The 55,536-nt window shown below is 58.0% G+C and carries 57 protein-coding genes (2 of these 57 cut by a window edge); 32 read left to right on the top strand and 25 right to left on the bottom strand.

The window, feature by feature from the left end; all coding sequences use genetic code 11:
- The 4 genes from ACO0LO_RS04070 to ACO0LO_RS04085 all read right to left on the bottom strand — a co-directional run.
- Positions 1-1,487, bottom strand: the 5' portion of a protein-coding gene (locus tag ACO0LO_RS04070; RefSeq protein ID WP_422962920.1) for a phospholipase D family protein. It extends 142 nt beyond the left edge of the window; the window shows 1,487 of its 1,629 coding nt (coding positions 1-1,487); the start codon lies at positions 1,485-1,487; its stop codon lies beyond the left edge, outside the window.
- Between the two features lie 217 nt (positions 1,488-1,704).
- The gene (locus tag ACO0LO_RS04075) at positions 1,705-2,073 is read right to left on the bottom strand and encodes an NIPSNAP family protein (RefSeq protein WP_422962921.1); all 369 of its coding nucleotides are present in this window, start codon (positions 2,071-2,073) and stop codon (positions 1,705-1,707) included.
- The gene (locus ACO0LO_RS04080) at positions 2,070-2,858 is read right to left on the bottom strand and encodes a hypothetical protein (protein WP_422962922.1); all 789 of its coding nucleotides are present in this window, start codon (positions 2,856-2,858) and stop codon (positions 2,070-2,072) included. Before ACO0LO_RS04080 ends, ACO0LO_RS04075 begins: the two co-directional genes overlap by 4 nt.
- Positions 2,859-2,964: 106 nt before the next feature.
- Complete coding sequence (locus ACO0LO_RS04085) at positions 2,965-3,510, bottom strand: hypothetical protein (RefSeq protein WP_422962923.1); 546 nt, start codon at positions 3,508-3,510, stop codon at positions 2,965-2,967.
- A gap of 213 nt (positions 3,511-3,723) precedes the next feature.
- On the opposite strand from ACO0LO_RS04085, the gene ACO0LO_RS04090 reads away from it, so the two are divergent.
- The 4 genes from ACO0LO_RS04090 to ACO0LO_RS04105 all read left to right on the top strand — a co-directional run bounded on the left by ACO0LO_RS04090 (position 3,724) and on the right by ACO0LO_RS04105 (position 6,386).
- Positions 3,724-4,278: a chlorite dismutase family protein gene (locus ACO0LO_RS04090; RefSeq protein WP_422962924.1), complete on the top strand. Its 555-nt coding sequence runs from the start codon at positions 3,724-3,726 to the stop codon at positions 4,276-4,278.
- Positions 4,279-4,359: 81 nt separating this feature from the next.
- Entirely contained in the window at positions 4,360-4,968 is a 609-nt protein-coding gene (locus ACO0LO_RS04095; RefSeq protein WP_422962925.1) for a glutathione S-transferase family protein, read from the top strand.
- Positions 4,969-5,055: 87 nt separating this feature from the next.
- Positions 5,056-5,682, top strand: coding sequence for an LON peptidase substrate-binding domain-containing protein (locus tag ACO0LO_RS04100; RefSeq protein WP_422962926.1), 627 nt, complete (start codon positions 5,056-5,058; stop codon positions 5,680-5,682).
- Positions 5,683-5,747: 65 nt separating this feature from the next.
- Positions 5,748-6,386 (top strand): LysE family translocator, encoded by a 639-nt coding sequence (locus tag ACO0LO_RS04105; protein WP_422962927.1) that lies wholly within the window; start codon positions 5,748-5,750, stop codon positions 6,384-6,386.
- Between the two features lie 88 nt (positions 6,387-6,474).
- Here the strand turns inward: ACO0LO_RS04105 and ACO0LO_RS04110 are convergent, their stop codons facing one another.
- The 4 genes from ACO0LO_RS04110 to ACO0LO_RS04125 all read right to left on the bottom strand — a co-directional run bounded on the left by ACO0LO_RS04110 (position 6,475) and on the right by ACO0LO_RS04125 (position 10,070).
- Positions 6,475-6,933 carry a hypothetical protein gene (locus ACO0LO_RS04110; RefSeq protein ID WP_422962928.1) on the bottom strand — a complete coding sequence of 153 codons (459 nt, stop codon included), beginning with the start codon at positions 6,931-6,933 and terminating at the stop codon, positions 6,475-6,477.
- A 365-nt stretch (positions 6,934-7,298) separates the two neighbouring features.
- Positions 7,299-7,628, bottom strand: a complete 330-nt coding sequence (locus ACO0LO_RS04115) for a cupin domain-containing protein (protein WP_422962929.1) — start codon at positions 7,626-7,628, stop codon at positions 7,299-7,301.
- Between the two features lie 203 nt (positions 7,629-7,831).
- A complete protein-coding gene (locus ACO0LO_RS04120; protein ID WP_422962930.1) occupies positions 7,832-9,457 on the bottom strand; it encodes a mucoidy inhibitor MuiA family protein in 1,626 nt (541 codons plus the stop codon).
- A 208-nt stretch (positions 9,458-9,665) separates the two neighbouring features.
- A complete protein-coding gene (locus tag ACO0LO_RS04125) occupies positions 9,666-10,070 on the bottom strand; it encodes a DoxX family protein (RefSeq protein WP_422962931.1) in 405 nt (134 codons plus the stop codon).
- Between the two features lie 212 nt (positions 10,071-10,282).
- Between ACO0LO_RS04125 and ACO0LO_RS04130 the strand changes: the two genes are divergently transcribed.
- Positions 10,283-11,248 (top strand): hypothetical protein, encoded by a 966-nt coding sequence (locus tag ACO0LO_RS04130; RefSeq protein WP_422962932.1) that lies wholly within the window; start codon positions 10,283-10,285, stop codon positions 11,246-11,248.
- A gap of 302 nt (positions 11,249-11,550) precedes the next feature.
- Here the strand turns inward: ACO0LO_RS04130 and ACO0LO_RS04135 are convergent, their stop codons facing one another.
- Both ACO0LO_RS04135 and ACO0LO_RS04140 read right to left on the bottom strand, forming a co-directional pair.
- Positions 11,551-11,799, bottom strand: a complete 249-nt coding sequence (locus ACO0LO_RS04135; protein WP_422962933.1) for a DUF6139 family protein — start codon at positions 11,797-11,799, stop codon at positions 11,551-11,553.
- Positions 11,800-11,985: 186 nt separating this feature from the next.
- On the bottom strand, positions 11,986-12,291 hold the full coding sequence (locus ACO0LO_RS04140) for a hypothetical protein (RefSeq protein WP_422962934.1): 306 nt from the start codon (positions 12,289-12,291) through the stop codon (positions 11,986-11,988).
- A gap of 309 nt (positions 12,292-12,600) precedes the next feature.
- Between ACO0LO_RS04140 and ACO0LO_RS04145 the strand changes: the two genes are divergently transcribed.
- The 4 genes from ACO0LO_RS04145 (at position 12,601) to ACO0LO_RS04160 (ending at position 15,943) form a co-directional block, all read left to right on the top strand.
- Complete coding sequence (locus tag ACO0LO_RS04145) at positions 12,601-12,894, top strand: hypothetical protein (RefSeq protein ID WP_422962935.1); 294 nt, start codon at positions 12,601-12,603, stop codon at positions 12,892-12,894.
- A 21-nt stretch (positions 12,895-12,915) separates the two neighbouring features.
- Positions 12,916-13,266 carry a hypothetical protein gene (locus ACO0LO_RS04150; RefSeq protein WP_422962936.1) on the top strand — a complete coding sequence of 117 codons (351 nt, stop codon included), beginning with the start codon at positions 12,916-12,918 and terminating at the stop codon, positions 13,264-13,266.
- A gap of 442 nt (positions 13,267-13,708) precedes the next feature.
- Entirely contained in the window at positions 13,709-14,833 is a 1,125-nt protein-coding gene (locus ACO0LO_RS04155; protein ID WP_422962937.1) for a DUF6765 family protein, read from the top strand.
- Positions 14,834-14,974: 141 nt separating this feature from the next.
- Positions 14,975-15,943 carry a sterol desaturase family protein gene (locus ACO0LO_RS04160; protein WP_422962938.1) on the top strand — a complete coding sequence of 323 codons (969 nt, stop codon included), beginning with the start codon at positions 14,975-14,977 and terminating at the stop codon, positions 15,941-15,943.
- A gap of 4 nt (positions 15,944-15,947) precedes the next feature.
- Here ACO0LO_RS04160 and ACO0LO_RS04165 read toward each other — a convergent pair whose 3' ends face one another.
- On the bottom strand, positions 15,948-16,343 hold the full coding sequence (locus tag ACO0LO_RS04165; protein WP_422962939.1) for a PPC domain-containing DNA-binding protein: 396 nt from the start codon (positions 16,341-16,343) through the stop codon (positions 15,948-15,950).
- Positions 16,344-16,569: 226 nt separating this feature from the next.
- On the opposite strand from ACO0LO_RS04165, the gene ACO0LO_RS04170 reads away from it, so the two are divergent.
- The 3 genes from ACO0LO_RS04170 to ACO0LO_RS04180 all read left to right on the top strand — a co-directional run bounded on the left by ACO0LO_RS04170 (position 16,570) and on the right by ACO0LO_RS04180 (position 18,959).
- On the top strand, positions 16,570-17,730 hold the full coding sequence (locus ACO0LO_RS04170; protein WP_422962940.1) for a tetratricopeptide repeat protein: 1,161 nt from the start codon (positions 16,570-16,572) through the stop codon (positions 17,728-17,730).
- A 127-nt stretch (positions 17,731-17,857) separates the two neighbouring features.
- The gene (locus tag ACO0LO_RS04175) at positions 17,858-18,403 is read left to right on the top strand and encodes a hypothetical protein (RefSeq protein WP_422962941.1); all 546 of its coding nucleotides are present in this window, start codon (positions 17,858-17,860) and stop codon (positions 18,401-18,403) included.
- Between the two features lie 79 nt (positions 18,404-18,482).
- Positions 18,483-18,959, top strand: coding sequence for a hypothetical protein (locus ACO0LO_RS04180; protein ID WP_422962942.1), 477 nt, complete (start codon positions 18,483-18,485; stop codon positions 18,957-18,959).
- A 60-nt stretch (positions 18,960-19,019) separates the two neighbouring features.
- On the opposite strand, the gene ACO0LO_RS04185 is transcribed toward ACO0LO_RS04180, so the two are convergent.
- Both ACO0LO_RS04185 and ACO0LO_RS04190 read right to left on the bottom strand, forming a co-directional pair.
- Entirely contained in the window at positions 19,020-19,376 is a 357-nt protein-coding gene (locus tag ACO0LO_RS04185; RefSeq protein ID WP_422962943.1) for a hypothetical protein, read from the bottom strand.
- A 358-nt stretch (positions 19,377-19,734) separates the two neighbouring features.
- Complete coding sequence (locus tag ACO0LO_RS04190) at positions 19,735-20,448, bottom strand: queuosine precursor transporter (protein ID WP_422962944.1); 714 nt, start codon at positions 20,446-20,448, stop codon at positions 19,735-19,737.
- Between the two features lie 428 nt (positions 20,449-20,876).
- Here ACO0LO_RS04190 and msrB point away from each other — a divergent pair, with 428 nt between their 5' ends.
- Positions 20,877-21,452, top strand: a complete 576-nt coding sequence (gene msrB, locus ACO0LO_RS04195) for a peptide-methionine (R)-S-oxide reductase MsrB (RefSeq protein WP_422962945.1) — start codon at positions 20,877-20,879, stop codon at positions 21,450-21,452.
- A 106-nt stretch (positions 21,453-21,558) separates the two neighbouring features.
- Here msrB and msrA (ACO0LO_RS04200) read toward each other — a convergent pair whose 3' ends face one another.
- The 4 genes from msrA (ACO0LO_RS04200) to ACO0LO_RS04215 all read right to left on the bottom strand — a co-directional run bounded on the left by msrA (ACO0LO_RS04200) (position 21,559) and on the right by ACO0LO_RS04215 (position 24,541).
- Positions 21,559-22,230, bottom strand: a complete 672-nt coding sequence (gene msrA / locus ACO0LO_RS04200; RefSeq protein WP_422962946.1) for a peptide-methionine (S)-S-oxide reductase MsrA — start codon at positions 22,228-22,230, stop codon at positions 21,559-21,561.
- Positions 22,231-22,342: 112 nt separating this feature from the next.
- Positions 22,343-23,107, bottom strand: coding sequence for a peptide-methionine (S)-S-oxide reductase MsrA (msrA, locus tag ACO0LO_RS04205; protein WP_422962947.1), 765 nt, complete (start codon positions 23,105-23,107; stop codon positions 22,343-22,345).
- A gap of 187 nt (positions 23,108-23,294) precedes the next feature.
- On the bottom strand, positions 23,295-23,759 hold the full coding sequence (locus tag ACO0LO_RS04210) for a DUF4148 domain-containing protein (protein ID WP_422962948.1): 465 nt from the start codon (positions 23,757-23,759) through the stop codon (positions 23,295-23,297).
- Between the two features lie 182 nt (positions 23,760-23,941).
- The gene (locus tag ACO0LO_RS04215) at positions 23,942-24,541 is read right to left on the bottom strand and encodes a hypothetical protein (RefSeq protein WP_422962949.1); all 600 of its coding nucleotides are present in this window, start codon (positions 24,539-24,541) and stop codon (positions 23,942-23,944) included.
- A gap of 185 nt (positions 24,542-24,726) precedes the next feature.
- Between ACO0LO_RS04215 and ACO0LO_RS04220 the strand changes: the two genes are divergently transcribed.
- On the top strand, positions 24,727-26,247 hold the full coding sequence (locus ACO0LO_RS04220) for a TolC family protein (protein ID WP_422962950.1): 1,521 nt from the start codon (positions 24,727-24,729) through the stop codon (positions 26,245-26,247).
- An 18-nt stretch (positions 26,248-26,265) separates the two neighbouring features.
- On the opposite strand, the gene ACO0LO_RS04225 is transcribed toward ACO0LO_RS04220, so the two are convergent.
- Both ACO0LO_RS04225 and ACO0LO_RS04230 read right to left on the bottom strand, forming a co-directional pair.
- Positions 26,266-26,631 (bottom strand): hypothetical protein, encoded by a 366-nt coding sequence (locus ACO0LO_RS04225; RefSeq protein ID WP_422962951.1) that lies wholly within the window; start codon positions 26,629-26,631, stop codon positions 26,266-26,268.
- A gap of 146 nt (positions 26,632-26,777) precedes the next feature.
- On the bottom strand, positions 26,778-26,978 hold the full coding sequence (locus ACO0LO_RS04230; protein ID WP_422962952.1) for a hypothetical protein: 201 nt from the start codon (positions 26,976-26,978) through the stop codon (positions 26,778-26,780).
- A 156-nt stretch (positions 26,979-27,134) separates the two neighbouring features.
- Here ACO0LO_RS04230 and ACO0LO_RS04235 point away from each other — a divergent pair, with 156 nt between their 5' ends.
- From ACO0LO_RS04235 to ACO0LO_RS04260, 6 genes are all read left to right on the top strand, one after another.
- A complete protein-coding gene (locus ACO0LO_RS04235; RefSeq protein ID WP_422962953.1) occupies positions 27,135-27,347 on the top strand; it encodes a DUF3820 family protein in 213 nt (70 codons plus the stop codon).
- Positions 27,348-27,483: 136 nt separating this feature from the next.
- Positions 27,484-27,723, top strand: coding sequence for a hypothetical protein (locus tag ACO0LO_RS04240; RefSeq protein WP_422962954.1), 240 nt, complete (start codon positions 27,484-27,486; stop codon positions 27,721-27,723).
- A 159-nt stretch (positions 27,724-27,882) separates the two neighbouring features.
- Positions 27,883-28,341 carry a hypothetical protein gene (locus ACO0LO_RS04245; RefSeq protein ID WP_422962955.1) on the top strand — a complete coding sequence of 153 codons (459 nt, stop codon included), beginning with the start codon at positions 27,883-27,885 and terminating at the stop codon, positions 28,339-28,341.
- 58 nt (positions 28,342-28,399) lie between these two features.
- Entirely contained in the window at positions 28,400-28,702 is a 303-nt protein-coding gene (locus ACO0LO_RS04250) for a hypothetical protein (RefSeq protein ID WP_422962956.1), read from the top strand.
- Between the two features lie 57 nt (positions 28,703-28,759).
- On the top strand, positions 28,760-29,311 hold the full coding sequence (locus ACO0LO_RS04255) for a DUF2867 domain-containing protein (protein WP_422962957.1): 552 nt from the start codon (positions 28,760-28,762) through the stop codon (positions 29,309-29,311).
- A 138-nt stretch (positions 29,312-29,449) separates the two neighbouring features.
- Positions 29,450-31,405 carry an SPFH domain-containing protein gene (locus tag ACO0LO_RS04260; protein ID WP_422962958.1) on the top strand — a complete coding sequence of 652 codons (1,956 nt, stop codon included), beginning with the start codon at positions 29,450-29,452 and terminating at the stop codon, positions 31,403-31,405.
- Positions 31,406-31,504: 99 nt separating this feature from the next.
- Here ACO0LO_RS04260 and ACO0LO_RS04265 read toward each other — a convergent pair whose 3' ends face one another.
- Both ACO0LO_RS04265 and ACO0LO_RS04270 read right to left on the bottom strand, forming a co-directional pair.
- The gene (locus tag ACO0LO_RS04265) at positions 31,505-33,400 is read right to left on the bottom strand and encodes a S8 family serine peptidase (protein ID WP_422962959.1); all 1,896 of its coding nucleotides are present in this window, start codon (positions 33,398-33,400) and stop codon (positions 31,505-31,507) included.
- 52 nt (positions 33,401-33,452) lie between these two features.
- Positions 33,453-34,166: a PEP-CTERM sorting domain-containing protein gene (locus tag ACO0LO_RS04270; protein ID WP_422962960.1), complete on the bottom strand. Its 714-nt coding sequence runs from the start codon at positions 34,164-34,166 to the stop codon at positions 33,453-33,455.
- Positions 34,167-34,688: 522 nt separating this feature from the next.
- Between ACO0LO_RS04270 and ACO0LO_RS04275 the strand changes: the two genes are divergently transcribed.
- A complete protein-coding gene (locus tag ACO0LO_RS04275) occupies positions 34,689-35,612 on the top strand; it encodes a fatty acid desaturase family protein (protein ID WP_422962961.1) in 924 nt (307 codons plus the stop codon).
- A gap of 17 nt (positions 35,613-35,629) precedes the next feature.
- On the opposite strand, the gene ACO0LO_RS04280 is transcribed toward ACO0LO_RS04275, so the two are convergent.
- A complete protein-coding gene (locus ACO0LO_RS04280; protein WP_422962962.1) occupies positions 35,630-35,968 on the bottom strand; it encodes a winged helix-turn-helix transcriptional regulator in 339 nt (112 codons plus the stop codon).
- A 91-nt stretch (positions 35,969-36,059) separates the two neighbouring features.
- Between ACO0LO_RS04280 and ACO0LO_RS04285 the strand changes: the two genes are divergently transcribed.
- Positions 36,060-36,809 carry an SDR family NAD(P)-dependent oxidoreductase gene (locus ACO0LO_RS04285; protein ID WP_422962963.1) on the top strand — a complete coding sequence of 250 codons (750 nt, stop codon included), beginning with the start codon at positions 36,060-36,062 and terminating at the stop codon, positions 36,807-36,809.
- Positions 36,810-36,953: 144 nt separating this feature from the next.
- On the opposite strand, the gene ACO0LO_RS04290 is transcribed toward ACO0LO_RS04285, so the two are convergent.
- Positions 36,954-37,919, bottom strand: a complete 966-nt coding sequence (locus tag ACO0LO_RS04290) for a diguanylate cyclase domain-containing protein (RefSeq protein WP_422962964.1) — start codon at positions 37,917-37,919, stop codon at positions 36,954-36,956.
- Positions 37,920-38,158: 239 nt separating this feature from the next.
- Positions 38,159-38,680, bottom strand: a complete 522-nt coding sequence (locus tag ACO0LO_RS04295) for a hypothetical protein (protein ID WP_422962965.1) — start codon at positions 38,678-38,680, stop codon at positions 38,159-38,161.
- Positions 38,681-39,068: 388 nt separating this feature from the next.
- Here ACO0LO_RS04295 and ACO0LO_RS04300 point away from each other — a divergent pair, with 388 nt between their 5' ends.
- The 10 genes from ACO0LO_RS04300 to ACO0LO_RS04345 all read left to right on the top strand — a co-directional run bounded on the left by ACO0LO_RS04300 (position 39,069) and on the right by ACO0LO_RS04345 (position 55,370).
- Positions 39,069-40,529 carry a catalase gene (locus tag ACO0LO_RS04300; RefSeq protein WP_422963475.1) on the top strand — a complete coding sequence of 487 codons (1,461 nt, stop codon included), beginning with the start codon at positions 39,069-39,071 and terminating at the stop codon, positions 40,527-40,529.
- A 183-nt stretch (positions 40,530-40,712) separates the two neighbouring features.
- Positions 40,713-40,913 carry a hypothetical protein gene (locus tag ACO0LO_RS04305; protein WP_422962966.1) on the top strand — a complete coding sequence of 67 codons (201 nt, stop codon included), beginning with the start codon at positions 40,713-40,715 and terminating at the stop codon, positions 40,911-40,913.
- Positions 40,914-41,001: 88 nt separating this feature from the next.
- A complete protein-coding gene (locus tag ACO0LO_RS04310; protein WP_422962967.1) occupies positions 41,002-41,967 on the top strand; it encodes a dipeptidase in 966 nt (321 codons plus the stop codon).
- Positions 41,968-42,410: 443 nt separating this feature from the next.
- Positions 42,411-44,030, top strand: a complete 1,620-nt coding sequence (ggt, locus tag ACO0LO_RS04315; protein WP_422963476.1) for a gamma-glutamyltransferase — start codon at positions 42,411-42,413, stop codon at positions 44,028-44,030.
- A 177-nt stretch (positions 44,031-44,207) separates the two neighbouring features.
- Positions 44,208-45,875, top strand: coding sequence for a VRR-NUC domain-containing protein (locus tag ACO0LO_RS04320; protein WP_422962968.1), 1,668 nt, complete (start codon positions 44,208-44,210; stop codon positions 45,873-45,875).
- Complete coding sequence (locus tag ACO0LO_RS04325; RefSeq protein WP_422962969.1) at positions 45,872-48,292, top strand: ATP-dependent DNA helicase; 2,421 nt, start codon at positions 45,872-45,874, stop codon at positions 48,290-48,292. The genes ACO0LO_RS04320 and ACO0LO_RS04325 overlap by 4 nt, the downstream gene beginning before the upstream one ends.
- Positions 48,293-48,509: 217 nt before the next feature.
- Entirely contained in the window at positions 48,510-50,720 is a 2,211-nt protein-coding gene (locus tag ACO0LO_RS04330; RefSeq protein WP_422962970.1) for a gluconolaconase, read from the top strand.
- 85 nt (positions 50,721-50,805) lie between these two features.
- The gene (locus ACO0LO_RS04335) at positions 50,806-51,492 is read left to right on the top strand and encodes a DUF4272 domain-containing protein (protein WP_422962971.1); all 687 of its coding nucleotides are present in this window, start codon (positions 50,806-50,808) and stop codon (positions 51,490-51,492) included.
- A gap of 408 nt (positions 51,493-51,900) precedes the next feature.
- Positions 51,901-53,115 carry an EAL domain-containing response regulator gene (locus tag ACO0LO_RS04340; protein WP_422962972.1) on the top strand — a complete coding sequence of 405 codons (1,215 nt, stop codon included), beginning with the start codon at positions 51,901-51,903 and terminating at the stop codon, positions 53,113-53,115.
- A gap of 368 nt (positions 53,116-53,483) precedes the next feature.
- Positions 53,484-55,370 carry a bifunctional diguanylate cyclase/phosphodiesterase gene (locus tag ACO0LO_RS04345; RefSeq protein ID WP_422962973.1) on the top strand — a complete coding sequence of 629 codons (1,887 nt, stop codon included), beginning with the start codon at positions 53,484-53,486 and terminating at the stop codon, positions 55,368-55,370.
- 40 nt (positions 55,371-55,410) lie between these two features.
- On the opposite strand, the gene ACO0LO_RS04350 is transcribed toward ACO0LO_RS04345, so the two are convergent.
- Positions 55,411-55,536, bottom strand: partial view of a PilZ domain-containing protein gene (locus ACO0LO_RS04350; RefSeq protein WP_422962974.1) — the 3' portion only. 375 nt of this gene lie beyond the right edge of the window; only the last 126 of its 501 coding nucleotides appear in the window; the start codon falls outside the window, past its right edge; its stop codon occupies positions 55,411-55,413.

Raw genomic sequence — 55,536 nt, forward strand, 5'->3', positions numbered from 1 at the left:
AGCCGCACGCGGTAGGCGCTTTGCAGGCGGTCTATGTCGATGATGTTCAGCAGCTCTTTCGCAAGCGCAGGGCTTTCTATGATGGCGCCCAGCTCGGTGTTGACGCTGGCCGAACGCGGATCGAGGTTGGCCGAGCCGATGAAGGACAGGTGCTTGTCGATGACTACTACCTTCGCATGCAGCCTCCCCAGCGAAGAGCCGAAGTGGAAAGGCCGGTTATTGACCTTGAGGCGAGAGCGGCTCAGCTCATACAGGTCCACGCCCATCCTCAGCATGTCTTCGCGGTAGCGGCTGTAGCCTGCATGGACGATGGATTCATCGGTAGCGGCCAGCGAATTGGTCAGCACCTGCAGTTTTACGCCCTTGTCGCGCAGCCCTTGCATCAATTTCATGCCGCGTGGACCCGGTACGAAGTAGGGCGATGACGCCACCACTTCGGATTTTGCCTTCCGCATTTCTTCGACGATGTTGTAGGTGACGCTGGTTTCCAGCGGATCGGCGCCGGCCTTGCTTTCGAAAGGCTTGTCGGGATAATCGGCAAAGACATAGGCATCGCCCCAGATCAGGCCCAAGCGGCCGGCGTCCAGGTCGTCGGAGATGGGGCCGTAGCCCAGTATGTCGTTGGGCCCCAGCTTGGCCGGTTGTGGTGTCGTCTTCGGCCCGGTTCTTTCGTTAAACTGGGCAATTAGTTGCTCTTTGTTTATGCTCGTCATCGCAATGCTTTCCAGCGGATAGGCAGAGAAGCTATTCCAATAACGGTCAAACAATTCCGCCAGCGGCGGCACGATGAAGCCTACCGTGAAGGCGTCCACGTCGACAAAGTTTTCCGCCATGCTGCGCTGGAAGTATTCATCGGCGACATTGCGGCCGCCGATGACGGCCATTGCCCCGTCGGCAATGAACAGCTTGTTGTGCATGCGGTGGTTAACCCGTGACCAGTCGCCAAACGATGCCGCAAACCGGGTCAGCTGACTGGTATTGCGCACGCAGCAGAAAGGATTGAACAGCCGCACCTGTACATTGGGGTAGGCCGCCAGGCCAAGGAACAGCGTATCGCTGCCGCTGGTGTAGAAATCGTCCAGCAGCAGGCGCACGCGCACGCCGCGTTTGGCGGCGTCTGCCAGTGCGCGCAGCAGCAGCCTGCCGGTTTCATCGTCCTGGAACTGGTAGTACTGCAGATCCAGCGTTGCCTGCGCCCGGCTTGCCAGTTGCAGGCGCGTATCCAGAGAGAACGAGCCGAGCGGCATCAGCCGGAAGCCCGACAGCTCCGGCGATGGAATCGATTCCTGGGCGATTTTGCCCAAGGCGGTCGCGGTGGACAGCGGCACTGCCTCGCTGGCATACCGGTCCACGGTAGGCAGGCTCGTGCAGCCGGCCATCAGCCCAAAGGACAGGCCAAAAAACAGCCAGGCAAGGGCGCATCTCCGGGCAGAGCGGCACCGCAGTAGCATCTTGCCAAAAACGTCATTGCGGTCATCGCGGGTCAAAGTGTCTTTCCTTTTGTCTGGTATTGGCGGATTGCCCATGCTAAAACACATGAGCCGGCCCAAGGCTTCATTTTAGTGCATAAGGGAAGCTTAATCCGGCCAATTTACAGACATACAACACGGAAAGAAATGAATGCGGCCAGCGGCGCCGGATCATGATGATTTGACCACGATCCGTGTTTGGCGGCGCACAAGGGGCAGCGCCTGGCTTTACCGCTTAACCTGCCAGCTTGGCCTGCAAGGCCGGCTGCCGTATAGCGCTCAAGGCAACAGCACCCATTTCCAGTACAACCGAAGTATAGTTGTTGATGCGCGATACGATGGACTCGCGCGGACCTTCACGCCATTCCGCACTGCCATAAAACGCATCCTGGCTTGCTTCCCGGTGCTCCAGGCTGTCATAGGCGCGGATCAGGTAATACGAAGTCTCATCATGCGGCGACGGGCCGAATGCGAGCACGTCAACGCCCCAGCGCAGCAGCATCGGCCAGGCCTGCTGCACCACCTGCTGGTGAAAAGCTTCGCGCTGGCCGGGCTTCAGCGAGTAAGAGCGTATTTCGACGAAGGCCAATCCCGATTGGTTCATTGCTTGTCTCCTTTTGCATGATTGCTATCGGCCGGCCAGCGCAGGCGCGAACGCTGCGTTGGGTCCATGATGATCAGTTCCGGCGTCTGTGCCAGCATGCCCGTTTCGGCCAGGCGGCGCACGGACTGTTGCTGCAGCAGCGGCAGCACGCTGTCCAGCATCTGCTGGTCCCGTGCCATGCCCAGCCACAGCAGGTAAGGCCCATCGCTCCTGACCGGCAATTGCGGGAAATTATTCAGTGCATCCAGCGTGACCAGCACGCCGGCCTCCATCAAGCCGGCGCTGCGGTAGCTGGCAAATACCGTTTCCGCCTGCCTGGCGAAATGATCGGCCTGGCCCGCTTTTACCGCAAACAATTGCGCCACCAGAATGCCTTGCGCGCCCTGAGGCTCGCGTACGGGGTCCATTGCAGGCAGCACGGCCAGCCTGCGTTCCGGGTTCAGTGGCCGCATCAGGTAGACGTTATCGCTGTCTTCTATCAGGCTGTTCAATGTGGCCTTATGTTCTTTCCACACCGGGCCGTAGTAAAAAGCAGAATTGGCGATCGCGCGCGCCTCCATCGACGGGAAGCCGCGCAGCCAGCTAAAGCCCTGCGCATGCGCGCGCTCGAAAAACTGGCCGAAGGCGATGGCGCCCAACTGCTGGAAGGCTTCCGGGAAAAAGCTTTCAAAATACAGTGCAAACTGTTCGCGGCCGCCTTGCTTGATGGTATAGCGGCGAAATTCAATGACCTGGAAGTCATTGGCGATATTCGGTGCAGCAGGAAAAATACTGGTCGTGTCCATAGTGTGTTTTTCTTTGATAGGGGAGGCCTGTGCGCTTGCGCATAGGCCGCAGGCCGCCATTGCGGCAATCATTAACTGCGTGCTGAACGCATTCGGGCTCATACGGCTACACCGATTGTTGCAGGGCGGCGCGGGTATGTTCCATGACCCAGTTGGTTTCCCAGTTCTTGCCGCCGTCTGCCGACATCGCCTGTTCCCACCGCGCAGTGGATTCGGTGATGTGGGACCATGTATAACGCACCCGGATTGCCTTGCCGTCGTGCTCATCATCGCCTTCAAAGACGCCGATGCCGTCCGTGAACTTGCCTACTACCGGCGGTAGCAAGGCGCCCGCGGCGTTTAGCCCGCCGGTTTTATTTTCCAGCCAGTAGATACTCCATAGTTCCGTTTTTGGATTGAATACCCGCAGCGACATGCCGACAAAATCGGGCCGCCAGCCGCGTGCAACGAAATCATCGTAATTGCCTATTCCCGCGGGCAGCGGCCGTGCATGGCCCACAGCTTCAAACTCTTCCCATTCGGTGCAGGCCTGCAGCCGTGCAGTCAGCCGGCGGTTGGCGATGTGCCAGTGGCCGTATATGAAGTCAAAATCGTGTATGCCTGAAGTTGCCGTTGCTGCCTTTTCTCTTTTTGCTGTAGTCGAGTGTTCCATCGCCATATCTCCAGATGAGTTGATTGTGTTACCGATCGTTTTATGCCGGCTTGGCGGGCTTTGCTGCCGGTGGAATACAGCGTAAGCAGCTTATAGGTCGGAATCGGACCTATTTTGTAAAAATATCTATTTCCCTGCGTTGCTTACCTTTTGTAATGAATCGATGTAGCGCAGCGACCAACAGGCGGATCAACTACAGCAGGGGCAGGATAGATGGATACACGCATGTTTTCTTTTGTCGGCGGTGATACAGGCTGTTGGCGCATCATTGGCAACAGCAGCATTGCCGGCGAGCCGCTGGCGGATGCCGCAAGGCTGGACATATTGCCGGGCATGGACATCAAGCCGCATCTGGCAAAAGGCTGGGCGTTGCGCGGCATCACCAGCAACGAACGCTACGTCACACGCGCGGAAAAAGATGCGTTACTGGCCGTGCAGCAGGGCTTGGGCAGGCAGGAAGCCACTTGTGCCGCGCTGATCCCTATCCGTAAAAGCGCTGCATGGTGGGCGCTGACACAAGATGAACGCAGGCGGATATTTGAAGAGCAGTCAGGCCATAACAGCATAGGCAGGCAATACCTTCCTGCCGTCGCCAGAAAGCTCTATCATTGCCGCGACCTGTCGGATAAGGAGCCCTTCGATTTCCTGACCTGGTTTGAGTTCGCGCCTGAGCATGAGGGCACGTTCAATCGATTGCTTTCTGCATTGCGGGCGACGGAGGAGTGGCGCTATGTTGAACGGGAAGCGGATATCCGTTTGCAGCGCTGAAAAAAGAACCCTCGTGCTAAACTCTGGCGATAATGGACACGCAAATGAAAACGTCAATAAAACACAAACCGGAGACACTGCATGATAGAAGTACACCACCTGAACGAATCACGCTCACGCCGCATTACCTGGATGCTGGAAGAGTTGGGCCTGCCGTATGAAGTGATCAATTACCAGCGCGATCCCGCCACACGCCTGGCGCCGCCCGAATTGGAGGCAGTGCATCCGCTGGGCAAGGCGCCAGTCATTCGCGACGATGGCCAGGTGTTTTTTGAATCGGGCGCCATCATCGAATATCTGGTGCGCCGCTACGGCAACGGCCGTTTTGCGCCGGCCATCGATACGCCTGATTACAACCGCTATCTGCAGTTCCTGCACTATGCAGAAGGCTCTGCCATGCTGCCGCTGATGCTGAAACTGTATGTCAGCCGCCTCGGCGAGGCAGGCGTGCCCTTGCAGCCGCGCATACAGAGCGAGCTGAAGAACCATCTCGGTTTTTTGGAGGGCGAACTGGCGCAGCGTGATTACCTGGTTGGCAATGCGCTCAGCGGCGCCGATGTGCAGATGTCCTTTGTCGCCCAGGTGGCCGTACGCGGCGGCCGGGACGCCTATCCCAACCTGGCACGCTTTGTCGATATGATAGAAGCGCGGCCTGCGTACCAGAAGGCGGTAGCAAAGAACGGCGTGTAGGTGTAAGCGCGGTTTTCAGGCGGCGCGTGCTGTCCCGTTTTCGGCGCGGCGCGCTGCAAAAAATGCAGCTTCGTGTCAATATGTCGTATGCCTTCCAGATCCATTCCTCTTTTTCCTCTCAAAACCGTGCTGTTTCCGGACGGCCTGCTTCCTTTGCAGGTGTTTGAAGTACGCTATCTGGACATGATAGGCAAGTGCATTGCCAACCAGAGCGAGTTCGGTATTGTTTCTCTTGCCGAAGGCAGCGAAGTGCGCAAGCTGGAAGGCCGGGATGTACTGGCGCCGGTCGGCACCATTGCCAAGATCGATGAATGGGGCAAACCCCAGCCCGGCCTGATCCGCATCAACTGCATAGGCGGTGTGCGCTTCAGAATATTGTCCAGCGAACAGCTCAAGCATGGCTTATGGATGGCGGATGTGGAGGACGTGGAAGATGACCACAACATTTCCATCCCTCAAGAGCTGCAGATTGCCTCCGACATGCTGCAAAGCCTGATTACGTCGCTGCAAAAAAAGGTCGGCGAAGGAGGCGAACTGCCGATGCGGCCGCCATTCCGTTTGAATGACTGCGGCTGGGTCGCCAACCGCTGGTGCGAACTGCTGCCTATCCCGCTGACCGAAAAGCAGCATCTGCTGGCGCTGGATAATCCCCTGTTGCGGCTGGAGCTGGTGCAGGATTTGCTGGATCAGCTGGGACTGACCGAGTCGGTATAGAATCTGGGTAAATACAGGCTCCGGTATTTACTGGAGCAGAAACATGGCAATTTGAAAGGCAGGCAATGAGTTTATCGATATGGCTGGTGTTCCTGGCAGCATCCCTGGTTACCACCTTCAGTCCCGGGCCGGCGATTTTGCTGGCCATTTCCAATTCGGTCGCCTTTGGTCCGAAGAAAGCGCTGCTCAGTTCGGTTGGCAATGCCACCGGCATTTTCCTGGTGTCGAGCGCGGCAATGGCCGGCCTGGGCGTGGTGCTGAACACGTCTGCCTTGCTGTTCGGTGTGTTCAAGCTGGCCGGTGCGGCTTATCTGATTTACCTGGGCGTGCGCCAGTGGCGCAGCAAGGCCAATATTTTTGAACAGCAGGTGCAGGTGGTACCTGCGGCCGGCGAGGCCCATGCAAAATTTTTCCGCCAGGGCCTGCTGGTAGCGGTAACCAACCCTAAAAGCATCCTGTTTTTTACCGCGCTGTTCCCACAATTCATCAAACCCGAAGTGTCGGTGCCCGAGCAATTTTTTGTACTGACGCTGACTTTTGCCTTGTGCGCGATACTGGCGCATTGCTTCTATGTGCTGCTGGCACGCCGTATGAGGGGCTGGTTTTCCAGCCGGCGCCGCGCGCAACTGTTCAACCGTATTTCGGGCGGCGCTTTTGTGGTGCTCGGTCTCGGCGTTTTCCGCTTGAAGAACAGCGCCGGCTGAAGATTGTCTGCGCAAGAAAAAAGCCCCGGTTCTTTGCTGAACCGGGGCTTTTGTTTGGGCGGCGCGCAAGCGCCAGCTCATGCGCCGTTCACATCTGGCGGCGCAGCAGCATGATGCCGATTAGCCCCAGCAGCAGCATCAGCCACGGTGAAGGATCGGGCAGGTAAGCTTTTGCGTGGCTAGCCAGAGCGGCCGCATGGTCCTCGCTGCTGCAGTCTGGAAATCCTGCGATGGCACTGCAAGCTGTCGTTCCATGCCCGGCCTGGACACTTGCGGGCTTGACCGGCATCTCGGAAAAATCCGCAGGCGCGGCTTGCGCCAGTTTCCGATAGCCATCGGCGACGCTCAGGCCGGAAGGCGACAGCGCCAGCGAAGTGGCATCTGCCAGCGAGGGCGACAGGCGTAGGCTGGCAAGCCTTTGCTGGGTGGGGCCTGCCAGTGAGTGATACAAGGGTTGGGCGCTGGCAGAGATGGGCAGCAAAGCAAGCAGCAGCAACAGCGCCAGCAAGCCCAGCAACACATCCCTGATCGTTTGAAACACTTTCATACTATTCCTTTTCTCTGAGCTGAAATCGCGAACGCCGCAACAGGGTGCGCCGGCTAGATCTGGCAGCCGTGGCGCAAACCGCTCTGTGGGCGTTCGTCCGGTATTTGTGCGGGCACGTCAGTAGCCTGCACTACACGACTTTATTTCTGCGAGATGACGGTATTCAGAAAGTGTAAGCAGGCAATTCTTTCCAGCCTGCTTGTAAAGAAATAAAGTGTTATCGAAAAGTTAATATAGTCCACGTCAGGGAAGTTGTCAAATAGCTTTCACTATTTTTACACCTTATGGAAGATCGAAATGTGCGAAGCTTGCCGGGCAGAATGGCAGCACGCCTGGAAAGCAAGGGAGAGAGAGGGGAAAAAAACTTATTCTTGCTGCCCGAAAATCACGGCCACCACGCCGTCGGAGTCGCTGGAGTAGGCGTGGTCAAGCCCGGCAGGCACGATAATCATCTGCCCGGCCGACGCTGCGGCAGTCTGGTTACCGGCAGTTATTCCAATATGCCCTTGCAGCACGATGATGCGCTCTTCTACCTTGTGCAGTTCCTGGGGGTAATGCTGCGGACGCTGGTTCAGCAATAGCAGGGAGCCCGCGCTGATGCCGGTCAACAGGTAATCGGTATCCACCGGCTGTTGCGCACCGAGGGCGACCAAGTCTATGGTCTGGAGTAAAGCCAGGTCTGGCTGCTGTGTCATCTTGTGCAAATTAACTGTTTGGTTTTAAGGAAATTATCAAATAAGTAAATGATTGTAACTTTGATAGGACGCTTGTTCCACCGGAGGTATAGTTAAATCTCTCTCCCTCCAACCCCTAAGGATTGGATTGGCCCACACCGCAAGGCTGTGGGCCTTTTTTTGTCCGCAGTGGTAACTGGAATTGCAACTGCTGTTGGCCCATCTTATGGCAGGCCGTTGACCTTGCCTTCTTTAGGGTAGGCGATACTGTAGCTGACGTTGAGCTTCATGGTTTCGTTTGGCGCGAAATTTTTCTCCCATGCGACCACGCCCTGGTGTTTTTCCCAATTGGCGATGCCCGGCGGTACGCTATAGCTGGCTTGCACCTTGATCTCGTCAGAGGTGCTGACAGGAGACGCTTCCAGCACCAGCACGTCTACCGGCGTTTTGTGCAGGCTGGTCAGCGTATAAAGGTCGGACACCTTGCGCTCTGCATGCTGGGACAGGATGCCTGCAGTACCCGATTCCTGCTGCGCGCGATCCACCGTCACACGCACCAGGTCGTCGCGCCCAAAAGAAAACAGGAGTCCGTCCGTGGCTTGCGCGTTCCAGCTGGTAGAGCCGACATAGTTGCCATCCCTGAACAGCTGCATGGGGCCGTTTAGCCATACGCCGGAAGGGCGTTCTGCCTCCGCCGTCAGCACGGCGGTCTTATCCAGCCGCGGTGTTACGCGCACCCTTTGCCTGACCGGCATCAGCTGGCGCGACAGGGCCACGGATATTTCACGGCCGTCCGCGGGCAGTGTTACGCGTGCCGGTACTTCAAACTCGGTCGTGAAGGTATTTTGCGTTTCCAGTACCGGGGCAATATAGGCATCGCGTGCTTCTTTTGCACGGGCATAGGCGGAAGGCATGGGCGCGGAGCGATTTGATACCGGCAGGATGGCGCTGCCGGTGATCAGGACCTGCTGCGTTGGCGGATCGTTATATGTCAGCAGCCAGGGGCGCGGCTCCAGCGCCTGCGGCGACAGGCGCGGCTGGCCGGTGGAAAGGCGCAGCCTGACGCCGGACCAGTCTTCGCCTGTTTTTTGCGATATCGTGGCAAGCCGTTCCAGGTCAACGCTGGACCTGGCGGTATCCAGCGTGGCCCTGTACGTAGGTTTCCAGCCCGCGCCGTTGACCTGGTAGCTCAGGCGTATATCGCCGGCCTGGCGGGCAGCCAGGTTTACGGTGATGCTGCGCGCATCCTTGTTGCCGCTGCGGGCCTTTGCCAGGTCCCGCTGCAATGCGTCGATCTTCTTCACCAGCTCACGCGTTTGCACGGCAACCTTCTGGGTTCTTTCAAAACTGTCGGTCGCGCTGCGGCGTATCGTATCGATCACGGTCGCCATCGATTTTGCGTCGATCATCGCCTGCGGCCTGCCGGCATCGGCAGAGGAGGCGCCGTTCAGGTGCCCCAGATAATTCTGCACCAGGGCGGCCGACTTGGCTTCAACCTCCAACTCGGCCTGTTTGTCCTGTAGTGCCTGTATCTGCGCTTCCAGTTGGGCTTCACGCGTATTGCCGGTGTCTGTGCGTCCGGCATCCTGCGTGACGATCTGGCCTATCTGTATGCCCGCATCGGCTTCCACCCGCAGCGTCTGCACATCGAAATTGGAGGGTAGTCCCTTTATTTCCACCTGCGTCACGCCGGCGGCGATGTGCGACGTTCTTTCTATCGTCGCGCTGCCGGGGTACAGCACCACGCTGGTGACAGGCGCAGAAGTCTCCGCCAGTGCATGGCTGCTGCAGGCCGATGCCATGATGAGCGCGGCGCGCATGAATGGAATCGTTGTGAGGTGAGTGGGCATGCCAGGCTTCCTGTAAAGGTAAATGGATATTTCACTAACGAAATAATTCCATTTTGGCACGCCGATTTATATAGTGCGATAAAGAAAAATGTTTATTTTGTAACCTTTGGTTGCAATCCTTGCTGGAGCGTCATGCGGCTGTTCAGTGAGAGCCTGTTTAGTCGCCTGAACGAATAGCCTGGACGAGCTATCCGCATTGTTGTTGTGGCTATTCCCGCCGCAGTTTTGCATCCAGACTGATGCTGCCGCCTCCGGCAAGCCACAGGTATAAGAAGATGAAGCAATACATGACCGCCAGCTCGCCGCCATTCAGTATCGGCAGGAAGTTTTTCGGTGCGTGCGCCATGAAATACGCTACCGCCATCTGGCCCGACAAGATGAACGCCACGGGACGGGTGAACAAGCCCACCAGTATCAGTACGCCACCCACCAGTTCCAGCACGCCGGCGAACCCGATCAGCGACATCAACTGCAAACCGTCATACATCGCTACGTGCGGAACGGCGAACAGCTTTGCCGTGCCGTGCTGCAAATACAGAAAGCCGATAATGAAGCGCAGCAGGCTGAGCACGCGCGGTTTCCAGGTAACGATAAAACCGGTATCTGTTTTCATTGTTGTCCCTTTCTGATGTCTGTTATTTTGCTGGTGGTCCCGCCAGTCCCTGCATGGCCCATGGGGGTATGCTCATACTATCCGCAGTTGCACTTACCTGCTCGGCCTTTTCCTTTGGGCAGGTTCTGGGCGGCAGCGAATGTGGGGCGCAGCAAGCGCAGAAGCAGGCTTGCGTGTATTCTGGGGAACTCTGCTTTTTGCCAGGTTCCTCCATGAAAAAACGCACTCCCTCCGCCCATTTTTCACTTGCCGCGATCTGCGCAGCAGCCTTGCTGTTCAGCACGCAGGTCCTGGCGCAAGATGCGGAAGCCCACCTGCGCGATGCCATCCGCGACGGCAACGGCACAGTACTGAAAGTGCCGGGCGGCACGATACGCGCCGTATTTGCCGACGGCAGGCTGGCCTTGCCCCAAGCCGCCATCCTGGACTGGGTGCGTGCCGATGCGCAGGCCGTCGCTATCTATTACGGCAGCTTTCCGGTGCGTGATCTGGGCCTGCTGCTGACGCCCGCTACAGGCAACAAGATCAATCAAGGAGTGACCTACGGCGACGGCATGCCGGTGATCCGCGTCGGCATAGGGCAGGATGCCGATGCTGCCATGCTGAACCGGGACTGGGTGATGGTGCATGAGATGGTGCACCTGGCGTTTCCTTTGATGCCGCGCCGCCACCACTGGATAGAGGAGGGCATCGCCACCTATGTCGAACCTGTCGCCAGGGCGCAGGCCGGCTTGCTGCCGCCGGAAAAAATCTGGGGCGACCTGATGCGGGACCTGCACCAGGGTCTGCCGGAAGACGGAGACAAGGGGCTTGACCATACGCATACCTGGGGCCGTACTTATTGGGGTGGTGCGCTGTTTTGCCTGCTGGCCGATGTCAGGCTGCGCGAGCAGACCAATAACCGTTTTGGCCTGCAGCAGGCATTGCGCGCGATTAACCGCGAGAGTGGCGGCATGGTCAATGAATGGCCCATCCTGCGCGCATTGAAGATCGGCGACGCGGCAAGCGGTACGCATGTGCTGACTGAGCTGTATGCCGAAATGGCAGACAAGCCCGTTACGCCGGATCTGCCGGCCTTATGGCGCAAGCTGGGCGTTGCCCTGGTGGACGGTAAAGTGGAATTCAATGACGCCGCCGGCATGGCGGCGATACGCAAGGCAATTACAGCAGCGCCTTAACCGCCCTTACCTTAGGGCGGTATGAAGAATAAGACAACATGCATTGTCATGGTGCAGACATATTGCGCACGTATAGTTCGCCTGTCTCACCAGTTTTCCTAAGGAATTGGTTCGGCCCGCAGCGCAAGCTTGCGGGCTTTTTTTTTGCCTGGCGCTGATTACCTGGATATTGTCCGGATATTGCCCAAAACTTGAGCAAGAAAAATTATTCCTTATAAATCATTGATTTAGATTATTTATTGCGGCTTATCCACAGGCTTGTTAACACCTGCTGTGAGTAAGCCGGGCGGCGCCTGGCGGATTCAGGCGCCTGTCTGGTCGCCGATATGGGTGATCGCATAGCGTTTTTCGGTGATCTGCTTTACCACGTCATCCACCGATAGCGTGGGAATGGGATGTTCATGTTCATCCAGGTCTTCCAGATCCACCTCGGTGGTATGCACCTGCCAGTCGGTGCCGGTCACTTCTTCAGGCAGAAGCTTGCCAGTGGGTACAGCGAGATAGGAATATTTATTGCCGCTTTCTTCGCGGCGGTACAGGTCGACAATCATGGCTTCTCCTGAAGATAGGTGGGACAGCGAGGTGGGACAGCGGAGTAGACAGCGCTGCAGGCAGCAACAAGCCAGCAACAAGGCAGATAGATACAGCATAGCCGCTACAGCCGGCTTTCTGAAGAGGGATCGCGCAGAATCTGAATCGGCCCGCGCCAAGAAGGCGCGGGCCGCAAAGCAGTTTATTTACTTCATGGCGGCGGCGTCAGCCTTGGCCTTTTTGTAGGTGGCTTCAGCATCTGCCTTGGCAGATTTCTGTTTGGCATCTGCATCTTTGTTGCAGGCTTTCTTGGCGTCGCCATCCAGTTTTTTGCATTCTGCTTCAGCAGCTTCGTGCTCGCCTTTTATTTTAGCCTTGGAAGCCTTGTAATCGCCCTCGGCCCTTTCCTTGGCAGCTTTTGCATCCTGTTTTGCGTCATCCGCGGCAATCGCATGCACGTTCATCGACATCGCAAATAAGCCTGTCAGTATCATTGGCAGTAATTTTTTCATCTTATAGCTCCTTAAATGTAAATGTTTCCTCTGGTGCCCGTTGCCTTTCGTGACCGGCATGCCTTGCTGCCTGCCGCCCACTCAACTAATTCGTCTTGCAAGCACGGGTATCCGGGAAACGTGCGGTGGAGAATTAGTGCGACCACGATAAGCGCGGGCTGCAAATTGCTCAGTGCGGCAACGCACAGAGCTTGTCTAAAAACCACGCCTGCTGCGGGCTGGCGGGAATTTGCTTTATGAGGGCTGGCGTACCGTCATGCTGAGGTGCGGTAACTACACTATGCATATTTCAATGCCAGGAGACCGGCCATGCCTTTGCAGCCCCCAAAATACGAAACACCCCAGTATGTCATCGACTTCACGCCGCGCACCGTCCAGGCGCTGCTGTCCGGCCAGGCCCAGGATGGCCTATCGGTCGACATGGATTTTCACGTTGACGGCGAGCCGCAAACCCGTGCGGCCGGCAGCGGCAAGCGGCACGGCGACAACGGCTTCGTCGCCAGCGTGGAGATAGGGGGAGAGCCGCAAAACCATGTATGGAATTTCGACTTGCTGCTGGACCGCGCGCGTCTGCACCTGGACGATGTGAACGCATTTTCCTGACACCGGGTAAGGAATAAGGCCATGCACCTGTATATGGAATTTCTCGGCAACCTGCCGCAGTTTCACCGCGTAGAGCAAACCGCCATTCACCTGCGTACCGGCATGCAGGTGCGCTTGCACGGTGGCGGAATCGAGCAGGATGGCGAAACGGTGGATGCGGTGCTGTTGCGCTGGCCCGGCCAGCCGGAGAGCGAAGCGGCTATCGTGCCGGCAGAGAAGTTCCTGCACCTGCACGCACTGGAGGCGGGGATACTCGACGTGGGCTCCAGGGATCACTACATAGGCTTGTTCAACACGGTGCGCAACAATGTGCCACCCATTCCGGTGACCGATCCTATCCGCCGTGTCGGCGGGAATCCTCAGGAGGCCTGACAGGGGCTGCTACCGGCGAGGACCGGTAATGCGCTTGAATGTCTTACAATGCCTCCGCATAACATGCCGCGCCAAGGAAAAGGCCCCGCAAAAGCGGGGCCCCTATAAAAACTAACCGGTTTGTTCCGGAACCCAGTCCTATCTGGAAAGTGGCCCCGGCGATACATCGCTGCGCAGAAATACTCAGCCTGTTTTTATTCTTGTGCTGAAAACCTTGGCTATCCTGCCCGCCTGCATTGCAGAAGTACCGGCTTGCCTTGGCCTCGATCTCTGCGTTGCTGCTGTGTGCCGATCAAGTGAAGCCAGTATAAAGATGCATGTGGGAGAAAGGTATCGGAAGATTGCCAACGGCTGTGTAGGACAGAACCGATCACGCTACGCTTTCGTATTCGGCGTTAATCCTATACATTGGCGTTTTGATCCTTCCCTGGCCAAGGCTGATATGCAAATAGATTTCCACCACGGCGTGACTTATGTCGTTGCTCGCCTGGCAGGCTTCGATGCCGGCGATGCGGACATCATTGCGCATAGCGCGCAGTATGTCGACGATGCCACCAACAAGGGGGAGATCTGGTTCGACAACGGCATGCTGTATGAACGCATTGCGTCAGCGCACAAGATGCTCGACTACAACAACATGCAAATGCTGTCGAACCACAGGGTGTGGCTGCCTTTCCATTTTTTGCCGGGCAATAGCAACGAGGCCAAACCGGAGTCGCCGCCGTCGCTGGATGCGGGGTCCTTTGCGCAGCGTTGCGTATGCCGGCCCAACAGCGCGCCGGCCAAGGAGTTGATGCGCTCAGTGATAGAGCGGCAGGCGCGCAGCTACGCACTATACCGGCTGGGCATTGCCGCACATGTATTTGTCGACACCTGGGCGCACCAGGGCTTTGTGGGATTTGAGAGCGAGCTGAATATCGCCCGCAACCTGAAGGCCGACAACGACCACCACCACGAGCAAAGCTTCGCTGACAAGGCCCTTGCACTGTTCGGCATCAACTGGGACAAGACAGTGCAGGGGCTGGTCGGCGCAGTGCTGCCGCTGGGACACGGTTCCGTGCTCAGTTATCCGGACCGGCCTTACCTGAAATGGAGCTATGAAAATGCTTCCGGGGCCACGGTCTTGCGCGACAACCCGGCGGATTTTGCCGAGGCGGCCGCAGAATTGTTCCAGTGGTTTTGCCGTTACCGGGATTACCCGGTCCATGGCGAGCAGGTCCTGGACAAACTCTATCCCTTGCCGCCGCAATGGGGCAAGCTGGTGCAGAGCCTGAGCGATATTACCGATGAAGACCCGGATGTCCGGCACGTGCACTGGATGGACATGGCCAGGGATGGCACCTTCGGCTTCCATGAAGCCGTCGATTATCTGGAATCCGGTGTCGGTTCATGGAAGGAGATGGCGCTAGGTACCGAAGATGATATCAATGACAATGAAGATGATAAATTGCCATTGCCGCCGGGGTTTCACAAAAGCCACTGGAAGCTGTTCCATGACGGACTTCAGGCGCACCGTTTTTACGTGCTGCACGAGATGCTGCCCGATTACGGCATACTGAGTAGCTGACCTTGTGAAAAAGAGCGATGGTGGACAAGCCCTTGCCGCAATCGTACACTGGTGTTTTGCAGGGGCCTGGTTAGGCCTAATGTGAGGCTCTTGCTTGAGCCCCCCATCTGCTCACTCCGCCGTTTCGTTTCAGGATATCAAATGGGTCCTATCGAAAAATTCCTGCTGCTGGTTGCCTTGCCTGTCGTGCTGCTGTCTTCACTGATCGAGGCCGCCGTTCTATCTTATAAAAGCCGTTATGACTGGAAGGCGCTGGGAGTGTCTGTCTGCGACCTGGCATTGCGGACCACGCTGAGCATTTTCCTGCCGTTGTCGATTGCCACGCCGATCGTCAATTACGTGTGGGAGCATAGGCTGATGACCGTGGCGCTGCAAGGATGGGTGGCATTTGCGGTATTGTTCATCGGCCAGGAATTCTGCTATTACTGGTACCACCGCGCGGCGCACCGCGTGCGCTGGTTCTGGGGCAACCATGCGGTGCATCACTCCCCTAATGAGCTTAACCTGGCGGCAGCTTACCGTATCGGCATCTTCGGCAAGCTGACCGGCACGACGCTGTTTTTCATTCCCTTGATCTGGCTGGGGTTTTCACCGCGCGTAGTCGCCAGCACGCTGACGCTGAACCTGCTGTACCAGTTCTGGATCCACGCGACATGGATCCCCAAGCTGGGCTGGCTGGAATATGTACTGAACACGCCGTCCGCGCATCGCGTGCACCATGCGTCCAACCTGGATTACCTGGACGCCAATTACGGCGGCGTGCTGATCGTCTTCGACCGCCTATTCGGCACCTATCGCGAAGAGCGGGCCGATCTGCCTTGCCGCTATGGCTTGGTGCACCCGATGTCCGGCTATAACCTGCTGCACATAGAAACCAGCCAGTGGCGGGCGCTGGCGCGCGACCTGCTCGCGGCACGCAGCCTGCGGGTTTTCTTCGGCTACCTGCTGATGCCGCCCGGCTGGAGCCCTGACGGCAAGGGGCAGACCACGGAGGATTTGCGGAGTGCGCACACAAGCCTGGCGCACGCATCGGATTCTGCCACGCCAATTCCCGCCGATGGCGCACTACCTGAACCGGCGATGCAGGCCGGCCTGTCGACGCAAGCTTAGGACCTCAAAGCTTGCGGATTGCCAGTTCTGCGTAGCCGGTCGCCGCATCCTTCTCCCTGCTGAAGCGATATTCCGGCAGCAGCATCAGCAGCAGTTCCGCCGTGGTGCGCACCACGCAGCCGGCAGCGACATGGCCGCCGGTGACGCGGCCCTGCGCGTCCGCCACCGCCATATGCAGATGGGCGCCGTCCGGGGACAGGCTGCCCGCCAGGCTCAATATTTCCAGGTCTCCGCACAGTTCCGTCAGGCCGGCAGCGCCCGCAAAGCGCAGCTGCGCCACGCTGAGGCTGCCTATGCCCTGCAGCACATAAGCTGCTTGCACGCCGTGCTGCGGCAGCACTTCCTGTAGCGCCGCGCGCAGATCCTGCCCGGGATTGAGCCTCAGGGGAAGCATCGTCATGGAAGAGTTCCTTCAACAATGAATGGCACAGTGTATCGCTTTTTTTAATTGATAGTGATTCGATAACAGGCCGCCTTGCTGCTGTCTCATTTGATGCAATGCAGCGTCGATTTGCCTGTTATCAGGACATATCATTTCACACTTATGCCGCCGCCTGCGCCGCATTGGGTTCTATAATGAAAGCACCGCCGCATCCTGCTGCATTCCGCTGAGAAAGAGGCTTCCCATGAAAACCTGGATCACCCTGTGCCTGGCCGCATTGCTCAGTGCCTGCGCCAGCACTACTGTCACCGCGCCGCCGTCTTCCGACAAGATTTTCAGCGACGGCCTGTTCGCGCCGCCTTCGGTCAGGATCAATGCCGATGATGTTTTCGCGCTCAGCCCGGAGATGCGGCAATACCTGGAAAACGATATCGCCAGGGCAGCGCGCACCAGGGGCAAGAACGACGCGCTGGTGGAGGCGCTGTACAACCGGCAAAAGCTGCAGCTGGAATATGAATCTGCGATGACCAGAAATGCGGCGCAGGCGTTTGCATCGCGCTCCGGCAATTGCCTGTCGCTGGTCATCATGACGGCGGCGTTTGCCCGTGAGATGGGTATCAACGTCGAATACCATAGTGTCTTCACGGAGGAAGTGTGGAGCCGCAAGGGCAATATCAATTTTCTCAGCGGCCATGTCAACCTTGGACTACGCAAATCTCCACTGGAATCGCATTTCGATGCCTTGGGTGATCCCACGCTGATCATCGATTTCCTGCCGCCCGATGAAGCAAAAAAATACCGCCGCAGCGACATCTCTGAAAGCACCATCGTCAGCATGTACATGAATAACCGCGCTGCTGAATCGCTGGCCTATGGCAACGTGAACGACGCTTATTGGTGGGCACGCGAGGCGGTGAAGCAGGCGCCGACTTTCATGAGTGCCTACAATACGCTGGGCGTGGTGTACCAGGCCCACGGCAACCTGGCCGAGGCCGGCAAGGTATTCGGCATGGTGCTGGCGCGGGAGCCGGAGAATGTCGCCGCGCTGGCCAACCAGTCCAAACTGCTGGTGCAGACGGGCCATCCTGAGGAAGCCAGGGTCTTGTCGGCAAGGCTGAGCAAGATTGAGGCGTATCCGCCGTTCTATTTTTTCGACCGTGGCATGGACGCCATGCGCTCGGGTAACTTCAAGGGAGCCAAGGAATTTTTCAGCAAGGAAATCAGCCGGGCTGCCTATTATCATGAATTCCAGTTCTGGCTGGGCATTGCCGACATGCGGCTGGGTGATATGGCGGAGGCTCGCGAGCACCTGGCCATTGCGCTGGAGAACGGGCCGACCGCTGCCGATCGCAATCTATACTCCGCCAAGCTGGAGCAGATGAAAATGGCCAAGGTCGTCCGCTAGAATTAAGGCAGCCGGGCTTCGCTGAGATTTGCCTGGGCCCGGGTGGAGGGGCGGCAGGGCGTGTGCCGGCCGCCGTTTTGGTCTATCATAGTGGCCCTACCACCTCACCTGCACGAGCATAGCCTTCATGAGCAATCAAGCCCCACCATCGCCGCATTTGGACACCGATGCGAACACCGATACTGACAGCGAGCTTCCAGCAGCGCAGGATGAAGTAAAAACGCAGGAACCCCGCCTGTGGTGCGACAAAGGCTGGACCGCGCGCGTGATCAAGAATGACGATGATGAAGGCTGGGCGGTGGCCATGTACCAGGACGGCCAGGCCGAGCCTGCGCTGGTCGGACCCTGGACCATGGGCCGCGACAAGAAAAATCCGAAGCCGCTGGATGCCAATGCATTCGGCACGCTGGTTAAGACCGCCTCCGAAGTCATTCGCAGGCATGAGCAGCAATTGCATGCCACCCTGCATAAGACCTTATTTGTAAACCTGCCGGCTGCCACCATCAAGGTTAATCTGGACATCGTTCCCGATGAGGATGATCCATACGCATTGCTGAGCGCCTACGACGACATGGGCGAACAGCTGGCGCAGGTCAAGGTGGCGGCAAGCTTCAAGCTCAGCCGCAGCAGTGCGGAAGCATGGATAGAGAACGGCTACAGCAAGCCCCGCTAAATGCGATGGCCGCAAGCTACCACCCGGAACTTCCGTTTGGTGTATGCTGGCCTGAACAAAACCGAAGAATTGATTATTTATGAGCGACGACAACGACGATATCCAGCTGAGCGGCCCTTTCAAGGCGGCCGATGCCAGCGGCAAGAATCATGAAGTGAAGGGCATACGCATCTTCGACGAAGGCTACGGCATCATCGACGTGTACGTCGATTTTGCGGCAGCACTGGGGCAGGGCAAGCTTTACCAGGATAAGGTACTGATAGGCCATATCCTGACCAAACTGCGCGCACTGGGTTACGTAGGGCCGGATTTCGGCCACGGCGATCTCGGCCTGCAGGATGAAAAGCTGATCGTGCTGGAAGCGCCGGAAGAGTTCAATGCCTTTGCCGCTTCAAAGGGCTGGAAAAACCTGGCTGAAGAATTCGAAGACGAACAAGGCGATGATGCTGATACTGATGCTGGCAGCGATGTTGGCGCTGGTGCCGACAATGGCGGCGCAACCGCGCCGGCATCAGGCAACCAGCTTGATGCGCTGATGCGCAAGTTCAAGTCCTGATCTGGTTTTGACCTGGGCCCAGGACCGGCCCGTGCCGGCGGGCCGCTGTTTTATTCCCGCTTAGCGGGTTTCAATATCAGCCAGGCTTTCGCTGCCGCGGGTGGTGATGTCAAAGCCGCCTTCGGCGCGCGGGGTAATATGCCCCTTCTTGCCGAGAAAGTTCGCCACGTCGCCGCTCAGGTGCGCCAGCGGATCTTTCGAAATGGCGCGCAGGCCGTCTATGCAATGCTTGATGAACAGGGTTTCCTTGCCCTTGTCGGTAATACTCAGGCTGCCGTCCCTTTCATACGCAACGAATTTCAAACCCGCCAGGCGTTTGGCGTTTCTGGAAACGCAGGCTGACGCCCGTCCTTGCTTGGGCAATTTGCTGATCTGTTGCAGTGCGTCTAATTCATCAATGGTCAAGCTATTGTTCATGCTGCTTCCTGGTAAATGCTATTTTGCGACATGGTACGCGGCAAGTACCGTACTAGCAAGGAGCACATGGCTCAGCCTAGGTATTGCAGTGGCTGCCTGATAGCAATATTTCCACATTGAAACATTGTGCAAACGGGGGTACACTGCCCGATCATTTCCACAATGCAGAGGCGCTATGGCTGGTTGTCCCAAATGCGGGTCGGGCGATGTTCGCCGGCTGCGCAGATCGATATGGATGAAAATCCTGGGTTTCACCAAATACGCCAGATGCCGCGAGTGCGGACATTTTTTTGTATTCTGGCTCAAGTAACACAAAAAATGGAAGCCGAAGTAAACGCCGGATTTAAAAGCCGGATGTTCAGGTTTTCAGCTTGAATGGGTTGAAATTGGTGTCACGGTCGTAGTAATCCTCATTTTCCATGCGCTTTAAAAATCCCACTATCCTGTAGGTCACGGGCGTCATCACAATCTCCCAGCCGGTTTTCAGCACGTATTGCGCAATGATCACCTTCACCAGTTGGTCGTGCGGCCAGATGCCGTAAAAGGCAATCACATAAAACAGGCTGGAATCGACAAATTCGCCGCACACCGTGGAACCCACCACGCGCGCCCATAGCTTGCGGCCTTCCATCGCCACCTTCATCTTTGCCATCACGTAGCTATTGACGAAGCTGCCGCACCAGAATGCGATCATCGATCCGAAAATGATCCGCGGCGTATTGCCGAACACCGCATTCAGGTGGGTCTGGTATTCGCTGTTGAACGGGTCCGATGCCGGCGTCAGTGACAGCACCACGACCGACATCAGCGCGGCAAACACCAGCGCACCGAAACCGGCCCAGATCACGCGGCGGTCGCGGCCGTAACCGTACACTTCGGTCAAGATATCGCCAAAGATATATGACACCGGGAAGAACAGCACACCGGCGCCGAAGGTGACGTTGCCGAAGAGCGGCAGCGTCACCTGGGCCGCCTTGGCCGCGCCGATCAGATTGGAGCACAGCAGCACTGCAACAAAAGCTGCCATCACGAAGTCATAGTATTTGTAGGAGGAGGCGATAGGGCGGGTCATGGGCTCGTCTGGTGCAGGGCAGTGGGATTCCGGCGGAATAGGATAAATGATTGTAAACCGGAAACTGCCCGTGCAGCGAAACGGCTGTCAGGCAGCAGGGGTATTATGGAAGGAAGAAATTGTGCATTTTATGGATCTTATATCGGCGCCGCCAATAAAAACCCCGCCGTAGCGGGGAAAGTACAACACTGAGAAAAGCGTCAAATCGGTATGGCCGGCGCACTTGCGTACTCCAGCATCCGTTCTGTCAGTGAATTAGCAAGATCGGGGCCAGTTTTTTAATTCCATTAAAAATCAAAAACTTGGATTCGGCTAAATAAAATAAACCGGAAAAGTGTAAAGCCTGCCGACGTTTTTGTGTGTGACGGGTGTAAGAATTTCGGGCCTCGCTCGACTGATCTTCAGCGATCTATATTCAGGAGATGCAAATGAAGAAACAACGTAGAGTCTTTCTCGGGTTTGCCGTGCTGGCAGCGGGAGCCGCTACTTTGCGCGGCGTGTTTTCCGGCGCATCGGCGGGCACGGTGCAAAATGCGGTGCCTGTGTATGAAATCAGCCATAGCGATGCCGAGTGGCGCAAGCTGCTGACGCCGAAGCAATACTCCGTGCTACGGCAAGCGGGCACGGAATATCCGTTTTCCAGCCCGCTGGACCATGAAAAAAGGAGCGGCGTATTTTCCTGCGCGGGCTGCGCCTTGCCGCTGTTTTCGTCGCAGACCAAGTTTGACAGCGGTACCGGCTGGCCCAGTTTCTGGAAGCCGCTGGACAATGCCGTGGTGAAGAGCAGGGACGTGACGCTCGGTATGGTGCGCGACGAAATCCTGTGCCACCGTTGCGGCGGCCACCTCGGCCACGTGTTTGAAGACGGCCCCAAGCCTACCGGCTTGCGTTATTGCATGAATGGCGTGGCGATGAATTTCGGCGCCGGCGCTGAGTTGCCGAAGCAGGGCAAGCTTGATGTTCCCCCTGTTCCCCTATATGGCAGCAACGGCAAGATGACCTGATGATGGCAGTCAAAACAAAGCCGGGATCATAAAAGATCCCGGCTTTGTTTTTTTCACGCTGTTACAGCGGTATCTCAAGCCTGCTTTACAGGTTGAGAGTGGCTCATCAGGCTTTTTGCAGGCCCACGCCGATAGGGCAGCTCACGCCTGTGCCGGCCAGGTTGCAATAGCCGTGAGGATTCTTGGCCAGGTACTGCTGATGCTCGTCTTCCGCATAATAGAACGCGGGTTCAGGACGGATTTCCGTCGTGATCTTGCCAAAGCCCTGCTGTGTCAAGCGTTTCTGGAACAGTTCACGGCTGGCCTCGGCTGCAGCAAGCTGCTCTGCATCGGCGGCATAAATCGCCGACCGGTACTGGCTGCCGGTGTCGTTACCCTGGCGCATGCCCTGGGTAGGATCATGATTTTCCCAGAAAGTTTGCAGCAGGCTGTCCACCGAGCATACTGCCGGGTCGAACACGATCAGCACCGCTTCCGTATGTCCGGTCTGGCCGCTGCATACTTCACGGTAGCTGGGGTTGGGGGTTACACCGCCGCTATAGCCGACTGCGGTCGTGACCACGCCGGGTATTGTCCAGAACAAGCGCTCCACTCCCCAGAAACAGCCCATGCCGAACTGTATATGCGACAGGCCGGTAAAATCGCCTTTCAGCGGCCGGCCGTGGACGAAGTGGGCATTATGGATAGGCATGGGTGTATCGCGGCCGGGCAATGCATCTTCCGGTTGCGGCAGGCGTTGTTTGAAAGCTCCTATTCCCGATAATATCTTGTCCAGCATAGTGCGCTCCTTGATGGCATATTGGATGTGAATTGAATATGGGGCAAATGCTGTCTATTTCAAGCAAATGCCCCTCGCAGAGGTCTGCAGATACTGCCACTGTTTCAGCTGCTTACCTTGCCTTGGCCATGCTGGCCGACTGCGACGCTACCAGCACCGGCGCTTCGCGGTAGACATCGGGATACAGCTTCTTCAGGTTGGCGATCTTGGGCAGATCGAACCGTGAGATATAGCCGGAATCCGGATTCATGGTCGCATAATCCTGATGGTATTTTTCCGCGGTATAAAACGCCGACAGCGGTGTCAATTGGGTCACGATTTTGGCGTTGTACAGGTGCGCGCTGTCCAGCTGGGCGATATAGCGTTCGGCGATCTGCTTCTGGGCGGTGTCCTTGTAGAAAATCGCGGAACGGTATTGCGTGCCGGAATCCGGGAATTGGCGGTTCAATTGCGTAGGGTCATGCGCGACCGAGAAATAGATCTGCAGCAGCTTGCCGTAGGAAATCTGTTGCGGGTCGTACGTGACCTGCACCGATTCCGCATGGCCCGTGGTGCCGGAGCTGACGCGCTCGTATTCCGCATTTTCCCTGGAGCCGCCGGCATAGCCGGACACCGCGTTCAGCACGCCCTTGGTATGCTGATACACGGCCTGTATACCCCAGAAGCAGCCGCCGGCAAATACGGCAGTTTCCTGCCGTGCCTGCGGCGCAGCGGGAATGCCCGCCAGCACAGAGGCGGCAGGAGGCGGAATGCTGACCGCGGTTTCCGCCGAGGCATTGCCCATCGTATATATCAGCGCGCCCGCGAGCAGTGCGGCGCCCAGCATGCCTATGCCGGTCTTGTTCAGCGGGTAAGTTTTTGTGGCGGTGGTTTTCATAGGTAGGACTCCATCGGTTTTCATTAGCGTACACCTTTATGCGAAAGCTGGCTGGCCAGGTATCCATTGGTCGGATTCGGTTCGCCATCCTTACAGGTAAATGCCTGAAAGGGCTTCCGAGGTTTTGCCTGCGGTAAGCCCTGTGTGGAAAGTGCCGTTGCTGTTGCCGCGGCATCGGCCGGTAGGCTTAACTATTGCCGTTTGTCGCGGTATGCGATGCAGCAGCAATATGCGTGGACATCTTTGGGTGTGTCACAGGATAGTCCCAGTCTGGTGCGAACAGCGTGCCGTCGGCGCGGGCCATGGTAATGCCGGCTTTCACTTCTGCGCGGGTCTTTTCAGCGCTGGCAACGACCGGCTGCGCACGAGGGTAGTCATAATCGTAGTCGGAAAACAGCGTGCCGTCTTTGCGTGCTTCCTGGATGCCTGCGACAACCTGCGCACGGGTCAGCGTGCTTGTGGCTGCGGGCAGGACGGGGTAGTCCGCGTCGGAAAAGTTCAACAGGCCCTGAGCCCGTGCATCGTTCAGCTCATTGATGACTTGCTGGCGGGTTTTGCCGACAGCAGCGCTATCACCCTGGACATCCTGGGCAAAAGTGACGGAACTTGCAGCAGCCATTGCCAGCAGGACAAATATTTTTTTCGCATTCATTTCAATTCTCCGATAAGTGTGTGGACTGGATTCACCATGGCCAGGCATTCGCTCAATGTGGAATCGCCTAACTTGAGTGCAAGTCTAGACACTGTGCCCCGACACGGGGATGACACGCTTATGACAGATTTGTCATAAGCGGAGGATTGAAATAAAAAATATGAATACCAGGCAAGCTGCTGCTAGCGTGCTTCCTGCCGGGCGCGGGTCACTTCTTCCGGCGTGCAATGCCGGGCCAGCGCGCGCGTGACCGCAATCTCGTCTTCCATCGAAGCCGCCGTGACGGTCGCGCCGAAAAATTCGTTGTCCGGGCTGAACGCATGGATGAGGCGCAGACGGCCCTCCTTGTCTTCCGGCAGTTGCAGCACTACCGTCAGATAGCGCGACGCGAGCGGATTGCTGACCCCTTGCACGGATGGGGCCGCTGTGTCGGCCGGCGACGGCGCCGCCTCCGTTGTGGGCTGCACGGCCTCCGGCATGGCAGCCTGTACGGCAGGATGCTGCCGCACGCGCAGTTCCGCCGCGATGTCTTCCAGCGTGACCAAGACGCTGGTATGCGGCTCCGGCCACTTCCTCAGGCCGCCGGTCAGCACCAGCGCAACGCCGCCGGTGACTTCATATTCGGCTGCGGATACTTTTTCATAATGGAAGGGTTCCCAGCCTGGCGTGCCATGCTTACGAATGGCAATGGTTTCCAGCGCCTGGGCAGCCGGGCTGCCGGCATCGACATTTCCCATCATGCCCACCGGCAGCATGTCATCGGGGTTGCTTGGATTGCTCATGGGGGTCGTTATAGTGGGCTGTCAGAGGGGCGTATTGTAGCCTTAACGTGCGGATCGGCGTGGTATCCGCGCTTATTCCCTGTTTTGGGTGCCTTTTCGGCCTGCTATACTTCTGCTCGCACCGCATTGCCGGAATGCCCGGAAGATGCCCTGCATATGTTGATAGAAAAACCATGCTTATAACCATGAAAAAAAATGCATCAGTTCGTACCGGCTCACGTCTGCCTGCATGGATGCCCTCGTGGATGCCGTCATATGCAGGCAAGGCCGGCAGGCATGCCCATGCGTGCGCATTCACCGCGCTGCTGGCGGCGGCTCCCGCCTGTTTTGGACTGGAACTGGACCAGTGGGATGTCTTCCGCACCGAAGGCGCTACCGACGGCGCGACTTCTTCGATGCTGGACCCGTCCACTGCAGCCTGCAATACTGAACAAAAAACAGCGCTGAGCCTGCTGGACGTCGTGGTCAGCTCGCTGTGCCACAATCCGCGCACCAAGGCCGCTTGGGCCACCGTGCAGCTGCAGGCAGCGCAGCTGGGGGTCGCCAAATCGGCCTATCTGCCGACGCTGACCGCCACCGGCATCGCCGTCAAGGACAAGTCCACCGGCAGCGGCTCCGGCGCCACGCCTTTTTATGTCGAATCCAATAGTGAATACCAGAACGACACGCTGACGCTGAACTGGATGCTGTACGATTTCGGCCTGCGCAGCGCCTCGGTGGAAGCCGCCAAGAAGACGCTGGCCTCTGCGCTGGCCAGCCAGAACACTGCATTGCAGGCGGTATTCTCAAATACCGTCAACGACTACTACAACGCCCTCGTTGCGCAAAAAAATGCGCAGTCCACCCGCGAGATCGAAGCCGATGCCAAACGGGTGCTCGATGCCGCCAAGTTTCGTGTAGGCGTGGGCGTGGTGCCCATCAGCGATCAGTTGCAGGCGCAAACCTCGTATTCGCAGGCAGTGTATAACCGCAACAAGGCAGAAGGCGCAAGGCAATCTGCATTGGGCATCCTGGCGATAGACATGGGCAAGCGGCCCAATGCGGTGCTGGATCTGGCCGAGCATGATGCCGCCGGCATGCGCGATACGCAGTTCGTGCAGTCCGTTGACAAGCTGCTGGAAGCCGCGCAGCAAAGCCATCCGTCGCTGATGGCGGCGCGCGCCGACCTGGCCGCCACGCAGGCAAACGTAACTGCAGTGCGTGCGGAAGGGCGTCCTTCCATCAGTCTTGTCGTGCGCGAGAACTACAATACGCAGCCGACCAGTTCCGGTTTCGGCCAGGAATATGTGGGTTCGGTCAACCGCGACAGGTATATAGGCCTGCAGCTGAACGTGCCAATCTTTGAGGGCTTTTCACGGACTTACAAGGTTCGCGCCGCGCAGGCCCAGGTGGAGTCCAAGCAGGCAAACCTGGCGGATACCGAGCAACAGGTAGCCGCCAATGTATGGACGCATTACCAGGAACTGAAGGTCAACACGGACAACCTGGAAACCACGCGCGATATTCTCGACAGCGCGCAATCGGCTTTCGAGGCCGCAGTAGGGCGCTACAAGGTAGGGGTGGCGGATATCGTCGAGCTGATCGCCACGCAGACCGCGCTGGCCAATGCACACCAGCAGCGTACGCTGGCGCTGGCGGGCTGGCAGAACTCACGGATACAGCTGGCCGCTGCGTTGGGCACGCTGGGTTTGTGGGCGGTAAGGTAAGCTGTCTGACCGGGACGATCAGTCTTCCCAAGGAGGGCCGCTAAATTCGGCCGCGACACTGGCGACGGCGTCATCGCTGAGCTTGGCCGTTGTACTGTCCTGCGCGATAGCGGACAGCAATATGTTGGAGGCAACCGAGGATTTGGCGGCCTGCGCTTCGCACTGGCGTTTTAATTCTTCGTCGGAAAAATGCGCCTTGGGGCCTAGCTGGATATTTTCACTGGCTGGCTTGCGTATCGAATTGTCGAAGCGCCGTTCGCGGCGTTCATCCACCGCCAGCGGCAAGTTTTTGGTCTTGCGGCCGCTGCGGCGATCCGTCAGATCCTTAAAGTCCGACGCAAACTGGCTCTTGTCCGGCCAAAAGGATTTAGCTGGCTCTTGCATGTGACCCCCTGTCTCCATCCAAACATCAACTTTTTGTCTGCCTCTATATTAACGCGGAGTCGACAATAGCAGAACAGGAGGGCAGCGTTGCTGTGTGTAGGATGTATCCGATGCACAGCGGCTATTCTTTCAGCAAGGCAATGCCATTAATCGCTAAGCGCTTCCTTCGCTGCCTCTTCCGGCGTCAGGCCGTCATAAAACAGGTCGGTAAACCATTCTACCTGCTCTTCTATATGTTCCTGTGCCTGCTCAATAGTGGCGCCGCCTTTCACCAGGAAACCTTCCACTTCAATGCACCACTTGATCAGTGCCATTGTTTCTTCGTCCAGTTCGTCTTTCTTTGCCATGATGTGTTCCTTGATATGCTTTAGCCGAAGGATAAAGGAAGCGAAGCCCAGTGACCACTATTATTACGTTTATCATCCACCATGCCTGCTGACGGTTGCCGCGTATGGTTATAATTAACCCAATAGCATCGCCCCACATTGCTGAATGAAGACGAGATGAATCCCGAACACCTGCAACAACTGGTCATCCGCACCATGCCCTATGGTAAATACAAAGACCGTATCATCGCCGACCTGCCCGGCCATTACCTGGGCTGGTTTGCGCGGGAAGGTTTCCCCAAAGGCGAGCTGGGTGCGTTGATCGCCCTGATGTACGAATTGGACCATAACAACCTACGTATGCTGCTGGACCCCTTGCGGAAACGCTAGCGTAGTTTTGGCACCTTATCCACGGCCAGTGGGACACTTCCCGGATTGCGCTGCGCTGCATCCAGGCTACCTGGCCTTGAAATTTTGAATGCAAGACATCATCAGTGATAGTTCCGCGACGAGCAGAAGGCAGACCATGCGATACCGAATAGAGTTCAGGCTGGACCATGCTCCGGATCCGATTGAGTTTGATGCAGATTTTCCCGGACAGCCATCCGAAGACGAGGTCCTGGCCGGGATCCTCCGTAAGCTGCAGCCGCATGTGCCTGCACCACAGGCAGGGGCGATAAAACATCGCGACAGGCTGATGGCCGATAGTGGCGTTGTCGCCGTCAGCCTGTTTGATGAAAAGGGTACTGCGCTGTTCACATTTTGATTCGTGCCTCCCTCAAGCCTGCGGATCTGCTGATCTGCACAGTGTCCAGAATGCGTTGGACTCAACCGGCAACACATCTTTTTTGACAACACCGGCGCCCGGTCGGTTAAGATAAGTGTATTGTTATTTATTTAACTGTACAAATGATAAAACTTGCCCATGCGTGAATTCACGGTTCAATCCGATCTGGCGATTGATGCAGCGGCATTCTGCGCAAATATGTCAATGCAGACCGTGAACTGGGAGCTAAGCCCCATCGTGCGCATGAGTGCGCCGGAGCCGTGGAGGGATTGCACCCTGGACCAATGGCAGGCCGGCCGGCTGCTCTTCAAAAGCTGGATATTCCTGTTCGGGTTTATTCCGGTAGATCTGCATGCTTTCCGCCTGGAGGCAATCTACGCGGGAGCCGGGTTCCAGGAAAACTCAAGCTCGTGGGCGAACAAGGAATGGCGCCACCGGCGCATGGTTGCCGCGCGCGGTGATGGCTGCACGGTGACCGACCATGTCGTGGTGGCAGGCCGCATTCCGTTTGTTGCCGCATTGCTGATGCCGGTCTATGAATTCGTTTTCCGCCACCGGCATCGCCGTCTGCGGAAAAAATATGGAAGTACCGGTTAGCTGTCATGTCATCGCCGCAAAAGACGCATAATTTTTTCAACCACAGCAAGGAGATAAAATGAAAATCCAGATCAAACGCCTGTCCCCACATCAGAACGGCAAGGTATTCGGTGTCATGATGGCGGCGACGTCGCTGATCTTCATCATTCCCATGATGCTCGTTTTTTCCTTTATACCCGGCACGAATCAGGGAGGATTCCCAGGCTCGGTATTCATGCTTATCCTCGCTCCCATCTTCTATCTTGTCGTCGGCTACATAACGACAGCGATAGGCTGTGCGATTTATAACTTCCTCTATCGCTTTGTGGGTGGCATTGAGTATGAAAATTCGGTTGAAGAAGCGCATGCCCATATCGGCTAAGGTGCCGATGCTGATTCATCAGCAGCACATGCGGCCTATGTCGCGGGAAGCAGCGTAGTGGAAAACGAAAAATATATGGTGAAGCCGGTGGCGCTGCCAGGGCTGCCAGGAGAGTCCCGGATTTCGCAGATCTATCCGAAGACCGATCTGGCGGATGCGTATGCCATCCGGTTACCGGAAAACGCCATCACGGATCCTGAATTACTGGCGCGCTTTTTATTGTCGCATCAGGCGCCGTGGATCAAAAAACTGATGCGCTTGCGCGACATGCTGGTGGCCGGGTTCGGCATCAAGACCTCGCGGCAATTGCAACAGGCAGGTGGGCCGGGGGACAGCAAGCGCATCTATATTTTCAAGATTTATGAAATTCACGGCAATGAGATACTGCTGGGCGAAGACGATAAGCATCTCAATTTCCGGTTGTCGGTACTGCGCAGGGGAAGGGAAGAAATGCCGGGTCAATCACCTATGCTGATTGTGTCTACCGTTGTGCATTGCCATAACCTGCTGGGCCGCAGCTATATTGTGCTGATTGCGCCGTTTCATCGGCTGGTCGTGCAATCGATGCTGCGCCGCGCGGCACATGCAGGCTGGCCGGTTACGGCATAAGAGTACAGCCATCGCTGCCGAAAGTTGATTGACGTTGGCGTAGATTATTCTCTCGGTAATTTGCCAAACCGATCACCGTAGTTTCCCTCATGGAACGGACTACACTGAAATCCTTATTATTCTTATAAGAAGGAAATCATGTTAGTCCCCTTGTCGAGTGGTTTAGTCATATCCCTCATCGCGTTTATCGCCGTCGCCATCTTCCTGCTGACGTCCAGGATGGTGCGTTATATTCCCAATGACCGTATCGGCGTCGTAGAAAAATTGTGGAGCGGTAGCGGCTCCGTGCAAAGTGGTTTATTGGCGCTGAATGGCGAAGCGGGTTTCCAGCCTGAGCTGCGCCGAGGCGGCTTCCATTTCTTTACTCCTTACCAGTACCGTGTGCACATCCATCCCATGGTGTCCGTCACCCAGGGCAAAATCGCCTATGTGTTTGCGCGTGACGGCATCGACCTGCCCGCCGGCCAGACGCTGGCAGACAACTCCAGGGTCAGCGATTTCCGCGATGTGCGTGCTTTTATTGAAGGCGCCGGCCAGAAGGGCCCGCAGCGCAAGATACTGCGCGAGGGCACGCATATCATCAATCCCGCGCTGTTTGTCGTCATGACAGATGAAGCCACCTATTCGCTGTCGCTGGATGCGCAAGAAAAGCTGTATTACGAAAAAATGCGCGGTGTGCTGGACGAGCGCAATGCGTTTACACCTGTGGTGATCAAGGAGGTGACCGGCAGCCATGATTCCGACCAGTTGGCCGTGGTGACCGTGCAGGATGGCCCCGGCCTGTTGAAAGACGAATTGCTGGCGCCGGACGTGGGCGATACGCATAACTCCTTCCAGGAGCCGGAGCGTTTCATCGCTGCCGGTGGCCGCCGCGGCCGCCAGGAGCGTGTACTGGTAGAGGGCACCTATTACATCAACCGCTTGTTTGCCACTGTGGAATTTATCCGCAAGACCATCATCCCGGTCGGTTATGTCGGCGTGGTCGTGTCCTACACGGGCCGCAAGGGTGATGATTTGTCCGGCAAGGAATACAGTCATGGCGAACTGGTCGAAGCCGGCTGCCGCGGTGTGTGGCGCGATCCGATGATGCCCGGTAAATACGCATTCAATACTTATGCCGGCAAGATAGAGCTGGTGCCGACGACTAACTTTGTGCTGATGTGGAAATCCGGCGAGAGCGGCTCCAATTTCGACAAGAACTTGCGCGAGATTACGCTGATCACCAAGGATGCATTCGAGCCCAATTTGCCTTTGTCGGTGGTGGTGCATATCGATTACCGCAAGGCTCCAATGGTTGTGCAGCGCTTCGGCAATGTGGGCCAGCTGGTGGAGCAGACACTGGACCCGATGGTGTCGTCTTATTTTAAAAACGTGTCGCAGACCAAGACTTTTATCGAGCTGATCCAGTCGCGCAGCGAACTGCAGAACAATGCGTCGCAAGACATGCGCGAACGCTTCCAGGCTTATTCGCTGGAGTTCCAGGAGGTGCTGATCGGCACACCGAAGCCGCAGGCCGGCGATACGAAGATAGAAAGCATCATGGCCCAGTTGCGGGATCGCCAGATCGCCCGCGAGCAGGTGGAAACCTTTGCGCAGAAACAGATCGCCGCCGATAAGGAGCGCGAGCTGAACGAGGCGGAGCAGCGCGCCGCCAAGCAGAAGGAGTTGACTGGTTCGCTGGTGGATATCTCCATCAAGGAAAACCAGGGTTCCGCCAGCGTCAAGGCCGCCGAGAAAAAGCGCCAGGAGATAGAAGCGCTGGCGCAGGCAGAGAAGTTCAAGCAGGAGATGGAAGGCGCCGGCCGCGCTTCCGCAATCAAGTCGGTCGGCGAAGCAGAAGCCGCCGCGATCAAGGCCAAGTCAGAAGCGATGGAGGGCGAGGGCGCGGACAAGCAGCTGATGCAAACCGTGATGTTGCGTCTGGCCGAATCCTTCGAAGCCTCCAGGACGCCGCTGGTGCCGCAGATACAGATGGGCGGCGGCAGCGAATCGAATGCCTTCACTACGCTGATGTCGCTGATGAGTTCATTGAAGGCAGGGGAGCTGGCGCAGTCATTGAAGACTGAGTCCGCTTCTGCCAGTACGGCCCGCTGATAAGCCGCGGCGGCTCTGCTGAAAAAACGCCGGCATCGTTAGATGCCGGCGTTTTAACAAATACAAGCTGAACAAATACAAGCTGGTCGGTGCAACTACTCAGGGTAATTTGTTGAGCGTAGTGACGGCATCAATCAGACCAAAACCATCAAATACGCTCCAGGCCTTGCTGGCGGTAGCGCCGTCGGCAGAGTAGGGGATGAGACGTGCCGGTGCAGCCGTCTGCAGCAAGCTCTTGACCTGTTTTGGCGTCAGCGAGTTAGGGCCACCCGCCTTTTGCAGCATCAGGGCGGCAACGCCAGCCGCATGCGGTGCCGCGGCGCTGGTGCCAAAGAAGTTGAAGCGGCCGTTGCCTTCGAAATCATCGCCGGGATAGAAGAAGGTGGTGTCGCCGCCGTCCGGTGCCGCCATGTCCGGTTTCTTGCGCAGCTCGGCGGTCGCCAGGCGATTGCCTGCGGCGTCGAAAGCGATGGTCACCGGTCCTGGGCTGCTGAACGGTTCATAGATAGGAATATAGGGAATCTGGGCTGCCGGATAAGTATAGCGATATGCTGCAACACTATTGGCGTTGGCGGAAGCACTGTGGCCGAAGGTTGTCGGGCTGCTTGGGTTCTGGAAAGGTGTTCCGCCAAATCCGTTAAGGTTCAGCAGGCGCACGCGAGTAGCTAGGTTGGTGCCGGCATTGGTGCGGCCGATCATGATGCGGTAGGTGCCGTTGGCGCCGCCGGACAGGCCAATGATCTCGGTGGCATCGTCCCCTGACAGGTTATTGCTGGCGAAAGTGAACACGCAGTTCCCGGCGGAATTGAACATATACCAGTTCAAGTCCGTGGTCACGGCGCCCGCATAAAAGGGATCGTCCCACTGCATCAGGAGGGTAGAGCCGGATCCAGTTCCAGTGTAGTTCACCGGCAAGGCATACACGCCGCCGCCAAAATCCAGCCAGCCGCCGGCAACGTTGGCCTTGGTCGATCCGCTGTCGGGTGAGCTGGTGCAGGTTGCGGCTGAGGCCAGATTGATGTTGCCCAGATTGGTGGGCGAGGTAGAAAAGCTTGCATTGCTTACGTCGATAGAGCCGCCGCCGCCGGCTGCTCCCTGGTTACCGGCAGAGGAAAAATATGAGACTTTTTTACCCGGCAAGGTGCTGCTGGTCGTCACGTCATTGACAGCCTGGGCCACTTGGCCATCCGAGAAGAAGGGCTCGTCGTAATAAAAAACGTCGTCCACAATGACGTCGGCATTGCAGGCGGGGTTGGTACGTAGCGCACGTATATTGGCTGCAAAAGCCGCTTCGCCTGCAAAGGCGGTAGCGAAGCATTGGTCCGCACTCGGTGCAACGTCCTGCACGATCTGCATCATGGCCCGGCCCTCATCCGTATTATCAGGGGAAGCGTCAATGTCGATGACAAGCTTTGGGGTTTTCAGGTCGCCGCTGACGATGTCATTGGCTGCGCGCGTGGTAGTGAAATTTGTCGAAGAGGCATCATAGGAATCAGACAGCACACCGACGGTGATGCCGATGCCAGTGAAGCCGCTGGCATTCGCCAGATCCGAACGAATGACCTTGGTGCCCTGCGACGTGACTGCGCCCACGTTACGCTGCGGCTTGAGCGACATTTTCATCAGGCGCAGGCCGGAAGTTGCCGCGAATGATTCAATCTGCACCAGGGGAATAAAGGCCGACACTGCGCCGTTGCGGAAATAAGGGTTGACGCCGGTAACGTTGGCGCCGGCGGCTTTCAGGTTGGTGACGACGGCGTCAATCGATGTCGTGCCGTCGAGATAGATGTCGACCAGGATCCGCCCCGCGCTATCCCTCATGCTGCTGTCGGTCACTTGCGGCCCGGTTACTGCCAGGCGCGTCACGCCGCGGGATTTAAGGGAGGCAACAAGGTCTGAGAGGCGGGCATCCAACTTTGCTTGCTGCGCTTGCGCCAGCCCGGTTGAGCAGGACAACAGGGCCATTAGCAGCGGTGCTATGTATTTTGTTTTCATGATTGATCCATATTGAAAATGGGGTGCAATGAATAAAGTAGCGGCGCTGCAATCAGCGCGCAACACCAGTTGCCAGGGTACGGCGGTTACGGCGTGAGATCAGCGCGGCAGCGCCGAGGCCAAGTAACATCAGGGAGCCGGGCTCCGGCACATCGGCCGCCGGCAAGCCGGCAAACGCACTTTGCATCACGATCTCGTAGGCATCGCCTTCACCGCTGATACTTTGCCAGCCGGACAAGGCCTGTGAGCCACCGGCGCCGTTGGGGCCGACCTGATCCAGGCCGAGCAGGCTGCCGAATATTGAGCCGCCGGCGCTGACAGGGGTGTAGCCGGCACCGGCGATGGCCAGGTAATAGTATCCGCTCGCAGCTACTGCAAAGTCGTGCAGCGTTGAGGTCGGACCGACGTTGGGGTCGTCGTCATTGGCAACCAGACCCTTGCCGCTGCTGTCGAACAGGAACAGCGAGGTATCGAAATTATTGAAATCAAGGCTGGAGGCTGTGGTTGTTGCACTAAAGGTGCTGCCGGCGTACAGATAGATGCGAAACATATCGGCGTAGTCGTTGCCTGCCGTGGTTAGCAAGGAGCCGCGTATGGTGTCAATTGACGCACTCCCGGCGGTCGTCTGCGCCGTCCCCAGCGTCTGGCCTGTATCGGCCCCTTCCGTAATGGCGGCAGCCTGCGTGGACGTCGCGGCCAGCACCAGTAATGTTGTGCCCGCCAGCGCGAGCAGGGATCGTTTGAGTCTGAGCTTTATGGTTTTCATTATTGACCTGAGAGGAAAGGGATAATCGAAAAAAACGATATGCATCCACCACCGTATTTCTCTACGGATATTTAAAATGATTAAAAAAGTGGGGGATGAAGATCGAATTTTTTCAAGCAATAACTAGTCCACGGTGCGCAGTATCCGGGCCAAAAAATTGCAAGCTGTTGATATGCATGAAAATTCTTTTTTGGCCGAAAAGCAGCCGGAGAAATGTTTCGCTAAATGTAAATTATTTCGACAGTTGTAACAAATGTGCGTGGGAAACAAAGTGGGGAGGAGCGACGAGTTTTATGTTTTGAAGCAATGTTGCGGCAGTAAAATATTCACCAATTTCCGAGTGTGGTTTTATTTTTTTTCAGGTTGCCGCTTCGATGGAATTTCCTGGATTTCTGGCGCTTGTCATGTAAAAGCGAATGTTGCATAGCGCAAAAATAATTGTCCGGAATGGGCTATGATCCTTACCGTAAGAATGCTGAAGTCTGGCAATCAATTCCCGTCTTTATCACAGGAGAAACCGGCATGGCTGTTGCCCCTCGCGTCAAGCCTGAGGATTTTTTTACCGCGGAAGAATGGGCGATGCTTACCGGGCGTTCGTCATGGAAGGGGCTGCTGCTGGTCGCCCACTGCTGGCTGGTGATAGGCGCTGCGATGGCGGCCGGCGCGATCTGGCCGGTGTTGATACCGCTGATGGTGCTCATTATCGGCACACGGCAATTGGGGCTGTTCATCCTGATGCACGATGCCGCGCACGCCGGCCTGCACTGCAACCGCAAGCTCAATGATTGGGTCGCGATCTGGTTCTGTTCATCGAGCCTGGGCGCTTACCGGCCCTATCATCTGCAGCACCACCGCTACGTGCAGCAATCCGAAGACCCCGATCTGGTGCTGTCGGCGCCGTTCCCTATTACGCGCGCATCTCTGGTCCGCAAGATAGTGCGCGATCTGACTGGGCAGACTTTTATCAAGCAGCGCTTCGGCCATGTTGCGCAACGCATCAACAATCGCAAGGCGGGCGAATCTGTATTCGTGCTGCTTGTTGAGGAAGCCGGCAAGGACCGCCGCTTCCTGATCGAAAACGGCATCGGCCTGCTGGCATTCAGCGTTGCCGGATATTGGTGGGTGTGGGTGACAATGTGGCTGCTGCCGATGATGACCTGGCTGCCGCTGGTTTCCCGTATCCGCAATATCGCCGAACATGCCCTGGTCGCACAAAACGAAGCCGACCCGTTGCGCCAGGCGCGCACGACCCATGCCGGCCTGGTGGAGCGCATGCTGGTGGCGCCGTACTGGGTCAATTACCACTGCGAACATCACATGTTCACCAATGTGCCTTGCTGGAATTTGCCGAAGGCGCACAAGCTGCTCCAGCGTCAGGGTATAACGGAGAGGATGGAGATACAGCCCGGTTATGCGAACCTGTTGAAGCAGGCCGCACAAGCTTGAGCAGTTTGTTCCCGGTTTTACGCTACATCTTTTTTTGCCGAGACCTGTTCCACGTGGCGCCTGTTCGCATTGCCCCATTCGCAAAGCGGTATCAGCGCTTGTGCGAGGGTGTGCCCAAACTCGGTCATCTCATAGTCTACTCTAGGCGGCACCTCCTGGTAGTCGTGCCGGACCAGGACGCCATCTTCGGCCAGCTCGCGCAGATGCTGTATCAGCACTTTTTCACTGATGCCGGCGACCAGCCGCTTCAATTCCCCGAAGCGGCGCGGCCCGCCATTGAGATAGAACAGCACCAGCGGCTTCCACTTGCCGCCAATGACGGACAGCGCCACATCCAATCCACAAATATTTTCCATAGCAAAACCTTATACTTACCTTTTGGTAGGTACTAGTATATATGTAAGCTTGAATCCATAATAGCCCTACTTTATTTTTAAGGAGCTCAACATGGGTAAGCTTGATGGAAAAATTGCCGTGGTGACCGGCGCAAACAGTGGAATAGGCCTGGCCGCAGCCAAACGGTTTGCACAGGAAGGTGCGCGTGTTTTCATGACGGGGCGGCGGCAGAAGGAGCTTGATGTGGCAGTTGCTGCAGTAGGCAACAATGCACGCGGCATCCGAGGGGATATCTCCAATCTTGCCGACCTGGACAGGTTGTTCCAGGCGGTCAGGGAAGAGGCGGGAACCATCGATGTGCTGTTCGCGAACGCAGGCGGCGGCGAATTTGCGGCGCTCGCCGACGTTACGGAAGCGCACTTTGACAGTACCTTTGCTACGAACGTGAAGGGCACACTGTTCACGGTGCAGAAAGCGTTGCCGTTGCTGAAGGATGGCGCTTCCGTCATCCTCACGGGCTCAACCAGTGCCACGACCGGCATTCCGGCATTCAGCGTCTACAGTGCGAGCAAGGCGGCCATCCGCAATTTTGCGCGCGGCTGGATTCTTGATCTGGCGCCGCGCAAGATTCGCGTTAATGTTCTGGTGCCGGGCGCAACTTCCACACCGGGCTGGCATGGGCTTGCGCCTACAGCAGAATTGAACCAGGAAATGATCAAGTTCGTGGAATCGACTACGCCGCTCGGCCGTCTTGGCGACCCAGACGAGGCAGCGAGTGCAGCGTTATTCCTGGCCTCGGACGACAGCAGTTTTGTCAACGGTAGCGAACTGTTCGTGGATGGCGGTTCCGCGCAAATTTAAGCAGTTTGAGTAATTTGAGTAATGTAAGCAATAGTGCGATGACAGGCCCTGCGGAGTAGCAAGCCGCAGGGCCCGGCTTGAGAAGGGAGTGCAGGGAAGTCGCCGCGCCATCCGCCGGCAGCTCCCATAGCAGCGTGCGGCCAGCTACAGCCGCTTGTTCGCCAGCTTGTTCTGATACATCGCAGCATCGGCGTCCGCCAGAAGGGTAGAGATGCTATCGTGCCGTGCCAGGTCATATTCAATCTGGCCCACGCTGAAGCGGATGTCGTAGCCACGCTGGGCCTGTGCATTGCGGGCGTCCAGCATTTTTTGCAGGCGCGTCACGAATCCGCCGGCGTTGGCGCCTGCAGCGTCGACCAGCAGCACCACGAATTCATCGCCCCCGAGGCGGCCGCCGACATCGCTGTCGCGCAGCGCGGTGCGCAATACATCGGCGAAGGTGGCCAAGGCGCGGTCTCCTTCCGCATGGCCGAAGGTGTCATTGATTTTCTTGAACCCGTTCAGGTCGAAAAACAGCAGGGATGCCGGCCGGTTGATGCGTTTGCAAAGGTGCAGCGCATGCTGCGCCAGCGATTCAAAGCCACGGCGATTAGGCAGTGAGGTAAGCGCATCCATGGTGGCCAGTTGTACCGCGGCCAGTTCCTGTTCCGCCATCCTTGCGAGGTCTTTTAAAATTTCGCGCTGGTCTGTGTCCAGTTCTCGCGGTTCCATGTCGATCAGGCACAGCGTGCCGATTTTGCTGCCGTCGCTGACACTCAGCGGGCAGCCTGCATAAAACCGTATCCACGGCTCATTGGCGACCAGGGGGTTGTCGTGGAAGCGTTCATCGGACAGTGCATCCGGAATTGTGAAAATGTCGTCTCCCAGGATGGCGTGTCCGCAAAAGGAAATGTCGCGCGAAGTCTCCGTCGCGTCCAGCCCGATGCAGGATTTAAACCACTGCCTGTCTGCATCCACCAGGCTGACGACGGCAATGGGCACCTTGAAGATGCGCTTGACCAGTCTTGTCAGCCGGTCAAAACGTTCGTCGGACGGTGTATCCAGGATATCCAGCGAGTGCAGGGCGCGAACCCGGCGGGCTTCATTTTCTGGTATTGGTGCAGCGAGCATGGTCACCTCCGCTTACGATTGTCTGGAAAATCGAACTTTTGCGCATGCAGGCCTACAGCATGCGGATAGTTTTATATCAAGAATGTTAAAAGTAAGCGCTCGATTAGTCGAGCATTAAATTCGGTGCATGGAGATTCTCTCTGCGGTGCCGCTGAGGCGGGCGTAAAAAGAAAAAGGCGGACAAAGTCCGCCTTATGCCTGAGAGTGCCGCGCTCAGAAATACATCTTAGAAATAAGTCTTAAAAATACCGCTTTACTACATCGTTAAAGGCTTCTTCCGCAGACATGCCTTTTTTCATCAGGCCGGTGATTTCGGCCGAGTGCTCGCCTATGGTGGGCGGCAAGGTCTGGCGGTTATTTTTGAAATAGTCGTATTTTGCCGCATCGACCAGGTCCTGCGCCTTGACGGCGGCCGTGGTGTTGCGCGTTGCGCCGCTGCTGGAACGGGTAACGCGGGTGCCGCTGCTGGTTTTGACGACGCCGCCGACCAGGACAGTCTTGATCTGTTCCAACGTGAAAATGCCCGAGACATTGCCGACGCCGAATTCGCCTTCGCCCGGATGCACCAGACGGTTGCTGCTGTCGAAGGTCATGCGTTTGTCGGAAGAATTGATAGTCTGGTAGTTGGGGCCGATGCCGGTGCCGGTCAACGCAAATTGCACGCGGTCGCCATAGTCGGTCATTTTTTCGACGACATTTTTCAGGTAAGCCGGTGTAAAGGTGTCGATTTTGCCGTTCCAGCGTTTGGTTCTTGTGCTCAAAATACTTTATTTCCAAAAAAATTGATGGCGGAATCTGTCCGAGCTGCGGTAATACGTGCAGCGCTTGCAGTTCCTGCCGGGGAGAAATCTGTTCTAGCCTGCATTATCGCCTATCGTGATTTATCCGGCGCGGATTGACGTAAAAATATTCTTTCCACATTGCAATGTTCGCTGTGCGTCCTTCTGTGCCTTGACGAAAAATCAAGCATAATAAGCCGTACCTGATGTTCCGCTCACGTGTGGAACGCAGGGCCTGCAGATGCCCGACGGAATGCGTAGCAATGCTGACGCGCGGGTGGCTCAGATCTGTAGTGGGACCGTGGCGGCGCGGCTTGCAGGTCGGTTGCATGCTGTCCTTAATCTGATTTCTATCGCCAAAGGATGAATGATGAACAAACTTACTACGGCGGCCGGCGCACCGGTCGTGGACAACCAGAACACCCAGACCGCTGGCCCCAGGGGGCCTGCCTTGCTGCAGGATGTATGGCACCTGGAAAAGCTCGCGCATTTCGACCGGGAGGTGATACCGGAGCGCCGCATGCATGCCAAGGGCTCTGCCGCCTATGGCACCTTTACCGTCACCCACGACATCACCAGATATACGAAGGCCAAGATATTTTCGCAGGTCGGCAAGAAGACCGAGATGATCACGCGCTTTTCCACCGTGGCCGGCGAGCGTGGTGCGGCGGATGCGGAACGCGATATCCGCGGCTTTGCAATGAAGTTCTATACGGAAGAGGGCAACTGGGACGTGGTGGGCAACAACACGCCGGTATTCTTCCTGCGCGATCCGCTGAAGTTCCCGGACCTGAACCACGCCGTCAAGCGCGATCCGCGCACCAACCTGCGCAGCGCCAACAATAACTGGGACTTCTGGACCAACCTGCCGGAAGCGCTGCACCAGGTCACCATCGTGATGAGCGACCGCGGTATTCCGCGCTCTTATCGCCACATGCATGGCTTCGGCAGCCATACCTACAGCTTCATCAGCCCCGCCAATGAGCGCTTCTGGGTCAAGTTCCACTTCCGCACCGAGCAGGGCATACAGAACCTGACCGATGCCGAGGCTACCGAGCTGGTAGGCCGCGACCGCGAGAGTGCCCAGCGCGACTTGTTCGACAGCATAGAAAACAAGGAGTTTCCGCGTTGGACCATGTTCATCCAGGTAATGCCGGAAAAAGAAGCGGGCAGCTACCACCTGAACCCCTTCGACCTGACCAAGGTATGGCCGCACAAGGATTATCCGCTGATTGAGGTCGGCCATTTCGATTTGAACCGCAATCCCGACAATTATTTCGCGGAAGTGGAGCAACTGGCGTTCTCGCCTGCCAACGTGGTGCCGGGCATCAGCTTCTCGCCGGACAAGATGCTGCAGTCACGGCTGTTTTCGTATGGCGATGCGCAGCGCTATCGGCTGGGCGTCAACCATCACCAGATTCCGGTAAACGCACCCAAGTGCCCGTTCAACAGCTACCATCGCGACGGCGCCATGCGGGTGGACGGCAACCACGGCGGCACGCTGGGCTACGAGCCCAACAGCTATGGCAAATGGCAGGAGCAGCCGGATTATGCCGAACCGCCACTGGCAATAGAAGGCGCCGCCGATCATTGGAACCACAGGGCCGACGACGACTATTATTCGCAGCCGGGCAACCTGTTCCGCCTGATGACCAAGGCGCAACAGCAAACGCTGTTCGACAATACCGCGCGCTCCGTCGGCGGCGCGTCGCGCGAGATCCAGCAAAGGCATATTGCCAACTGCACCAAGGCAGATCCGGCCTATGGCGCAGGCGTGGCAGCCGCACTGGAACGCGGCACTTCAGACGAGACGCCGAACAAGGTTGTCTGACAAAATAATCGGTGAAGGCCGGCGTATCTGACGCCGGCTTTTTTCGTTTGCAACGGGAGGTAGCCCAGATGCAGCGCAGCGCAATCCGGGCGCAAACCACGCCACTGTTGTATCTTGCCCACATCACTTGCAATCCACCACATCACTCTCATGTAGCCCGAAATGCCATGGAGACTGACAACGATGTTCAACCGAAAAAAGAGTAGCGCCGCCGCACCGGGCAAGAAAAAAATCCTCCGGGATCAACGCAATTACCACGTGACGCAACCCTCCGTTGACCTGGCTGCCCAGGAAAAATCCAGGCTGGAGCAGGGGATTGCCGCCGGCGGCCGGACGCTGAGCTTTAAAGACGGCGTGCTGGTGATCGAAAAGGGCGGCCGCTAGGCCGGTAGGCCGGGTAGCGGTAGCATGTTGTTTGTGCATAAAATCGGCTATAGTCGGAAACCCTCCTGCATGAAATGAAAGTCCGCACATGATCCACTGGGATGCCCACGCTTGCCTGCCCATCCACCCTCAAGCCAGCTTCGCGCCGATAGACGCCTTGCGCGCCTACGGCGTCAACTATGTGTCGGTCAATGTCGGTGCGGACATGAACCCGGTATCGCAGGTAATGGCTGTCATCGCGGGCTTCCGCGCGACGATCGCCGCTTCGCCGGAACGCTATCTGCTGGCATCCAGCGTGGCCGACATCCGCAAGGCGGCTGCGCAGGAAAAAATTGCCGTCAGCTTCGATCTGGAAGGCGCGCTGCCGCTGATGGACAGTCCGGAGATGGTCGCCCTGTATCACCAGCTGGGTGTGCGGCAAATCCATTTTGCCTACAACCGCAATAATAATGTAGCGGATGGCTGCCACGACATGGAGCGCGGGCTGACACCACTAGGCCGCCGCATGGTGCGCGCCGTCAACGACGCAGGCATGCTGATGGATTGTTCGCATAGCGGGAGGCGTAGCAGCCTGGACATCATGGAGGCATCCGACCAGCCCGTCATCTTCAGCCATGCAAACCCGCTGGCGCTGGCGGAACACGGCCGCAATGTCAGCGATGAACAGATCCGCGCGTGTGCCGCCACCGGCGGCGTGGTATGCGTATCCGGCCTGTCATTTTTCCTGGGCAGCGACAATCCCACTGCCGACGATGTGGCACGCCATGCGGCGTATATCGCCGGGCTGGTTGGCGTAGAGCATGCGGGCATAGGGCTGGATATCTGTTTCAGGGAGGAAGGTCTAGACGATACGCCCTCCGGCGATTTCGACCCTTCGTACTGGTGGCCGGCATCCGCAGGCTATGACATGGAGCAGCCGCCCAGCTTCACGCCGGTGGAAACCTGGAAGCTGCTGCCCGCCGCGCTGGAAAAAACCGGCATGAGTAAAGAGGAGGCGGCGCTGGTCATGGGCGGCAACATGATGCGCGTCGCGCAGCAAGTGTGGAAGGCGTGATTGTTCGTCTCTGATAGTTGGTCGGAACTGGCTTTTTTGATAATGGAGTATCATTATCCGGGTAATCCCGCAGCGGCTTGCATCCCCTCTCCCGCGTGCGGGAGAGGGCCAGGGTGAGGGTGGTCAACATCATGTAGAAATTTTCTGCAGGGAAAAGCCAAATCTGTAAAACCTAAATTCAGGTTTTTAATGCGTGGCCTTGGTGCAAAAATTCTCTCCATCAGTTTAGTCCCCCTCACCGCGCCCCTCTCCCGCACGCGCGAGAGGGGCGGAGCAGAAGCGCACCTACAACCTCAACCCAAGGAGATCGACTAATGCCACATCGCCTGATCCGACAAAGCCTGGCTGTTTCAGTAAGCGCCATTTTTTCTTTTTCCTTGTCCTTTTCTTTTTGCAGCCCCGCGCTTGCCGCTTCGCAGGCGCCGGTCGCCGCGGAGCACGGCATGGTCGTCACGGCGCAGCATCTTGCCACCAAGGTGGGTGTGGATGTACTGAAAAAAGGCGGCAATGCGATTGATGCCGCGGTGGCAGTCGGCTATGCGCTCGCGGTGGTCTACCCGGCGGCAGGCAATCTGGGCGGCGGCGGTTTCATGACGATACAACTGGCGGACGGCCGCAAGACCTTCCTCGATTTCCGTGAAAAAGCGCCGCTGGCGGCGACGGCCAATATGTACCTGGATGCCCAGGGCAATGTCATCAAGGGCTTGTCCAGCAAGGGCTATCTGGCCTCCGGCGTGCCGGGCAGCGTGGCGGGCATGGAATATGCGCTGGCCAAGTACGGCACGATGAAGCGCCAGGCCGTGATGGCGCCCGCCGTTGCTTATGCGCAGGGCGGCTTCACCCTGGATGAAGGCGATACCGATATGTTCGTGACGGCTACCGAAGATTTCCGCAAGGATGCGCCCTCGGCCGCCATCTTTCTGAACAAGGGCGAGCCGTTTAAGCCGGGGCAGGTGCTGGTGCAGAAAGACCTGGCCAGGACCTTGCTGCAGATCAGCCGTAACGGCGCCGACGGTTTCTATAAAGGCCAGGTGGGCAAGGCGCTGGTGGCAGCCAGCCAGGCCGGCAAGGGCATCCTGACGCAGGCAGACCTGGACCAGTACAAAGTGCGTGAACTGGCGCCGGTGGAGTGCGATTACCGCGGCTACCATGTCGTCTCGGCGCCGCCGCCGAGCTCCGGCGGCGTGGTCATCTGCGAGATACTCAATATCGTCGAAGCCTATCCGCTAAAGGAGCTGGGCTACGGCTCCGCGCAGGGCGTGCATTACGAGATCGAAGCGATGCGCCATGCGTACATGGACCGCAACAGCTATCTGGGCGACCCGGATTTTGTCAAGAATCCGCTGGACAGGCTGCTGGACAAGGCCTACGCCGCCAAGGTGCGGGCCGTCATCGATCCGGCCAAGGCCGGCGTTTCCAAGGACATCAAACCCGGCGTGCCGCCGCATGAGGGCAGCAACACCACGCATTACTCCATCGTGGACAAGGAGGGCAATGCCGTCTCAGTCACTTATACGCTGAACGACTGGTTTGGCGCCAAGGTCACCGCTGCAGGCACCGGCGTGCTGATGAACGATGAGATGGACGACTTCACCGTCAAGGCAGGCGTGCCCAATATGTACGGCCTGGTGCAGGGCGAAGCCAATTCCATCGCCCCCGGCAAGCGTCCGCTGAGTTCGATGGCGCCCACCATCGTCACCCGCGACAACAAGCCCTTCATGGTCGTCGGCACACCGGGCGGCAGTCGCATCATCACCGCCGTCGTGCATACGATACTGAACGTGATCGACTACGGCATGAACATCCAGGAAGCAGTGGACGCGCCACGTTTCCACCAGCAATGGCTGCCGGATGTCACCAACGTGGAAACCAATGGGCTGAGCCCCGATACCCGCAAGATACTGACAGCAATGGGCCATAACCTCGGCGCGCCGCAGCCGGCCAACCACATTGCCGCCATCCTGGTGGGCGCTCCCTCGGCAGAAGGCAAGCCGCGCGGCGACAACAAGTTCTATGGCGCCAATGACCCGCGCAGGAATTCTGGTCTGGCACTGGGTTTCTAAACCCTGCTTGCAGGCTTTATCGCCGGCCGCCTTCCGTGCGGCCGGCACCCCTCTTCCGCAATACCACCCCTGAAATTCGAGTATGCCTGAAAGACGGTGATATACTGTTCTTATGTACAGTTGTTGCCCTATTGATCCTTTATTACTCCGCATGCTCCGTAGCGTCCGACGTTTGTTATGCCGCCCATGACTCCCGTGCTCGATAATCCCTTCTATTACCTGGAAAATTTCCACATGGTGCTGGAGTGGATTGCCACGCGCTATGACGATCTGCTGGTGGAGGAGGAAAGGGAGTTCATCCGCAGGTTTGCCATATTGCCGCAAGCGTCGCAGGCGCTGCTGGTTCGCATGGTGATGCGCAAGGGGGAGCTTTTCCGTGCCAGCAAGTTGCGCTATGCGGAAATCGGCGCCAGCACAGAGGCGGCTGCCTTGCTGGTGGAAGAGGGTTGGGTGGACGATGAGCCCCTGCTGTATCTGGAACACCTGTTTGTGTTGCTGAAAAAAGAGGAGATTGCGGCGGGACTACGGCTGCCCGCTGTGCTGGCGTCTGCTCGCAAGGCCGATCAGCTGGAGGTGCTGCGCGCGCAGTACGGCGACGAAGTGCGCAGCCTGCGGGACTGGCATGCGGACTGCGATGACTGCATCTACCATCTGCTGATCGGCGACCTGTGCGACCGTCTGCGCCTGATGTTTTTCGGCAATCTGCACCAGGACTGGACGGAGTTTGTGTTGGCCAACCTGGGCATTTACCAGTATGAGACGGTGGAGTTTTCGGCGGCTTCGCGCGGGTTCCGCACGCGCGAGGATGTCGATACCTATCTGCATCTGCACCGCTGCAAGGAGCGCTTCCTGCAGGAAGAGGCGCTGCCGGAGATTATTGCCGATATGGGCGGCGCGCTGGACAATCCGTGGCTGGAAGGGCGGCGTTCCAAGCTGCTGTTCCAGGTCGCGCAGCAGTATGAAAAACTGCATGATTTGGAAGCAGCGCTGGCGGTCTATTGCAGTTGCCGCTATCCAGGTTCACGCGCACGCGCGATACGCGTACTGGAAAAGCTGGAACAAACGGCTGCCGCGTTTGAGCTGGCCAGCCTGGCCCAGCAGTCGCCCGAGAGCGAGGCAGAGAAGCAGCAACTGGCACGCATGCTGCCGCGCTTGCGGCGCAAGACAGGGCAAGGGCGGATACCGGCAAGCAAACCCCCTGCGCCGGACAATGTGGCATTGCGCCTGCCACGGCCACGCGATGGGTTCTGGGTGGAGGGCGTCGTGCGCGACCATCTGGCGAGCGAGCATGCGGATGCCTCTGTGCATTACGTGGAAAACGCGCTCATCAACTCCCTGTTCGGCCTGCTATGCTGGGACGCGGTATTCATGCCGCTGCCGGGCGCATTTTTTCACTCCTTCCATAGCGGCCCGGCGGACTTGCACCACGCCGATTTTTACGCGCGGCGCGAGGCGGCTTTCCGCGCCTGCTTCGCGCAGCTGGACACCGGGGAATACCGGCAATCGATACACCGCTGCTTTGCCGCCAAGGCCGGCCTGCAGTCGCCGTTTGTATTCTGGGGCAGCCTGACGGAAGAACTGCTGGAGCAGGCGTTGGACTGTATCCCGGCACTGCATCTGCAAAAATGCTTTGAACGCCTCTTGCAGGACATCAAATCCAACTGCTCCGGCCTGCCGGACCTGGTCCAGTTCTGGCCGCAGGAACGGCGCTACCGGCTGATTGAAGTGAAGGGGCCGGGCGACCGCCTGCAGGATAACCAGATACGCTGGCTGGATTACTTCATGGCGCATGATATTCCGGTGGCTGTCTGCTACGTGGAGTGGGCAGATGGGGAGCACGCTTGAACGGCCAGCAGCAGTACACGGTGGCGGTGCGCGCGTTGTGCGAGTTCACCGCCAAGCTGGGCGACCTGGATTTGCGCTTCACGCCTTCACCCAGCGCGCAGGAGGGCATCGCCGGGCATATAGTCGTCACTGCGCGCCGCGCCGCGGGCTACCTGACGGAGTTGAGCCTGTCCGGCGAATACCGGCAACTGCGGGTACGCGGCAGGGCAGACGGCTACGATCCGGTGAAGCAGCAACTGGAGGAAATCAAGACCCATCGCGGCGACCTGAAAAAATTGCCGGACAACCACCGGCACCTGCATTGGGCACAGGTCAAAATCTACGGCCACCTGCTGTGCCTGCAAAAGGGTTTAAAAGAGCTGAACCTCGCGCTGGTGTATTACGACATTTCCAGCCAGAAGGAAACGGTGCTGACGGAAACGTATTCCGCCGTCGCGCTCAAGGTGTATTTTGAAGACCAGTGCGACCGCTTCCTGGCATGGGCGGCGCAGGAGCTGGCGCACCGCGGCGCACGCGATACGCTGCTGGACGGCCTGGTTTTTCCGCATACGTCCTTCCGCGCCGGCCAGCGCCATTTGGCGGAAACCGTGTACAAGGCCGCCAGCGCCGGTCGCTGCCTGATGGCACAAGCCACCACAGGCATAGGCAAGACCGTAGGTACGCTATACCCATTACTGCGCACGATGCCTAAACAGGGGCTGGATAAAATCTTTTTCCTGTCCGCCAAGACACCGGGGCGCAAGCTGGCGCTGGATGCGCTGGCGACGCTGAAGCAGGCGCGTGCAGAAGCGCCGCAGCTACCGCTGTTGCCGGTGCGCGTACTGGAGCTGACAGCCCGCGACAAGGCCTGCGAGCATCCCGACAAGGCCTGCCATGGCGATTCCTGCCCGCTGGCCCGCGGCTTCTACGACAGGCTGCCGCAGGCGCGGCAGGCAGCAATCTCCTTTGCGTCTTCGGCAGTCGGTTCGTCCGGAACGGACATGTTGGACCACGCCAGCCTGCGTGAGATCGCGCGCAGCCATCAGGTGTGCCCGTATTACCTGAGCCAGGACCTGGCGCGCTGGGCGGATGTGATTGTCGGCGACTATAACTATTACTTCGACATCAGCGCGATGCTGTATGCGATGGCGCAGCTGAACCAGTGGAAGGTGGCGGTGCTGGTGGATGAGGCGCACAACATGATAGAGCGCGGCCGCAAGATGTACAGCGCCGAGCTGGACCAGGCCGAGTTCAACATCATGCGCCGCTCGGCTCCGGCGGTGATGAAGGGCGCGCTGGACAGGGTCAGCCGCCAATGGAATGCGCTGCACAAGGAGCAGGGCGCGCGCTACCAGGTATATGCGGAGATTCCGGAAAAATTCCTGCAGGCCTTGCAGCAGGCTGCGACGACGATTACCGACTACATGGTCAGCGGCGCTGTCAATGCTGCCGAAGACAACGTGCCGCCGGACCTGATCAGCGGCACGCTACAGCATGCGAATGAAGCCGCCAATGGGCTTACCAATGAGGCCGTCGCGCAGGATAGCAAGCTGATGCGTTTTTATTTCGATGCACTGCTGTTCCTGCAACTGGCGGAATCGCTGGCCGAGCATTCGCTATTTGACGTGACCAAGGATGTCGATAAGGGCACCGGTGCGGCCTACCGCAAGAATGCGCGTCTATGCATACGCAATATCGTACCCGCGCCTTTCCTGGGGCCGCGCTTTACTGCGGCACAGTCCGTGGTGCTGTTTTCGGCCACGCTGAGCCCCTGGCATTTCTATAGCGACATGCTGGGCCTGCCGGCCGAAACGCCGTGGATAGACGTGGAGTCGCCGTTCGCGGCGGAACAGCTGGAGGTGCGCATCGTCAGCAGCATTTCCACCCGTTACCAGCATCGCGGCGATTCGCTGTCGCCGATAGCCGACCTGATGGCGGCGCAATACCGGCGGCAGCCCGGCAACTACCTGGCATTTTTCAGCAGCTTCGATTACTTGCAGCAGGTCGCCGGTGTGTTTGGCGAGCGCTACCCGGAGATCGCGATGTGGGAGCAGTCGCGCGGCATGGAAGAAGTGGCGCGTGAAGAATTCCTGGCGCGCTTTACAAACGCGGGCGAGGGCATAGGCTTCGCCGTGCTGGGTGGGGCATTTGCCGAAGGCATCGATTTGCCCGGCAGCCGCCTGATAGGCGCCTTCATCGCCACGCTGGGCCTGCCGCAGCTGAATCCCGTCAACGAGCAGATCATGCAGCGCATGAACGCCATTTTCGGCAAGGGTTACGATTACACCTACCTGTATCCGGGCTTGCAAAAGGTCGTGCAGGCGGCAGGACGAGTGATACGCACGCAGACCGACCGGGGTTTTGTAGCGCTGATCGACGACCGCTTCCGGCGGCCGGAAGTAAAGGCGCTGCTACCGTCATGGTGGGAACTAAAATAAATAGGATAGTAGCCTGGACGGAGCGTAGCGTAATCCGGGGTAAGTATCTGGCGCCCGTGGAACACTCACACTCCCGGATTACGCTGCGCTGCATCCAGGCTAACGATGGTGGGGTGAATGGTGGGATGAACGGTGGGATGCCGGGGCCAGAGGTTCGCGCAAACGCATAAAGTCGTTTAAGATGCGCGTTCGTCTATATGCATTACAGGTTGAAAACGTGTCTCAACGCTTTATCCGGGTAGCGCTGCTTGCGCTGGCCGCTACCGCTGCGATCGGCGGCGGCTTATTTGCCTATTATTCCAACTCCAGTCAAGAATCCCAAACCGGCGCGCGCGGGCTGATCGGCAAGCTTGCCAAGGCTGTCAAAAAATCCGGCCCCAGGGCAACCGTGCTCGGTTGGCCTGCGCTGGTCACTACCTTCGCCGGTGACGGCGGCATAGGTTATGCCGATGGTGCGGCCCGCAACGCGCGTTTTGCTGATCCTTTTGGGCTGGCGGTGGACCTGGTCGGCAACCTGTATGTGGCCGATGCCGGCGATAACAACCGTATTCGCAAGATTACGCCGGACGGCACTGTCACTACGTTGGCGGGATCGGCGGAAGGCATGGCGAACGGGCAGGGCGCCGCGGCCTCTTTCAATACGCCCTCCGGCCTGGCGATAGACGGCGCAGGCAACCTGTATGTGGCGGATACCGGCAACAATGCGATACGCAAGATCAGTGCGCAGGGCATGGTGACGACGCTGGCCGGCGACGGCAAGGCAGGCTACCGCGATGGCCCCGCTGCACAGGCGCAGTTCAATGGGCCGATAGGCGTGGCGGTGGACGGCAAGGGCAATGTCTATGTGGCCGATACCTATAACGACCGCCTGCGCCTGATTACCGCCGATGGCCAGGTCAAGACGCTGGCCGGCGGGGATGCACCGGGCTACCAGGACGGTCCGGCAATGGCCGCCTTGTTTGATACGCCCTGCGCGGTCGCGGTAGACAGCAAGGGCCGGATTTATATTGCGGATACCAAGAATAACGCCATCCGCATGCTGGGCAGCGATGGTCAGGTGACAACGCTGGCGCGCGCCGCAACGGACGAACGTACAGAGTTGCTGAGACGGCCGCAGGCGCTGGCGTTGACGCATGACGGCTTCCTGTACGTGGCAGATGCTTCGCGCGGCCGCATCATCCAGGTGTCGCCGGCTGGTGAAACCGCAGCGCTGCCGGACCTGGGCGCGGATGCCGCCTATTCCACGGACACCAGCGTACGGCTGCGCGACCCGTCCGGCATTGCGTTTGACAGCGACGGCAGCCTGTATGTGTCGGATTCCGCCCGGCGCATCGTGCGCAAGCTCAGCCCGCACGAAGCGGCGCAATTGACGGCACCGGAGCTGGCTGCCCAGGCCGCAGACCGGGCCGCCATGCCACCCGCATCGCCCGTGGCGCTGCACGCGGGCAAGACGGGCTTTTTATGGCCGGTGAAGCCGCAGCATGCATGGCATGAAATAGTCGGCACGGTGGGCGAGGTGCGCGGCAATTACGACGGTGAAAGCCGCGACCATTTCCATGCCGGCGTGGACGTACAAGCGGATATGGGGGAGCCGGTGCTGGCCGTGGCCGACGAAAAAGTCAGCAGCCCGCTGCCGAACTGGGGCTTCGGCAGCCTCAGCGAGGGCCTTGCGCTGGATACGCTGAGCTATATTCACATGCGCGTGGGGCGCACGCCCAGGAACAAGTATATCGATACGGCGCGCTTTCAGGTGCTGGATGACGATAAGGGCCGTCCGGCACGGGTGCGCGTCAAGCGCGGCACGCGCTTCAAGACCGGCGATATGCTGGGCACAGTCAACCGCATGTTCCACGTACACCTGGACTATAGCCCCTACGGCATGGCGGAAAATGCGCTGGCGCTGCATTTCATCGACTTTGCCGACAGCGTGGCGCCGCATATCGACAGCATACGGGTGGTGGATGCTGCAGGGCAGCGTTACAGCGCCAAACGCAACGGCCGCATTGTTGTGCCCAGGGATGCAGGGGGCGCAGGCATCGTCGTGGATGCCTACGACCAGATGGACGATAACCTGGCGCGCCGGCGGCTGGGCCTGTACCAGCTGGGCTACCAGGTGTTGCATGCAGACGGCTCGCCGCTGCCGGGTTTTGAGCAGCCCTTGGTCAATATGGTGTTCAACCGCTTGCCGCAGGACCGCGAGGCCGTCAAGATCGCGTATGCAGACAGTAGCGGCATTACCGTATACGGCAATGCCGCCACGCGCTTTCTGTATGTGGTGACCAACACCGTGCGCGACGGCATGGCGAAAGCGGGCAGCTGGAAAACGGCTGCGCTGCCGCCGGGCGACTACATCCTGCGGATTTTTGCCGCCGACTTTGCCGGCAACCAGGCTGTGGCAGGGCGAGACCTGCCGGTGACGATAGAATAGCGGCGAATAGCGGCAGCCATTCCTGCCAAGGCGCTGAAGGTCGCGCCTGTATAATCTGACATATATCCGCACCGACAAAAAAGTAATGACTCCAGAAAACCGTAAAACCAATTCAGAAACGCTGTTGCATAAGCGCGGTATCCGTATCAACCTGCAACTGCCCTTGACTGAAAGCGATGAGGAAGTCAAGTTGCGCTCCAGCGACGACGTGCTGCTGCGTATCGTCGCGCTATGGTGCGTATCCGGCGCCGCCGAAGCGATTCTGGCATCGGACAGCACCGGCCTTGAACGCTTTCGCAATTACATTGTGCAGCGCGATATCGCCGGTTGGCTGTCGGCGCGCGAGCATGCTTTCCTGTTCGGCGCTGCTCCGGAAGGTGATGAGGGTATGCGGCAGTGCGCGGTCTTCGCCCAGTGCCGCGAAAGCATGTTCTTTCTGGGCTGGTGTGCAGGTCTTGTCAAGAAGATCGACCTGCCGGGCGGCCCTTCCAGTCTGAAGGCGCTGCTGGCGCTACTGCCGCAGCAAATGGACGCACAGGACCCGCTCGCACGGCTGCAGCAGGCAGTCCGCCTGCGTCCCAAACGTGAAATCCTCGGCTGGGTTGACCTGTTGTACCGCCTGCATTGGGCGGTGCGCCACGCGAACCTGATCGGCAAGACAGTGCCGGGCAGCCTGGATGCCGCCGTGGTGCAGGAGTGGCATCACGCGGTGAACTGGATCATCGGCTATGACGATGAAGACGACTGGGACCTGGTCGGCACGGATACCTGAGTTGGGTCAAGCGCCGGAACGCTCGGTGCGCCTCTTCTTTGCACCTCTCTTTGCACCAACCACTGCGCTGTTGATGTGGCAAATTTCCTCCTGCCGCTAAAATTTGTCGGCGCACTTCAGAAAACGAAATTCACAACGTTATAGAATGATCACGTCCCGTTTGACAAGGGCTGCCGGGGCCTGACTGTCAGAACTACCAGTTGCGCCAGGACAGGATGTCCTGTATCGAGTAGGGGGTAGTGCAATGGGAAAAACATTCAAACTATAAAAATCGTATAGATGCTGGATTGCCTCGCGGCTGAGGTAATCAAAAGGGGAATTGTCTTTCAGCGTGCCGGAGCTGCATCATGGCGCGTGAAGAGCAAAAGAGGTTTCGTATGCCGATCGTTCGACCTTAACGACCATCCTATGACACTCACTAAAACTGACGAACCCAAAAAATCGCCCCATCTGCTGATCATCGACGATGAAAAAGAGGTGGGAGAGTTTGCCGGCATCGTAGCGCAGTCCTTAGGCTTCGAGTTTACTGCTACCACCAATGCCGAGGATTTTCTCAAGGCGCTGGATGACAACATCACGCTGATCATGATGGACCTGATGATGCCGGACATGGACGGCATCGAACTGTTGCGGCTGCTGGGCCAGCAGAAATGCAGGACCACGCTGATCCTGATGAGCGGCTACGACAAGCGGGTGCTGGAAACCGCGGAGGAACTGGCGCAGACGCTGGGCCTGTCGGTGGCCGGGCATTTGCAGAAACCTTTCAGGCTGGCGGAATTGCAGAAGCTGCTGAAAGGCTATGCGTTGCTCAATCTGGTGCCGCAGGTGGCGCGGCAGGCCAGCAAGGCCGTTACCAAGGATGAGTTGCTGCGTGCCATGGTGCGCGAAGAATTCATCCTGCATTACCAGCCGCAGCTGAATATCGCCAATGGCCAGGTCATGGGCGTGGAGGCGCTGGTGCGCTGGCAGCATCCCGAACGCGGCCTTGTCTACCCGGACGATTTCATTCCGCAGGCCGAAGTGCTGGGTGTCATCGATGAGCTGGGCTGGTATGTCGCGCGCCTGGCGCTGAGCGAGATCCGCCAGTTTGTCAACAAGGAAGGCGCGCTGCTGAAGCTGTCGTTAAATGTATCGCCGCAATCGCTGCATGACCTGCGCCTGCCGGACACCTTCGTGGCGCTGGCCCGCCAGTACGGCGTGGCGCCGGAAAACGTGGTGCTGGAAATTACCGAGAGCGGCCTGATCAAGGAGCTGGCCAGCGCGCTGGATATCCTGACGCGGCTGCGCATGAAGCGCGTGCATTTGTCGATAGATGACTTCGGCACCGGTTATGCCATGATGCAGCAATTGCGCCATGTGCCGGCGACGGAGCTGAAGATAGACAAGTCATTTGTGCACGACATGCACCAGTTGAACAGCGCCAGGGTGGTGGTGCGCAAGACGATAGAAATAGGCCACGAACTGGGCATGAAAATTGTCGCCGAAGGCGTGGAAACCAAGGAACAGCTGGAGTTCTTGCGCATTAACGGCTGCGATATCGCGCAGGGTTATTATTTCAGCCGGCCGATTCCCGCGGCTGCGCTGCTGGACTGGATGCAGCACTACGCGCCGCTTAATTTCTAACTCACCTGTACGTACTTCAATGCCGGCTGCATGCCGGCATTTTTTATGGGCGAATCGCCTGCTTCGTGCGCACCGAAACATTCGTTTGCAAATTTATACGGGCTTGTCTGCCATACTGCAATTAAAACCACAGAACTCGTCCGCATGATGGACTTTGGATATCGCAACGATTTGCCATTTCCTGATGGAATCAATCCCGTTGTAAAAAACCAACTCCTGCGGACGCAGTACAATGGATTTAATCCCGGACGAATAACGCTTCTTCCTGTAGCCGCATGGCAATGGCTGCATCAATGGACTATTCCTTTCATTCGGGCTGATTCATCGCAGACTTTGCCAATCGGCAGTCAAGCTGAAAGGGGTTCCGCATGCACACCGACTCTGACGCAGTGCTGGAGCATGAGCTGCGGCAACAGCAGCAGCAACAGCAACAGCAACGCCAGAAAATACAGGACGCGGAAGACCGTCGCCTGACGGAATTGTCGCGTTATGCAGTGACGACGGACAAGTCCGACCCCAACCTCGATTTCCTGACCCAGCTCGCCGTCAAATATACCGGCTCGCAGATCGGCGGCATCAGCATCGTCTACCAATCCCAGATATGGCTGCCGTCGCGCGTCGGCGTGGATGCGGCCCATGTGCCGCGCGCCGGCTCTTTTTGCACGCAGGCGGTGGATGCCAATACCGACTGGTTTGAAGTGGAAGACGCCCGCAGCGACCTCCGATTTTGCAATAACCCGCTGGTCAGGCTGGTGCCCGGCTACCGCCACTATGCGGCCGCCTTGCTGAGCGGTGCCCGCGGCTACCTGCTGGGAACGCTGTGGGTGATGAGCGAAAAGCCGGGGATACTCGATGCAGAGCAGCGCACTACGCTGCAGGCGCTGGCCAGGCAGGTTGTCAGCATCCTGGAATTGCGTTACTGCAACGATGTGACAGGCATGTCCAACCGCGCCACCTTCCTGCACCATCTGCAGTTGGGGCTCACCGCGGACAGCGGCCAGCATGTGGTGGTGGGATTTGCCGACCTGATGGGTTTCCGCCAGTTCAATGATGTGTTCGGCCGCGAGACCGGCAACTGTTTGCTGCGGCTGATGGGTGAGCGCTTCAGCTCGTGGGCCGGTCCCAAGAATCTGGTGGCGCACCTGGGGGGCGACAAGTTTGCGTTTGCGCTGTTCGGCGAGCGCGCTGCCTTGATGGAACAGCTGGAAAAACTGAAAACCATCGTCAGCGCTCCCATACAGCTGAACAATGTCGGCAGCCGCGTACTGCATGCGCGGGTCGGTATCGAGCACCTGGATACGCCGTTCGCCGGCGCGCCGGCCGCTTTGCTGGATGCGGCGGATACTGCCGCATCCTCCATCAGCAGCAACCTGCTGCGAACGACGATCAAGGAATACGGCCTGGAGCTGCTGGAACGCTCGCACCTGATCATGGAACTGCAAAGCGCGCTAAACCGCGAAAACCGGCATGGGGCGCTGGTCGTGCACTACCAGCCCCAGGTCAACTACCGCAGCGGCGAGCTGATCGGCATGGAAGCGCTGGTGCGCTGGCAGCATCCGGTAAAAGGTTTGATCTTGCCGGATACTTTCATCCCCTTGGCCGAGAGCACGAATAAAATCTACCCGCTGGATTGCCTGGTGCTGATGCAGGTATGCAAGGACATGCGACAGTGGATGGACTCGGGGCTGGACATCGTCCCGGTATCGCTGAACATGTCGCGGGCATCGTTGCTGCATCCCAGCATGGCGGCTGACCTGCGCACAGCGATGGACAAGTACCGCATTCCAGGCCACATGCTGGAACTGGAGATTACCGAAAGCCAGCTGCTGGAAACCCAGGACTTGCTATCGGCGCGCGTGGATGAGTTCCGGGAACTCGGTGTCCGGATCGCGGTGGATGATTTCGGCACGGGCTATTCCAACCTGGATGCGATCAACAGCTTCCCTTTCGATCGTCTCAAGGTGGACCGGCAGTTTGTACACGGCGTGGCCGGCAGTGCGCGCATCGCCGGCCTGTTCCACCTGATACAGGGCATTGCGGAATTGTTCGATGCAGACCTGCTGTGCGAGGGTCTGGAGGACGTAGAGGATCTGCAATGGCTGTCGCGGCGCGGCGCCAACTGCGTGCAGGGCTGGTATTTCAGCAAATCGCGCACGCCGGAAGAAATTGTCGGGCTGCTGACGCGCTTGCACGAGCGTCCGGCTGGTGCGAAGGTGCTGACGGCGGAAGAATTGCGGGATCTGCTGAAGGATTGAAGCAGCGGTAATCAGGTCGGGAGCGGATCAGGACGCTGCTTCAAACATCCATATAAGCCATGCCGCCGGCATTGCTGATTTCCAGTCTTTCTTCCAGCAGTTTCTTGTCGCCTTTGCGGAATTCCAAAAACTCCAGGCCGATGCGGAACAGCTGCTGCGACAGGAT

The sequence above is a fragment of the Undibacterium sp. TJN25 genome (assembly GCF_049339885.1).
Taxonomy (GTDB): domain Bacteria; phylum Pseudomonadota; class Gammaproteobacteria; order Burkholderiales; family Burkholderiaceae_D; genus Undibacterium.

Coding starts and splice junctions, on each gene's coding strand:
- ACO0LO_RS04345 (WP_422962973.1), top strand. CDS start 53,484: ATGCACACCGACTCTGACGCAGTGCTGGAGCATGAGCTGCGGCAACAG.
- ACO0LO_RS04310 (WP_422962967.1), top strand. CDS start 41,002: ATGATCCACTGGGATGCCCACGCTTGCCTGCCCATCCACCCTCAAGCC.
- ACO0LO_RS04115 (WP_422962929.1), bottom strand. CDS start 7,628: ATGACACAGCAGCCAGACCTGGCTTTACTCCAGACCATAGACTTGGTC.
- ACO0LO_RS04245 (WP_422962955.1), top strand. CDS start 27,883: ATGCGTGAATTCACGGTTCAATCCGATCTGGCGATTGATGCAGCGGCA.
- ACO0LO_RS04215 (WP_422962949.1), bottom strand. CDS start 24,541: ATGAGCAATCCAAGCAACCCCGATGACATGCTGCCGGTGGGCATGATG.
- ACO0LO_RS04235 (WP_422962953.1), top strand. CDS start 27,135: ATGAATCCCGAACACCTGCAACAACTGGTCATCCGCACCATGCCCTAT.
- ACO0LO_RS04265 (WP_422962959.1), bottom strand. CDS start 33,400: ATGAAAACAAAATACATAGCACCGCTGCTAATGGCCCTGTTGTCCTGC.
- ACO0LO_RS04150 (WP_422962936.1), top strand. CDS start 12,916: ATGCACCTGTATATGGAATTTCTCGGCAACCTGCCGCAGTTTCACCGC.
- ACO0LO_RS04285 (WP_422962963.1), top strand. CDS start 36,060: ATGGGTAAGCTTGATGGAAAAATTGCCGTGGTGACCGGCGCAAACAGT.
- ACO0LO_RS04230 (WP_422962952.1), bottom strand. CDS start 26,978: ATGGCAAAGAAAGACGAACTGGACGAAGAAACAATGGCACTGATCAAG.
- ACO0LO_RS04075 (WP_422962921.1), bottom strand. CDS start 2,073: ATGAACCAATCGGGATTGGCCTTCGTCGAAATACGCTCTTACTCGCTG.
- ACO0LO_RS04105 (WP_422962927.1), top strand. CDS start 5,748: ATGAGTTTATCGATATGGCTGGTGTTCCTGGCAGCATCCCTGGTTACC.
- ACO0LO_RS04085 (WP_422962923.1), bottom strand. CDS start 3,510: ATGGAACACTCGACTACAGCAAAAAGAGAAAAGGCAGCAACGGCAACT.
- ACO0LO_RS04100 (WP_422962926.1), top strand. CDS start 5,056: ATGCCTTCCAGATCCATTCCTCTTTTTCCTCTCAAAACCGTGCTGTTT.
- ACO0LO_RS04170 (WP_422962940.1), top strand. CDS start 16,570: ATGAAAACCTGGATCACCCTGTGCCTGGCCGCATTGCTCAGTGCCTGC.
- ACO0LO_RS04225 (WP_422962951.1), bottom strand. CDS start 26,631: ATGCAAGAGCCAGCTAAATCCTTTTGGCCGGACAAGAGCCAGTTTGCG.
- ggt (WP_422963476.1), top strand. CDS start 42,411: ATGGTCGTCACGGCGCAGCATCTTGCCACCAAGGTGGGTGTGGATGTA.
- ACO0LO_RS04140 (WP_422962934.1), bottom strand. CDS start 12,291: ATGAAAAAATTACTGCCAATGATACTGACAGGCTTATTTGCGATGTCG.
- ACO0LO_RS04220 (WP_422962950.1), top strand. CDS start 24,727: ATGAAAAAAAATGCATCAGTTCGTACCGGCTCACGTCTGCCTGCATGG.
- ACO0LO_RS04125 (WP_422962931.1), bottom strand. CDS start 10,070: ATGAAAACAGATACCGGTTTTATCGTTACCTGGAAACCGCGCGTGCTC.
- ACO0LO_RS04305 (WP_422962966.1), top strand. CDS start 40,713: ATGTTCAACCGAAAAAAGAGTAGCGCCGCCGCACCGGGCAAGAAAAAA.
- ACO0LO_RS04300 (WP_422963475.1), top strand. CDS start 39,069: ATGAACAAACTTACTACGGCGGCCGGCGCACCGGTCGTGGACAACCAG.
- ACO0LO_RS04145 (WP_422962935.1), top strand. CDS start 12,601: ATGCCTTTGCAGCCCCCAAAATACGAAACACCCCAGTATGTCATCGAC.
- ACO0LO_RS04240 (WP_422962954.1), top strand. CDS start 27,484: ATGCGATACCGAATAGAGTTCAGGCTGGACCATGCTCCGGATCCGATT.
- ACO0LO_RS04270 (WP_422962960.1), bottom strand. CDS start 34,166: ATGAAAACCATAAAGCTCAGACTCAAACGATCCCTGCTCGCGCTGGCG.
- ACO0LO_RS04130 (WP_422962932.1), top strand. CDS start 10,283: ATGAAAAAACGCACTCCCTCCGCCCATTTTTCACTTGCCGCGATCTGC.
- ACO0LO_RS04165 (WP_422962939.1), bottom strand. CDS start 16,343: ATGACGATGCTTCCCCTGAGGCTCAATCCCGGGCAGGATCTGCGCGCG.
- ACO0LO_RS04095 (WP_422962925.1), top strand. CDS start 4,360: ATGATAGAAGTACACCACCTGAACGAATCACGCTCACGCCGCATTACC.
- msrA (WP_422962947.1), bottom strand. CDS start 23,107: ATGAAAACCACCGCCACAAAAACTTACCCGCTGAACAAGACCGGCATA.
- ACO0LO_RS04135 (WP_422962933.1), bottom strand. CDS start 11,799: ATGATTGTCGACCTGTACCGCCGCGAAGAAAGCGGCAATAAATATTCC.
- msrB (WP_422962945.1), top strand. CDS start 20,877: ATGAAGAAACAACGTAGAGTCTTTCTCGGGTTTGCCGTGCTGGCAGCG.
- ACO0LO_RS04090 (WP_422962924.1), top strand. CDS start 3,724: ATGGATACACGCATGTTTTCTTTTGTCGGCGGTGATACAGGCTGTTGG.
- ACO0LO_RS04190 (WP_422962944.1), bottom strand. CDS start 20,448: ATGACCCGCCCTATCGCCTCCTCCTACAAATACTATGACTTCGTGATG.
- ACO0LO_RS04250 (WP_422962956.1), top strand. CDS start 28,400: ATGAAAATCCAGATCAAACGCCTGTCCCCACATCAGAACGGCAAGGTA.
- ACO0LO_RS04260 (WP_422962958.1), top strand. CDS start 29,450: ATGTTAGTCCCCTTGTCGAGTGGTTTAGTCATATCCCTCATCGCGTTT.
- ACO0LO_RS04175 (WP_422962941.1), top strand. CDS start 17,858: ATGAGCAATCAAGCCCCACCATCGCCGCATTTGGACACCGATGCGAAC.
- ACO0LO_RS04340 (WP_422962972.1), top strand. CDS start 51,901: ATGACACTCACTAAAACTGACGAACCCAAAAAATCGCCCCATCTGCTG.
- ACO0LO_RS04120 (WP_422962930.1), bottom strand. CDS start 9,457: ATGCCCACTCACCTCACAACGATTCCATTCATGCGCGCCGCGCTCATC.
- ACO0LO_RS04320 (WP_422962968.1), top strand. CDS start 44,208: ATGCCGCCCATGACTCCCGTGCTCGATAATCCCTTCTATTACCTGGAA.
- ACO0LO_RS04185 (WP_422962943.1), bottom strand. CDS start 19,376: ATGAACAATAGCTTGACCATTGATGAATTAGACGCACTGCAACAGATC.
- ACO0LO_RS04275 (WP_422962961.1), top strand. CDS start 34,689: ATGGCTGTTGCCCCTCGCGTCAAGCCTGAGGATTTTTTTACCGCGGAA.
- msrA (WP_422962946.1), bottom strand. CDS start 22,230: ATGCTGGACAAGATATTATCGGGAATAGGAGCTTTCAAACAACGCCTG.
- ACO0LO_RS04280 (WP_422962962.1), bottom strand. CDS start 35,968: ATGGAAAATATTTGTGGATTGGATGTGGCGCTGTCCGTCATTGGCGGC.
- ACO0LO_RS04180 (WP_422962942.1), top strand. CDS start 18,483: ATGAGCGACGACAACGACGATATCCAGCTGAGCGGCCCTTTCAAGGCG.
- ACO0LO_RS04110 (WP_422962928.1), bottom strand. CDS start 6,933: ATGAAAGTGTTTCAAACGATCAGGGATGTGTTGCTGGGCTTGCTGGCG.
- ACO0LO_RS04080 (WP_422962922.1), bottom strand. CDS start 2,858: ATGGACACGACCAGTATTTTTCCTGCTGCACCGAATATCGCCAATGAC.
- ACO0LO_RS04160 (WP_422962938.1), top strand. CDS start 14,975: ATGGGTCCTATCGAAAAATTCCTGCTGCTGGTTGCCTTGCCTGTCGTG.
- ACO0LO_RS04210 (WP_422962948.1), bottom strand. CDS start 23,759: ATGAATGCGAAAAAAATATTTGTCCTGCTGGCAATGGCTGCTGCAAGT.
- ACO0LO_RS04335 (WP_422962971.1), top strand. CDS start 50,806: ATGACTCCAGAAAACCGTAAAACCAATTCAGAAACGCTGTTGCATAAG.
- ACO0LO_RS04290 (WP_422962964.1), bottom strand. CDS start 37,919: ATGCTCGCTGCACCAATACCAGAAAATGAAGCCCGCCGGGTTCGCGCC.
- ACO0LO_RS04155 (WP_422962937.1), top strand. CDS start 13,709: ATGCAAATAGATTTCCACCACGGCGTGACTTATGTCGTTGCTCGCCTG.